Here is a 55,696-nt window from a genome sequence, read left to right as displayed (position 1 = left end):
CGAACGACTCCGAGAGGGCGGACTGGGACACGACCATCGCGAACGGGAACGTGCTCATCGGGATCTCCTCCAACTGTACCGGTACAGGTTGCCTATACCGGTACAGTAGACCGGCCGGGCTGTACCGGTCAAGAGAATATCGGCGACGCGACGGTGTTAGCGACGTCTCACCACGAACAGGGCGACCAGGCCGGCCAGCACGACGGCGCCGCCGGTGTACCAGACCCAGGACGAGCCGCCGCCCGACGGCGCCGGGGCGGCGGCGGTCGTCGCGGGTGCGGGCGGCGGGGCGCAGGTCTTCTCGTCCGGTGCCGCGCTCGCGCCGGCCGCGGCCACGTGGATCACGCCCTCGCAGCGGCCGATGGCGGGGGTGCCCATGTCCGCCACGACCGTCCAGTCGCCGGGGGCGAGGGTTCCGGAGTACGTCAATGCGTCGCCGTTGCGCTTCAGCGGCGCGGGGCCGACCCGCTGGCCGGTCGCCGAGGTCGCGAGCATCGTCATGCCGACCGGCTCGGTGACCGGGTGGCCGTCCTGCCACGCGACCGTCAGCCAGACCGAGCCCTGGCCGTCGCCGTGCAGGGTGAGGATCACGCCGCCGTGGGCCTCGGCGTCGTCGGCGAAGCCGAAGACCGCGATGGCGACCGCGACCAGCGAAGCCGCCAGCGTGGCGGCGATGCGGCGGAACGCGGGCGAGCGACCCGGCGACCGCGAGGTGGTGCGCGACCGGCGCCACAGTAGCGCCGAGGGGCTGTAGCGCAGCGCCGCGTGCTGCCACGGCGACAAATCGGGCGAAACTGAACCGGACACATCAACCTCCAGAGGAGGAAGGGGAACTGCGGGCCGAAACCCGGCGTGAGGGAGTAAACACGCTGCGGCCCGGCGCCACAAGAAGTGGTGCCGGGCCGCGGCGGTGGGTCGGTCGGGTCACGCCTTCTGCGGGACCCAGCTCTGGTACTTCGCGCCGCTGGCCTTCTGCAGCACCAGCAGGCGGCTGCCGAAGTACTCGTTGTTGCTCACGCCGGCCACGAGGCCCGCGGGGGAGGTGAGCGACACGCCGTACTGCGTCGGCTGGACGTTCCAGTGCAGCGCCGTGGCGCAGTCGGTCTGGACCAGCGTGGCGCCGGCGGCGTCCTTGTTGCCGGCCGTGCTCAGGCACTCGTTGGTGGCCTTCGAGCGCACGAGGTAGTCGGTGCCGGCCGCCTCGAGCTTCCACTGCTGGTTCGCGCCGTTGTGGCGGTTGTACATGATGATCGGCGTGCCGGCCGCGCTGCGGGCGCCGAACACGTCGGCCACCCCGCCGGTCAGGCTGTTGCCGAAGACCATCCAGGCGCCGGCCGACGGGCTGGCCGCGGCGGTCGTGTGCACCTTCACCGTGTTGGTCCACTGGGTCACCGCGCTGCCCTGCACCAGGGAGACGCCGATCTGGTAGTCGGTGTCGGGGCGCATGCCGACGATGCGGACGTTGGTGGCGCCGACCCGGCCGATGACCCGGTTGTCGAGCACGACCGCGTAGCGGCTGCCGTTGCCGGCGGAGTCCCACGACAGGCGCACCGAGGTCGCGTCGACCGCGCCGGTGCGCAGCTCCTTCAGGCCGCCCGTGGTCTTGGTCGGGGTGGGCGTCGGGGCCGGCGACGAGGTGGTCTTCGACGGCGACGGCGACGGCGTCGGGGGCTTCGGCGACGGCGACGAGGTCGTCTTCGACGGCGACGGCGCCGGCGGTTTCGGCGACGCGGAGGTCGGCGTCGGCGTGGGCGTCGTGCCGCCGCCACCACCGGAGCCGGAGCCGGCGATCAGGAACTGGTTGTTGGCCACGTTCCAGTTGGTCGCGAGGTAGCTGCCCGGGCTCGGGTTGGTGTTGTAGTAGTCGTCGTGGTTGCAGTCGAGCCGGTTCTCGCCGTTCTTGTCCGCGCACTTGACGGAGGTCTTGAGGCCGCCCGAGTCGTTGTAGCACATGATGTCGTACTCATCGAGGCAGTGCCCGGCCTTGCTCGAGTTCGGCGCGTTGTTGTTCACGGCGCCGAGGTTGTGGCCGAGCTCGTGGGCGGCGACGCTGGCCGCCCAGCAGCCGGAGTCGCTGCGGCCGTAGCCGGGACCGCCGTTGGAGCGGTTGTTCACCCCGGGCTGGGTGTCACCGGCGAAGGTGCCGATGCCGCAGTACACCTTCGAGTCCCCGAAGATCATGTACTTGCGGTCGGTGCGGTTGTACCCCAGCGCCTTGAGCCCGTTGATCGTGGCGTCGAAGGTGTCGAGCCCGCCGGCCGGCAGCTCGACCTCGCGCACGTCGACCTTGCAGTCGGCGGTCGTCACGAAGCGCACGTGCCGCTCGCCGCCGGTCTCCTGGGCGCTGGCGTTGTAGATGGTGTCGACCCCGGCCGACCAGGTGCGGAACGACTCGAGGTACTTGGCGAACTGGCTGGCCGTGTTGGCGTCGCGCACGTAGAGAACCTGCACGCGCTTGCCGGTCACGCCGTCGCCGTCGCAGGCGACGCCGCTGGAGCCCATGGTCACCGCGGCGACCCCGTCGGCCGTCTCGGCGAGCACCGAGAAGCCGCCGTCGGCGCCCTCGGCCACGTTGCTGTCGGCCAGCACCGTCTGCTCGCCCGGCGCGGCCGCGGCATCGGTGTCCGGCACCGACTGCTGCGTCGCGCCGGCGATCGGCGCGGCGACGGACTTCACGCTCAGCCCCGGGGGCGGGGCGTCGGGCCCGTGGCTGCACTGGTCGCGCTCGGTGAGCTCGTAGCCGCCGACGCAGGGGGCGCCCTTCTTGGCCGGCTTCAGCCCGGTGTACACCAGGCCCAGGTCGGGATTGTCGGCCGGCACCTGGCTGATGGCCATCGGACCGCGCTCCGGGAACAGGTCCTGGTATGCGCCCGGTCCGGCGATCGCCGCGCCGGCGCCGAGCACGACGACCCCGAGGGCCATCACGATCCGGCGGGTGCGCCTTGACTTCTGGGGTCGCGCTTGCACGCTGAAGTCCTCCGAGGGGAAGAGGCGCGCGGCGGGGACCGGCACAGGGCAGAGGTACCGGTCCCCGCCGCGCGCAGGACGCCGGCCTTCGAGGGTGGCAAGGCGGGTGAGTGCCGGGCGTCCACGTGGGAACGCGCTGACCATAGCCATGCGCCAGGTGCCCGATCCAGCCGAAACGGCCTAGTTAAGGCATATCTAAACCAAACTTGCGCCCGCCATATGTACGACGGTCTTCCTGTGCGTCCGGCCAGCGCGAACACCGTTCGCCCACCGCCACGGACACCGTCACCCGCGGCGGCGCGGACGCCTTTCGTGCGGCGGCGCCCACGCTGTTCGCGCGGTGGCGGTGCGGCGGCGCGGGCGCCGTTCGCGCGGCGGCGCACGCTGTTCGCGCGGTGGCGGTGCGGCGGCGCGGGCGCTGTTCGCGCGGGTGGCGGTGCGGCGTCCGCGGGCTCGGCGGGGCGGGCCGCCGAGCCGCTACGACTTGCGCCAGCGCGAGCGGCGTTCCGAGGGCTCCCGCGACAGCCGCCCCACCAGCCAGCGGCTCGGCGGCGGCTCCTCCTTGGGCGCGGGATCGGCGTCGGCCATGACGATGACGATGGATGCGCCGCCGAGGGCGCCGGTGCCGATGTTCACGGTCCCGTTGCCGGCCACCGCGACCCGCCGCACGATGTCCAGGCCCAGGCCCGTCGAGCCCTGCTGGCTCTCGCCGCGCTGCATCGCCAGCTCCGGGTCGGGGATGCCGGGGCCGCCGTCCTCGACCCGCAGTACCACATAACCGTCCTCGCGGCGGGTGACCGCCACCTCGAACGGCACCCCCTGCGGCGTGTAGCGGATGACGTTGCCGATGAGGGCGTCCAGCGCCGCGGCCAGCTCGCTCTTGGGGACCGTCACCGGGGCGGGGGCGTCGACGCCGATCGCCTTGCAGTCGCGCTCCTGGTCGCCGGCGACCGCCGACCAGAACATCATCCGGTCCCGAACGACCTCGGCGACGTCGCAGCCCTCCTCGCCCGTGGACGCGGCGGCGCCGTCGGCCCGCTCGCCGTTGTCGGGGGTGGGGGAGTGGGCGTCGATGGGCTCGCGCATGGCCCGGATCAGCTTGTCGATCTCGACCTCGAGGGCGGCGATCGCGTCGCGGATGCGCTCGGCGTCCTGGGAGTCGTCGAGGGTCTCGGCGTCCAGGCGCAGCGCGGTCAGCGGGGTGCGCAGGCGGTGCGACAGGTCGGCGACCAGCTCGCGCTCGTTGGACAGCAGCGCCATGATGCGGTCGGCCATGACGTTGAGCGCGAAGCTCGCCTCGGCCAGCTCCGCCGGGCCCTGCGGGTCGATGCGCACGTCGAGGTAGCCCTCGCTGAGCGCGCCGGCCGCGCCGGCCAGCTGCCGGGCCGAGATGATGATCTTCGCGGCGAGGCGGTCGGCGACCCAGACCGAGGCGATGACGAGGCCGAGCGCGACCGCGCCGAGCGCCCACCACGCCCCGGCGACGCCGTTCTCCAGCTCGGAGGTCGGGATGAAGACCTCGACCACGGCGGTGCGCCCGGAGCCGAGGTCGACCGGCTCCAGGTACGACTCGCCGCCGGGCACCTCGGCGATGACCGGCGCCGCCTGGTCGGCCGCGTGCGCCAGGTCGCCGGCGGCGGCGTGGCCGGTGCCGATCTCGGTGCCGTCGTCGCCGAGGTTGTGCACGGCGACGCGGGTCACCGCCGGGCCGCCGGTGCTCGCGATCGCCCGCTCGATGCTCAGCGGGTCGGTGGTCACGGTGAGGACCGCCACGACCACGGCGGTCTGGCGTTCCGCGTCGGCGAGCGCGCGCTCCCGGGCGAGCTGCTGGACGACGAGTCCCAGTGGGATCAGAAAGGCGAGCGCCACCATCGTGGTGACCGCCGCCGAGACGTAGGCGAGGGTGCGCCTCAGTCCGGGGCGGCGAACCTGAAGCCCACGCCCCGCACGGTGTGCAGGTATCTGGGCGCTGACGCGCTCTCGCCAAGTTTGCGGCGTAGCCAGTACAGATGCACGTCGATCGTCTGGTCCTCGCCCACTGAGGGTTGCCGCCATACCTCCTCCAACAGCTCACGGCGTGAGACCACCCGGCCGGGCCGGGCGGCGAGGTACGCCAGCAGGTCGAACTCCTTGCGGGTCAGGGTCAGCGGCTCGCCGTGCAGGTATGCCTGCCGCTGGCCGATGTCCACCCGCAAGCCTCCCACCTCGATGGCGGTGGGTTCCTCGCGGCTCGCCCGTCCCGTGCGGCGCAGCACGGAGGTCATCCGGGCGTCCAGGTGGGCCGAGGTGAACGGCTTGATCATGTAGTCGTCGGCGCCGGCCTTCAGCAGCCGCACGATCTCCGCCTCGTCGTCGCGGGCGGTCGCGATGATGATCGGCGTGTCGGCGATGCCGCGCAGCATGCGCAGCGCGTCCGCGCCGTCCAGGTCGGGCAGGCCGAGGTCGAGCACGACGAGGTCGGGCGTCTCCGCGGCGAAGCGCCGCAGCGCCTCCAGCGCGGTGCCGACCGCGTGCACCGTGTGACCACGGTCGGTCAGGGAGCGCAGCAGGGCGCCCCGCACGACGTGGTCGTCCTCAACCAGCAGCACCGTGGCCATGCGAAGAAGGTACTGCCTATGGCAAGTGGGGGTCCCGGCGGTCGATGGACGTATCCGACATGTCCGTTCTTTCGTCAGCGGTCATCGCTCGTTCGCCGCACCTTCCACGCGTTCGGCCGGCGGTCCGGCCCCGGCTCCGACGCCGGCCCGGCCACCACGGTCACCTGGCAGATCGCCACGACCCGGCTTCGCGCCGGTCGTGCCGTCAAGGTCGACGCGGGGGGTGTCGCGCCGGCGGCTCTAGGCCACGTGCTCGGGGCGCAGCCCCACGCCGATGAGCCGGGCCGGGATCGCGCCCAGCGCCGGGTAGCGGTCCAGCAGGCGCACCGGCAGCGGCGGGCGCATCGGCCGGCCGCTCAGCGCCGGCGCGAGCACCCCGCGCTGGAAGGCCCGCTGGATGAGCTGCGTCCCGGCGGTCGGCAGGCTCCGGCGCCGCTGCACGGAGGCGAGCTCGCCCTGCGTCGGCGCCCGGCCCCGCTCAAACGCCGCGACGATGACCCGGGCGGCGGCGACGGCATCCTGGATGGCCAGGTTGATGCCGACGCCGCCGACCGGGGACATCGCGTGCGCGGCGTCGCCGATGAGCAGCGCGCCCGGAACGTGCCAGCGGTAGAGGCGGTCCATGCGCACCGTCAGCGTCTGCACCTGGTCCCAGTCGCGGATCTCGGCGACCCGGTCGGCGAGGTACGGCACGCTCTCGGCCAGCGCGGCCCGGAACGCGGGCAGGCCGGCCGCGCGGATCTGCTCGTCGCCGCCCTTGAGGACCACCCAGCCCATCTGCCAGTACTCGCCGCGGTCGATGCCGAAGAACAGCCGGCCCTCGTCGGCCCGCCCGGCCATGCCCTCCGGGTCGCCGGGCTCGCGCGGCAGGCGGAACCACAGGATGTCGATCGGCGCCCCGTACTCCTTGCTGCGCAGGCCGAGCTCCCGCCGTACCGTCGAGTTGCGCCCGTCGCAGGCGACCGTGAGCGGCGCCTCCACCTCGAGCGTCCCGTCCGGCGTCATCGCCGTCACCCCGGCCACCCGGCGGTCGCTGCGGTTCACCGACACCACCTCGGCGTTGCGGTGCAGGGTGAACTCCCCGTGCGTCGCCAGCAGCTCCAGGAAGTCCCACTGCGGCAGCATCATCACATACGGGTGGGTGGCGCGCAGCCGCGCGAAGTCGACCGGCCGGAACGTGCCGCCCGCGTAGGTGATCTGCAGCTGGCGCACCACCCGGTGCGGCAGCGCGGCGAGCTCCTCGCCCAGGCCGAGCTCGTCCATGAGCTGCAGCGTCGAGGGGTGCACCGTGTCGCCGCGGAAGTCGCGCAGGAACGAGCCGTGCTTCTCCAGCACGACGGCGTCGACGCCGCGCCGGCCCAGGATCAGCGCCAGGACCAGCCCGGCCGGCCCACCGCCCACGATGCACACGTCGGCCTTGACCTTCACGGTTCAGCCCTCCAACAGCCGTCCGATCACCTGCAGGGCCTGCTCCACGTCGGGTTCGCCGTCGGCGATGGCATCCGCGTACAGGAAGCTCTCCCCGATCCGGACGAGGACAAACGCCAGGGTCCGCACGTCCAGCCGCGGGGCGAACGCGCCGGCCTCGATCTCCTCCGTGAGCAGCCCCTCCAGGTGGTCTACCACGCGCCGCTGCACGACGCCGCGTTTGGACGTGAGAATCCGCAGCGCCGCCTCGGGCTCGGCGGCCAGGAAGTGGCGCAGCGACGGCTGGTCCCACACGGCGTTGAGGAAGTGGCCGATGACCGCGACGATCCGCTCGGGCCCGCGCAGGCCATCGGCGTGGCGGACGGCGCGCTCCAGGTTGCGGTCGGTGAGGTACCACAGCACGTGCCCGAGCACCTCGTCGCGCGAGCCGGCGCGGCGGTACAGGGTGGCCCGCCCGATGCCCAGCTCGGCCGCCAGGGAGCGCATGTCGACGCGCTGCTGGGCGAGGAACCGCTTCAGCGCCGCGTCGAACACCTCATCCGGCGGCATGCAGCGGCTCGGCGTACAGCGTCGCGGGGTCGGTGTTGCCGCCGCACAGCACGACCACCACGGTGCCCGGGTCGTCGATCAGGTCCAGCCCCGCGAACGCGGCCGCGGCGCCGTGCTCGACGGCGATGCGGTGCTCGTGCCACAGCCGGCGCCGGGCCTCGACGATCGCCTCGTCGCTCACCAGCCGGCTCTGCACGCCGTGGCGCACCGCCAGCCCGAACGCGATCTCCCCGGCCCGCCGCGCGCCGAGCGAGTCGCCGGCGACGCTGTCGACCGGCACGTCCACCGGCGCCCCGGCGGCCAGCGCGGCGTGCAGGGTCGGCGCCCCGGCCGGCTCGACGGCGACGACCCGCGCCCGGTCGCCCACCGCGGCCGCGATGCCGGCCACGAGCCCGCCGCCGCCGACCGCGACGAGCACGGTGTCGGCCGGCGGCAGCTCCAGGCCCACGGTCCCCTGCCCGGCGACGATCTCCGGCTGGTCGTAGGCGTGCACGCACAGCGCACCGGTCTGCGCGGCCCGCACCGCCGACGCGGCCGACGCCTCCGCGTACTCCCGGCCGGCCTGGTGCACCTGCGCGCCGTACTCGCGCAGCTTCGCCACCTTCGTCGGCGGCGCCCCCACCGGCACGAACACCTCGGCCCGTACCCCGAGCCGGGCCGCCGCGTACGCCACGCCGAGCCCCGCGTTGCCGCCGGACGCCACCACCACGCCCGCGTCGGGCAGCCGCCCGGCCTCGGCCGCGGCGAGGATGCGGTTGAACGCCCCGCGCGCCTTGAACGACCCGCTGTGCTGCAGCAGCTCGAGCTTGAACCACAGCCCCGGGCGCACCTCGTACGACGGGGTGCGCCGGACGTAACCGCCGATGCGGGCCGCCGCGGCCTCGATGTCTGTCCTGTCCACCACGCGATCACCCTAGTCCGGCCCCGTGGCGCCCCTCGCCCTGCGCGAACCGCCCCGCCCCGTCGCGCGCCCCGGCGGCGAGCGAGCGCAGCCCGTAGGCGAACTCGATCTGCATGGCTTCGCCGAGCCCTTCGTAGAGGGCGAGCCGGTCGTTGCGCAGGCACTCCTGCGGCAGCGCGGCCAGCTGCGCCGCGAGCTCCTCGGCGGCCGCCCGCGCGGTCCCGGCGGGCACGACCCGGTCGGCGAGCCCGATGCGGTGCGCCTCGGCGGCGTCGACGGCCCGGCCGGTGAGAATGAGGTCGAGGGCCCGCCCGGCGCCGATGAGCCGCGGCAGGCGCACGGTGCCGCCGTCGATCAGCGGCACGCCCCAGCGCCGGCAGAACACGCCGAACACCGCGTCCTCCTCCACGACCCGCAGGTCGCACCAGATCGCCAGCTCCAGGCCGCCGGCGACGGCGTGCCCGGACACGGCCGCGATCACCGGCTTCGACAGCCGCATCCGGGTCGGCCCGAGCGGCCCGTCGCCGTCCGCCTCGACCCGGTTGCCCCGCCCGGCGGCGACCGCCTTGAGGTCGGCGCCGGAGCAGAACGTGCCGCCCGCGCCCCACAGCACGGCGACGGCGGCGCCAGGGTCGGCGTCGAAGTCCCGGAACGCGGCGGCGAGCGCCTCGGCGGTCGGCCGGTCCACGGCGTTGCGGGTCTCGGGCCGGTCCAGCACCACGGTCCACACGGCGTCGCGCCGCTCCACACGCACGGTCATGCGGGCTAGTGTCGGTCATATGGCGCAGGCACAGTTCCAGCGGGAGACCTCGCCGCGCGGTGAGTATCGTCCGCCAGCCCAACCGCTTCACCGGCCGGGCGACCGCCGAGTCCGACTCGGCACCCGGTGAGGGCCCCGATGCGCAGGGCCGCCGGCCCCTGGAGGCCGGCCGCTACCGGCTGATCTGGTCGCGGGCCCGCCGGTCAGGCCACGCCGGCGGATCCGCCGGGCCAGCAGCACGAACAGGCCGAGGATCACCGCCGGCGCCACCAGGAAGGACACCACAAAGCCTTTATACCCGGCTCGGGTCCGTGCAACGCACGACCGTTCCTCCCGCGAGGAATCCCGGCGTCCGTCGTGCCAAGGACGCCTAGCGGCGCGAGTACCGGCGGCGCCGGTAGCTGCCCCAGCGGCCCGACGTCCAGGCGCCCGCGCCCGCCAGGTGCAGGGCGATGCACAGGAAGCCGGCCAGGCTCAGCGTCCCGACGTCGAGGATCGGGCCGGTGTTGGCGCCGAGCAGGTCGATCAGAAGTGCGACCGCGAACAGGATCGCGGCGATCACAGCGAACACGACAGCCTCCAGGGGTCACACGCCGAAGCGTTGACGGGTGTCTACCCAGCGGCCCGGAAAGCTAATCGATGCCCAGCAGCGCCCGCAGGCCGTCGCGCCCCGCCGGGGTGACCTTCACGGCCCGGCTCGAGCCGATGCGCACCACCCAGCGCTGCGCCATGAACCGCTCGCACAGCCGCGCCCCGGCCAGCCCCGCCAGGTGCGCCCGGCGCTCGGTCCAGTCGAGGCATCCGCGGGCCAGCGGCCGCCGCGCCTGCAGCGCCGCCGCGTCGATCCCGGCCTCGCCGGTCAGCCACGCCAGCCCGGCCTCGGTGAGCGCGAACCCGCCCCGCTGGTCGATCAGCCCCCGCGCGGTCATCGCGTCCGCGACCGCCACGCCGAGCTCCCCGGCGAGGTGGTCATAGCAGGTGCGCCCCCGCTTCATTGCCGCGTCGGCCGTCGCCTGCCGCAGCCCGCGCACGGGCGCGCGGCGGGGTTCCAGGTGCGCGGAGAGGTCCTCGACGAGGTGCGCGACGCCGGCGTCGGCGAGGCGCACGTACCGGTGCCGCCCCTGCCGCTCCTCGGCGAGCAGCCCGCCGCCGATCAGCCGGTCGAGGTGCTCGCTCGCCGTGGACTTCGCGACGCCCGTGTGCGCGGCCAGCTCCCCGGCCGTCCACGCCCGGCCGTCGAGCAGCGCCAGGCACATCGCCGCCCGCGTCTCGTCGGCGAGCAGGTTCGCCAGCCTCGCGAGGTCGGCCGCGTCGGTGGTCATGCCTCCATGCTGGCGCACGGACGGTTCGGCCGGCCCCGAACGTTCCCGCCCGTAGCGTCGGCGGCATGCGACCCGCCGCCGTCCTGGCCGACCCGTCCTACCTCGTGCCCGAGGCCCCGCCCGCCGCGACGGGCATCGCCTGGCTCCGCTCGGCCGTCAGCCGCTTCTGCAACGGCGCCACCCACGCCCGCCGCCGCGCCCTCGTCGAGGAGCTCCTGGCCGGCATCGACCCCGGCGAGCTGCGCGCCCCCTACGCCGGGCACCCGGTTTCGCGCCTGGCCCTGGCGCTCGGCGTGGCCGCGCCCGTCGCCGACGACGTGCGGACCGCTGCCGCGGCGTACCAGACCGGGGACGCCGCGGCCGACGAGGCCGTCGAGCGCCTCGTGGCCGCGTTCGGGGGCGCGCACGACGAGCGGACCGCCGCCCGCATCGCCCTGCTCGTCCAGGCCTGCGACGCCACCGCCGCGCTGGTCGAGCGCGCCCGCGCCCGCCCCGTCGACGAGGTCCTGCGCGACGACCCGCCGGTGCCGGCGACCCGCCGCGTCGCGCCGGACGGCGAGGTGGTGCTCGTGTCGCTGGAGGGCGCCCCGTTCGGCGCCGGCCCGCGCGCCTGCCCCGGCCGCGAACACGCCCTCGCGCTCGTCGCGGGCGCCTTGCGGTGAACGGGTTCCGGCCTCGCGCTTGTGGCGGGCGCGGTGAGCGGGCTCCGGTCTCGCGCTTTTTGGTGTGCGCCTTGCGGTGAACGGGTTCCGGCCTCGCGCTTGTGGCGGGCGCGGTGAGCGGGCTCCGGTCTCGCGCTTTTTGGTGTGCGCCTTGCGGTGAACGGCGTTCCGGCCGCCGCGACGGTCTCGGGCTTGTGGTGTGCGCGCCCTGCGGTCAACGGCGTTGCGGCCGCCGGCGCGGTGCGCCGCCGCGACCCGCTCCCTGGCGGGCGGCCCGGCTACCGGGACGTCAACGGCTGACTGCTGGCCCGGCGGACCAGCACCGCCGCGGCCGGCTCGATGCGCGGCGCCGCGTCGTCGCCGTGCGGGTCGAGGGCGAGGGACATCGCGCGGGCGCCCATCTCGGTCAGCGGCAGCCGCACGGTGCTCAGCGCCGGCGTCACGTCGCGCGCGATCGGCATGTCGTCGAAGCCGATGACGGAGATCCGCCCGGGCACGTCGATCCCCCGCTCGCGCAGGGCGTTGAGCGCGCCGACGGCCATCGAGTCGTTGAGCGCGACGATCGCGGTCAGGTCGGGGGAGGCGTCCAGCAGCGCCGCGGTCGCCTCGGCGCCGCCCTCGCGGTCGAAGCCGGCGTACGCGATGCGCCGCGCGGGCAGCGTCCGGCCGGCCTCGCGGGCGGCGCGGCGCAGCCCGGCCAGCCGGTCCGTGGTCGTCGTCAGCACCCGCGGCCCGGCGATCACCCCGACCTTGCGGTGCCCGCCGCCGAACAGCTCGGCGCCGGCCAGGTAGCCGCCCTCCTCGTTCGCCGGCATGACCGCGTCGCCGGGCAGCTCGTGCCGGCCGATGACGCTGACCCGGCCGCCGGTGCGCGTGTACGCGGCGAGCTTGCCCTTGAGCGCCTTCGTGAACGCCGCGTCGTGGTAGCCCGAGCCGGCCAGCACGATCGCCGCGACCTGCTGGGCGCGCAGCAGCTCCACGTACTCCAGCTCGCGCGCCGGGTCGCGGTAGCTGTTGCAGATGATGACGAGCCGCCCGTGCGCGGTCGCCACCTGCTGCAGCCCGCGGGTGATCTCGGCGAAGTACGGGTCGGAGACGTCGTGCACGATGACCCCGACCGCGGTGCGCTGGGCCCGGGCCAGCAGCTGGGCGTGGGCGTTGGGCACGTACTGCAGCTCGTCGACGGCCCGCAGCACCCGCGCCCGCAGCTCGTCGGTGACCAGCTTCGTGCTCCCGCTGATGATGCGGGAGGCGGTGGCCGGTGACACGCCCGCGCGGCGGGCGACATCGGCGAGCGTCGCCATCGCAGACCCCCTTCGTTGTTGACCCGCGCTCAGCGTACCGGCTAGCCTCAGGAAAGCGGTTTCCTGAATTCGAGGTGTTGCCATGAGCTTCCACCTGCCCGGGGCGATCGGGGTGTCGCGGCTGTCGGTGTACGACACCACCGCGCCCGACGGACTGCACGGCGGTACGCCCCACATGCACCTGACGTGCTCGGAGGGGTACGTGGTCACCGCCGGCGCCGGCCACGTGCAGACGCTGTCCGGGGACGGCTACCGCGAGACGCCCCTGCGCCCCGGGACGGTCGCCTGGTTCCGCCCGGGCACCATCCACCGGCTCGTCAACGAGGGCGGCCTGCAGATCGTCGTGCTCATGCAGAACAGCGGCCTGCCGGAGGCCGGCGACGCCGTGCTGACGCTGCCCGAGCCCTACTGGTCCGACCACGACGCCTACCGCGCGGCCGTGACGCTGCCCGGCGGGCCCGACCTCGCGCCGGCGTACCGCCGCCGCGACCTGGCCGTCACGGGCTTCCTGGCCCTGCGCGAGGCCGGCCCGGCCGCGTTCGCCGAGTTCTGCCGCTTCGCCGCCCGGCTCGTCGCCCCGCGCCTGGCCGAGTGGCGCCGCCGCTGGGAGACCGGCGCGCTCGACGCCGCGCTGGAGACCGGCCGCCAGCTCGACGCCCTGGACAAGACCGACACTTCGTATCTGGCCAACGGGGGAGTGTCGGTGCTGCCCGAGCCCACCGAGTCGGCCAAGCACGGCATGTGCGGCCTGCTCGAGACCTATATCCCCCGAGGAGACATGTGAACCGCGTTCCGATCGGCATCGTCCTCAACGGCGTGACCGGCCGCATGGGGTACCGCCAGCACCTGGTCCGCTCGCTGCTGGCCATCCGGGAGGAGGGAGGCCTGCCGGCGGCCGACGGCCGCCGCGTCTGGCCCGAGCCGATCCTGGTCGGCCGCAACCCGGCCAAGCTGCAGGAGATCGCCGAGCGCCACGGCCTGACCGAGTGGACCACGGACCTGGACGCGGCCCTGGCCCGCGACGACGTCCAGATCTACTTCGACGCCCAGGTGACGCAGCAGCGCGAGAAGGCCATCCGCGCCGCGATCGAGGCCGGCAAGCACGTCTACACCGAGAAGCCCCTGGCCGACGACACCGCGGCCGCGGTCGACCTCTACCGCGCGGCCCGCGCCGCCGGCGTCAAGCACGGCGTGGTCCAGGACAAGCTGTTCCTCCCCGGCCTGCGCAAGCTCGCCCGCCTGGTCGAGGGCGGCTTCTTCGGCCGCATCCTGTCGGTCCGCGGCGAGTTCGGCTACTGGGTCTTCGAGGGCGACTGGCAGCCCGCCCAGCGCCCGTCGTGGAACTACCGCGCGGCCGATGGCGGCGGCATCGTCGTGGACATGTTCCCGCACTGGCAGTACGTCCTGGAGCGCATCTTCGCCCCGGTCCGCTCGGTCCAGGCCACGATCGCCACCCACATCCCGCAGCGGGTCGACGAGTCCGGCGCCCCCTACGAGGCCACCGCCGACGACGCCGCGTACGGCACGTTCGAGCTGGAGGGCGGCGCCATCGCCCAGATCAACTCGAGCTGGGCCGTGCGCGTGTACCGCGACGAGCTCGTCGAGTTCCAGGTCGACGGCACCCACGGCAGCGCCGTCGCGGGCCTGCGCGAGTGCCACATCCAGCACCGCGGCTCGACCCCGAAGCCCGTCTGGAACCCGGACCTGCCGGCCACGGAGCGCTTCCGCGAGCAGTGGCAGCGCGTCCCCGACAACGAGCCGTTCGACAACGGCTTCAAGGTGCAGTGGGAGCGCTTCCTGCACCACGTGGTCGACGGCACCGAGTTCCCGTGGGACTTCGCGGCCGGCGCCCGCGGCGTCCAGCTGGCCGAGCTGGGCCTGGAGTCGGCGCGCACGGGCCGCCGCATCGAGATCCCGGCGCTGGACCTGTAGTGCTCCGCCCCGGCCGGCTCGGGCTGGGGCGCACTACCGCCCCGCGCCTTTCCCGCCGCGGCGTCGGTCTGCGTCGAACGCGTTGTCGACGGCCGGCCGGCACCCGTTGCTCGGGCGCCGGCCGTGAACCTGACGTCGGCACCGATCTCGCGGGCCAGGTGGAATCCATCTTCGTCGCCCGGGCGGGAACCGCTCTCACGGTCGGAACCTCCACGTCGCCCGGACGGAACGGTTCTTGAGGGGGCGGGGCCTTACGTCGCCCAGACGGAACGTTGGCCGGGCGGGAACGGTGCTTGAGGGGCGAGCCGCGATCCGATATGTCCGCCACTTCGTGACGGACATATCGGATTTATCGGTTATGTGCGCGTTGCGTGGTCGGCGCCGGTCTGGGGGTACGACATCCAAGAAATGCGAATCGGAGGAGCAATGGGCGACCTGTCCCGGTTCTCGCTGAACCAGGCGACCACCAAGCGTTGGCCGATGGAGGACACCGTCGCGGGCTGCGCCGCGGCCGGCGTGCCGGGGATCGGGCTCTGGCGCGACCAGGTCGACACGTACGGCGTCGAGCGCACCGCGGCGCTCGTGCGCGCGGCCGGGCTCGAGGTCACGACGCTGTGCCGCGGCGGGTTCTTCACCGCCGGCGACTGGCGCGACGACAACCGCCGGGCGATCGACGAGGCCGCCGCGCTCGGGGCGCCCGTGCTCGTGCTCGTCAGCGGCGGCCTGCCGGCCGGCAGCCGCGACCTCGACGGGGCGCGGCGGCGCATCGCGGACGCGATCGGGGAGCTCGTACCGTACGCGCGCGCGGCCGGCGTCCGGCTCGCGATCGAGCCGCTGCATCCGATGTTCGCGTCCGATCGTTGCGCCGTCGTCACGCTCGGCAACGCGCTCGACATCGCCGAGGAGCATGCGGCGCAGGACGTCGGGGTGGCCGTCGACACGTACCACATCTGGTGGGACGACCAGGTCTGGGCGCAGCTGGCCCGGGCCGGGGCCGGCGGGCGGATCGCGTGCTTCCAGGTCGCGGACTGGATCACGCCGCTGCCGGCCGGCGTGCTGCTCGGGCGCGGCCTGCCCGGCGAGGGCTGCATCGAGCTGCGCCGCTTCCGGGAGGCCGTCGACGCGACCGGCTACGACGGGCCGATCGAGGTCGAGGTGTTTCACGAGGACGTCTGGTCACGTCCCGGTGGGGACGTGCTGACCGAGACCCTGCAGCGGTACCTCGACCACGTCGTCTGACGACGCCCGGGCTCAGCCCGGGGCGCCGTTGACCGGCACCTGGACGGGCGCGGTCGTCTCCGTCGGCGGCGGCGTGTCGGTCGTCGGCGGGGGGTCGGTCGTCGGCGAGGTGGTGGTCGGCGCGACCGTCGTGGTCGTGACGATCGTGCTCGGCAGCGTGACCGGCGTGCCCGGGGTGGCGGGCGTGTGCGTCGCCCCCGGGGTCTGGTCGGCGTTGGTCGGGTTGCCGATCTGCGTCGGCGTGGCGCCGCCGTTGGGGTGCCCGCCGCCGCCACCCGCGGTCGCGTGCGGGCCGGGCTGCGGGGACAGGTTGGTGGTCACCTGGTCGCCGCCGGTGGTGCCGTGGTGGGAGTCGCCGCCGGGGTTGCCGCCCATGAGGTCCGAGGTGCCCTCGGCGGCGGCGAAGACCAGCGCCAGCGCCATCGGCAGCGCGATCGCCATCGACGTGACGCGACGGCGCGACATCTGCGTGGCGCCACGCAGCCAGCGCCGCTGCACCGGGACGGTGGCGGCGTCCAGGTCGTCGATGGCGAGGCCGAGCAGCAGCTGCCGGGCGTCGGGACGGTCGGCCGGGTCGCGGCTCAGCGCGGCGGCGACGAGGTCGCGCACCGGGTCGGGGATGCCGTTGAGGTCGGGGTCGCCCTCGAGGATCTTCCAGGCCCGGGCGGCCGCCTCCTCCCCGCCGTAGGGGTGGCGGCCGGTGGCGGCGAACGCGACCAGGCAGCCCCAGCCGAAGATGTCCATCGCCGCCGTGGGCTCCTCGGCCCGCAGCTGCTCGGGGGAGGCCCAGCCGAGGCTGCCGACGATGTTGCCGGTGCCCGTGATGTCGCTGGCGGCGTCGAGCGCCCGGGCGATGCCGAAGTCGATGATCCGGACGCCACCGAGCGTGACCATCAGGTTGCTGGGCTTGAGGTCGCGGTGGACCAGGCCGACGTTGTGGATCGCGGCCAGCGACGCCGCGACGCCGAGCGCGACGCTGTGCAGCATCGCCGGGTCGAGCGGGCCGTCGTCGGCGACGAGCCGGGACAGCGGAATGCCTTCGAGATACTCCGTGACGAGGTACGGCCGCTCCTCGAACACGCCCGAGTCGAGCACCCGGGCCGTGCAGAAGCCGGGCACCCGCTGCGCGGCCCGGACCTCGCCGGCGAAGCGCACCCGGAAGCGGGGGTCGCGGGCCAGGTGGGCGTGGACGAGCTTGACCGCGACGCGCGTGCCCTCCGGCGACTGCGCCAGGTAGACCGTGCCCATGCCGCCGACGCCGAGCTGGCCGAGCAGCCGGTAGTCGTCGATGCGGACGGGGTCGTTCTGCGTGAGGTCGCCGACGGAGGCGCGCCTCGCGGGCGCGGCCGAGCGCAGCGGCAGGTCCGGCGGGCCGGCCGCGCCGGCTGCGTCGTGGTTGCCTGCCTCGGTCATCGGGGTCCTTCCACGGACTTACGTTGCCGTTGTGGGGGAGTATTGCTCACGAGCAGTCTTCCCGCTCCACCGGAGGATGAAAAGACCGCGCTGGATGCAACCGTTGTGTCCGTTCGGACACCTTTGTGCGTTCCAGCCCGTCGTCGTGGCTGCCTGAACAGTAGTCCAGGAACGCCAGATCGTCCGCGCCGGAGGTCACACCTGTTATGGCACTGTTCTGGTCTCTGTCCAACGAGCGCGGCGGGCCTGAATGACGCATTCCCCCTCAACGGGGCGATCCGGGGCAATGCCCGGCTAGCGGGATCGCTCCAGGTGATCGACGAGTCCACGCAGCGCAGCCGTGATCCTGGTGAGCTCGCCGGGCTCGAGGTAGGACCACGCGTAGGCCTCCGCCGTCTGCGACTCCGGCAGCAGCTCGCGGATCATGCGGTGGCCCTTGCGCGTGAGCTGCAGCAGCACCAGCCGCCCGTCGTCGGGGTGGTTGATGCGCCGCATGAGCCCGCGCCCGGACAGCGTGTCGACGACGCCGGTGAGCGTCGCCTTGGAGATCCCGGCCTGCTCGGCCACATGCCGCGTCTCGATCCGCTTCGCCGCCCAGACCGTGCGCAGGACCACGAAGCCGGTCCAGGTGAGCTGCCGCGGGCGCAGCACCTCCTGTTCCACGTGCTGGCGCACGGCGTTGGCCGCGCGATGCAGGTGCAACACGGTCTCGGTCGCCCCGCTGAACACGCCCCCCTCGCGGTTCATGGTTGCGGTCACCGTTTTCTGCGCCGTCGTACTCGTCCCGACGCGACCCCGTGCTTGCCCATCCGGGCGGCCCCCCTCCGGTCACCACATCGAACACACACAATATCGGGAACGTCCCGGTTCCGTTGTCCTGTCATCACCCTGAGCGATCTTCCGACGACCGTCCGGCGTGCCCATTTGCGGCATTCGCCGCGTTTGTCCGGCGCTTCTGCCGGATATCCGATGAATTGAAACTTCTGATGGTCGTTCGCCGGCGGGTGGGGTGTGCGGCCTTCACTGGACGAGAGTCGGACTCGGTCGTGCCTGATACATCCCCGCTCACCGTTCCCTCCAGTACTGCGTGCCTCGGCGGCCCGGGGGGTTGAGATCCGCGGCGCGCGCGGCCCTCGTCGGCCGGCGCGTCGCTTTCCTCTTCGGTGGTTATCTGGCGGACGGGACGCCGGCAGCGATGGACCTGCCGCCGTTTCTGCCGCCGTTTCTGCCGGTTTGCAGTGGCCTGGGGTGGCCGACCCCGACGTCCGCGGGCCACGGGGTGGCGTGCGCCGTTCGTCCGGCGGCGTTGCCGGGGTCCGGGCCCGGGGCGGTGGCGCGGCCGCCGGTCAGCGGCGGTCGTCGCGGTTGCGGTCGAGCAGGCGGCGGCGCTGCCACACCAGGAACGCGAGAAAGACGGCGAGCACGAACACCGCGCAGCAGAACTTGGCCACGCCGGAAGCCTACGACTAGTTCGGCACGCGGTCCGGGGCGCGCCCGACGTCGAGGCCGCGGCGGCGGGCGAGGTGGGCGAGGGCCACGGCGTCGGCGATGGCGGCGCCGCCGGGGTCGTTGTTGCAGTACACATAAACGGTCTGCTCCTGGAACGCCTCGGCCAGGCGGCCGGTCCACGTGTCCAGGGACGTGCGGCCGTAGCGCGGCCAGGGCGCGGCGCGGCCCTCGTGCAGGCGCAGGTAGCCCCAGTCCGCGGTGCGCCACAGCGGCGACTGCGGCCGGCCCTTGCGGTCGGCCCAGCACAGCGCGGCGTTGTGCGACCGCAGCACGTCACGGACCTCGCCGTTCCACCACGACTCGTGCCGCGGCTCGACCGCGACGCGGACGTCGGGCGGGAAGGCGGCCAGCGTCGCGTCCAGCGCCGCCGGGTCCGCGGGCAGCGTCGGCGGCAGCTGCAGCAGCACCGGGCCGAGCTTGCGCCCGAGGCCGGCGGCGCGCTCGAGCAGGCGGGCGACCGGCTCGCCGGGTTCGCGCAGCCGCTTCACGTGGGTCAGGAACCGGCTCGCCTTGACGGCGACCACGAAGTCGTCGGGCGTGCGGTCGCGCCAGCCCTCGAACGTGGACCGCTCGGGCAGCCGGTAGAACGCGTTGTTCACCTCGACCGTGCCGAACGCCGCCGCGTAGTGCTCCAGCCACAGACGGTGCGGTACGTCGCGGGGGTAGAACCGGTCGCGCCAGTCCTTGTACTGCCATCCGGACGTCCCGATACGCATCACGTAGTCATTCGTTCCCCGGTAGCCGGGGCCGTAACCTGCGGTTTTGCGGGATGACTAGACCGGCCTAGGGATACGTAGACGGCGACGGCGGTCATCTACGTATGTCGGCGCGGGCCGATTACGTAAGCGTTACCGATGGAACCGGGGCCTTACTTCGACAGTATGGAGACGCAAGCTTCCACCGAAGAAGGAGTACCGACATGAACGTCCACGACGGTCTGCTCACCGAGCTCGTCCGCCAGCGCCGCCTGCACATGCTTGACGAGGCCAAGCACTGGTCAAGCCGCGTGAAGCTGCGCCGGAGAGCTCAGCGCGACCGCGTAGCGGCCTGACGGCAGACCTCAACCCACGACCCGCGACCCGAACCGCGGGGGCAGTAGAGCCCCGGCGCGTCGCCCGGACCACACCCATCCTGGTGGTCCCCGCGATGCGCCGGGGCTTTGCTGATTTGCGGGCCGGGGACGTTTCCGGACCGGCATGACTAGCCGGCGCGGACATGACTAGGCCGCCCCACCGGCCGAAGATACGTAACAGGTGCAGATGGCAGGATTCCCTTACGACGACAGGATGGAGTCACAACCGAGAACCCATCCGGCCAAGGAGTCGACATGATGCACCCCGCCTTCCTGTACAGCCAGGTCCAGCACCGCCAGCAGGACCTGCTCGGCCTCGAGCTGCGCGACCGCCCGGCCCACGGCGACGAGCGCCGCCGGTGGTGGCGCAGGTCGCGTCCGTCACAGCCTGTGCACCGGCCTCCCGCCGGTAGGCTGGTGGCGTGCGGGCCAGCCGTAGCGGAATGAGCCAGGTGATGGTCGGCCGCGACGACGAGCTGCGCCGGTTGCGCCGCCTCCTCGACGGGTCCGAGCCTTCCATCGCCATGCTCGGCGGGGAGCCGGGCATCGGCAAGAGCCGCATGGTCCAGGAACTCATCACGGGGCTGCCCGAGACGGTTCCGGTCCTCGACGGCCAGGCCGATCCCGGCACCCTCAGCCGTCCCTTCGAAGTCCTCCTCGACGCGATCGACAGCTGCCACCGCTCGGAGAGTCTCGAGCCGGAGCCGCTGCGGATCGTGACCGACGCGTCCCGTTCGATGATCGACCGCATCCAGGCCGGCCTGGAGATCGTGCGGCAGCTGACCACGCCCGGCCCGTCGATCGTGGTCTTCGAGGACCTGCACTGGGCCGACTCGGAGAGCGTCGCGCTGTTCGAGCGGATCGCCGAGCTCTCCGGGCCGCGGCTGCTGATCGGCACCTACCGGCCCGACGAGATCACCCGGCGGCACCCGCTCGCCGACCTGCTGACCCGGCTCGAGCGGCGATACACCGTGACCAACGTGCGGCTCGAGCGGCTCAGCCTCGCCGACACGTCGATGTTCCTCAAGTCCGCGACCGGGCGCCCGCCGGCCTACCGCACCGCGCTGTCGCTGCACAACCGCACCGGCGGCAACCCGTTCTTCCTCGAGGAGCTGCTGAAGTCCAACGGCGAGGCCGACCTCGACACCCTCTGCGACCGTCCGCTGCCCTGGAACATCGCCGAGGCGCTGCGCCGCCAGGTCGACGACCTCGACGTCGACGAGAAGCGCATCGTCGAGGCGGCCGCCGTCCTCGGGCGGAAGGTGCCCTTCGACCTGCTCGCCGCGGTCACCGGCTTCGACGAGAACGACCTCATCGTCGGGCTGCGCAACCTGGTGCGCCGCGGGCTGATGGTCGAGACCGGCGACGACGAGTTCAGCTTCCGCCACGCCCTGACCCGCGAGGCGCTCGTCGACGAGATGCTCGCCCGGCAGCGGCGCCGCCTGCACGAGCTCGCCCTCGAGACGCTGCTGTCCACGGGCAGCAAGGACTACGCGCTCGTCGCACACCACGCCAAGGGCGCCGGGCGCTACCTCGACATGGTGGAGGCGGCCCGCCGGGGGCTGCACGTCTACATGGGGATGGGTTCGCCGTACCAGGCGCTGCAGCTGGCCGAGATGGGCCTCGACGAGCTGCCCGACGACGTCGAGCTGCTCTCGTGCGGCGCCCGGGCCGCGTGGCTCGCCGGGCTGCTCGACGACGCCCAGGAGCTCGGCCGGCGCTGGCTCGCCGCCGCCGCCACCCGCGAGGATCGCGCCGACGCGCTGCGGCTGCTGGTCCGCCTCAGCTGGGAGATCGGCAGCAGCGTCAGCATGCAGGAGCGGGCCGCCCAGCTGCGCGCCGAGATCGCCCACCTCGACGACGGCCCGGCGAAGGCGCACGCCTACGCGGCGATCGCCCAGGCATACATGCTGCACGACGACACCGAGCGCGCCGTCGCGTGGGCCGACATGGCGATCTCCCTCGGCGAGGAGCTCGGCCTGCCCGCCGTCTGGCTCGCCGGCAAGGTCGAGAAGGGCTCCGCGCTCGTCAACGTCGCCGCCGGCGTCGAGGACGGCATCAAGCTGCTCAACGAGGCGGCGCAGGAGGCCGAGGAGGCCGGCGAGTGGCTGCTGGCCGCCCGGTCGCTCAACAACCTCTACAACCTGCTCCCCGGCGGCCCCGCCGACTGGGCCGCGGCACTGGAGCGGATGCGGACGTTCGCCGAGCGGGCCGGGTTCGAGTCGCTGGCCGTCGCCGCCTACTTCCAGGGCCGCGCCCGCCTCGCCGTCCAGGAGGGCAACCTCGGCGCCGCCCTGGCCGAGCTCGAGGCCGCCCGCCGCCGCGACCGCGGCCTGCTGCGCACCCGCAACGGCAGCGACTACCACGGCGTGCTGTTCGCCGGCCTGCTGCTCGAGGCCGGCGAGCTGGACAAGGCCGACATGGTCATCCGCGGCCTCATCGAGCAGTCCACCGACGCCTACACGATGCTCACCCAGACGTCGGTCCCCGGCCTGCAGTTCCACCTGGCCTGCCGCCTCGGCCGCACCGAGCAGGCCCGCGAGCTGCTGCGCACGGTCCTCGACGCCGTCCGCGTCACCGGCGTCACCGGCCGCGACTTCGCCCACGACCTCATCTCCGCGGGCCTCGCCGCCGGCCTGAGCGCCGACGAACTGCGCCCCATCGCCGCCGCCATCGACGACCCGCTCTTCGACGACGCCTACCGCTGGCTCGCCGACGCCCAGATCGCCGAGGCCGCCGGCGACACCGCCGACGCCCTGCGCCTCTACCGCGCCGCCGTCGCCGAGCCCACCATGCTCCTGCCGGCCCAGCGCGGCACCGGCCACCTCGGCGCCGCCCGCTGCCTGCTCGCCCAGGGCGACCTCGACGCCGCCCGCGACCAGACCCGCGCCGCCGAGCCCCACCTGGCCCGCTGGGCCGGCTGGCGCGTCGCCGAACTGACCGGCCTGCGCGGCCGCCTCGGCCTGTCCGCCCCAGCCACCGCCGGCGCCGGCGACCAGGCCCTGACCCCCCGCGAGCGCGAGGTCGCCGTCCTCCTGGCCGAGGGCCTGACCAACGCCGAACTCGCCCGCCGCCTCTACATCAGCCCCCGCACGGCCGCCGTCCACGTCTCGAACATCCTGAACAAGCTCGGCCTCGACTCCCGCACTCAGATCGCCGCCTGGGTCAAGTCCCGCCCCGCCCCGTAGCCCGCACCCACCGCGCGGCCCCCGGCCCCCGGCCCCCCGGCCCCCCGGCCCCCGGCCCCCGGCCGCCGCCCGCCCCCGTCTGCCGCGCCCGGCCGTCCCCGCGCCGCTGCCCGTGGCCGCCTGCTGCGTCCGGCCGTCGCCGCGCCGCTGCCGGTCCCGTCTGCCGCGCCGCTGCCCGCCGCTGCCCGTGGCCGCCTGCTGCGTCCGGCCGTCGCCGCGCCGCTGCCGGTCCCGTCTGCCGCGCCGCTGTCCGCCGCCGGCCGCCGCTGCCCGTGGCCGCCTGCTGCGTCCGGCCGTCGCCGCGCCGCTGCCGGTCCCGCCTGCCGCGCCGCTGTCCGCCGCCGGCCGCCGCTGCCCGTGGCCGCCGGCCGCGTCCGGCCGTCGCCGCGCCGCCTCCGCCCGCCCCTGGCCGTCCCCGCGCCTCCGCCCGCCGCTGGCCATGCCCGTGTCGCTGGCCGCCCCGCCCGCCGTTGGCCGTCCCGCGCCGCTGCCCGTCCCTGCGCCGACGGCTGCGACGTGCCGCAGGGTGCCGCCCCGGGGCGCCGCCGCGCCGCCGCTGGCCAGCCGGGCCGTAGACCTCTCCGTTTCGGGCGCCGGATCGTCGGGACGTCCGGATGGTGAGACGTTTGAGCGTGAGTGACGACGACGGGAATGTGCCGAGCTGGCGGACGTGAAACCCGCAGCTGGGCCGCCCGCACGGCCCCGGGGCGTGCGCCGTCGCCGGCCGCGAAGTAGCTGCCCGCGCGTCGCCGTGGTGTGGCGTCGGCCGTCGGCGTCGTGGCTGGCCCCGAGCTCCTCGCGGCAGTTCAGAGTCCGGCGGGCGAACACGCCGGGATCGCTGCGGCGGCGCCGCGCGCGTGGTGGCGCGGGTAGGGTACGGCGGCATGGGGGACGGCTACACGGCGCGGTTCTCGCAGCGATGGCGCATCCTGTCCGCCGTCGGCGCCGTGATCGTGTCCGTGCCCGCCCTCACGCCCGCGCCGGCCGAGCTCACCGGCGTCGCCGGGCGAGTGGCGGCGGGGCTGCTGGTGCTCGCGCAGGCGGCCGGGTTCTGGTGGCTCGGGAGCCGGCCGGGGCTCGGCACCGCCGTTGTGCTGGCGGGCAGCGCCGGGCTGCAAGTGCTGTACCCGTCGCTGGGGCCGGGGCTGGCGTTCGTGGTGCTGTGCACGTACGCGTGGCTGCGGCCCGCCCCCGAAGCGCTCTGGGGGCTCGGGCTCGCGATCCTCGCCGCCTGCGGGCCGGCCGTCGGCCGTGGGCGCTGGGAGATGGCGGGGCTGTGGCTCGGCGGCGTCGTGCTGGCCTGGAGCTGGGGCGCGCTGGTGCGGGCCCGCGGCGCGCGGCGGCTGGCGGAGCGGCGGCAGGCGGTGCTCGAGGAGCGCGCCCGGATCGCGCGCGAGCTGCACGACGTGCTGTCGCACACGGTGTCGGTCATGGTGGTGCAGGCGGCCGCCGCCGACGACGTGTTCGACGTCGACCCGGGCAAGGCGCGCGAGGCGCTGCGGCGCACGGAACAGGCGGGGCGGCAGGCGCTGACCGAGCTGCGGTGGTTCCTGCGCACGGTGCGGGCCGACGACGACGCCGGGGGGCGGGCGGACGGGCGGCCGCCGCCGCAGCCGGGCCTCGACGACGTCGAGCGGCTGGCCGAGACGGTGAGCGCGGCGGGGCTGCCCGTGACCGTGCGCCGCGAGGGTGACGAGGGCGTGGAGGTGCCGACGGCGGTGCAGCTGTCGGCGTACCGGATCGTGCAGGAGGCGCTCACCAACGCGCTGCGCCACGCCGGCGCCGGGCGGGCCGAGGTGCTGGTGCGCGTCGGGGCCTCCGAGGTGTACGTCCGGGTGCGCGACGACGGCCGCGGCGGCACCGGGGACGGGTCCGGGCAGGGTATTGCGGGCATGCGCGAGCGGGCCGCGCTGCTCGGCGGCAGCCTGACCGCCGGGCCGAAGGCGGGCGGCGGGTTCGAGGTCGGCGCGCGGCTGCCGGTGGGGGAGTGAGCATGACGATCAAGGTGCTGATCGCCGACGACCAGGCGCTGGTGCGCTCCGGGTTCCGGATGATCCTGGAGGCGCGCGACGACCTCGAGGTCGTGGGGGAGGCCTCCGACGGCGAGCAGGCGATCCGGCTCGCCGCGCAGACGCGGCCCGACGTGGTGCTCATGGACGTGCGCATGCCGGGCGTCGACGGCATCGCGGCCACCGCCCGGCTCACCGGGCGGCCCGACTCGCCGCGGGTCATCATGCTCACGACGTACGACCTGGAGGAGCCCCTCTACGCGGCGCTGCGGGCGGGGGCGAGCGGGTTTCTGCTCAAGGACGTCCGGCCGGGCGACCTCGTCGAGGCGATCCGGGTCGTGGCCGGCGGCGACGCGCTGCTCGCCCCGAGCGCGACCCGGCGCCTGCTCGACCGGTTCGTGGCCACCGACGTGACGCCGCCGGCCGCGCCCGGCGCACTGGAGCAGCTCACCGACCGGGAGCGGGAGGTGCTCATGCTGCTGGCCCGGGGCGCCGCCAACGCCGAGATCGGCGCGCAGCTCGTCGTCACCGAGGCCACGGTCAAGACGCACGTGTCGGCCATCCTGCGCAAGCTCGGCGTCCGCGACCGGGTGCAGGCGGTCGTGCTCGCCTACGACCTCGGTCTGGTCCGGCCGCGGCCCTCCTCCTGAAGTCGCAGGCGTAAGACCCGTCGCTTGCCGGAAGTGCCTGCGCCGCCGCGTTCCTAGCGTCGAGGGCATGATGACACCGCAGCAGCGCAGGGCCGTCCGCCTCGTCGTCGGGCTGCTCGTGGCCGGGCTCGTGCTCGGCGTGACGTTCGCGGCGCTGACCTTGGTCTTCCGGGGCGACGTCCTGGCGTACCAGCGAGGGCGCCACCCCGGCGCGGACCCGGGCGAGCCGGCCCGCACCCTGTGGACGCGGCCGATCCCGGTCCTCGTCGTTGCGATGTTGTACGTCTGGGTCGCTCGCCGGCTGCTGACCGGCGCGTACCGCGCGTACCGCCGGGTCCGCGTCGTGTCGGTGGTGGGCTTCGTCGCCGTCGGCTGGCTGTTCGTCTCCGCCGAGTACCCGGCGTGGCTGCGCGCGGTGCAGGCCGCCCAGCTGGCGGTGCTCGCCGCGCTGATCGTCGCCGTCAACCGCCCGCTGCTGCGCGCCGCGTTCCCGCGGGTGCCCGACCCGCGGCCGCGCAACCGGCGCGCCGCGCTGCTGCTGGCGGTGCTCGCCCCGCTCGTCGCCGAGGTCACGCTGGGCACGGTGCCGCTGCGCATGGCCTGGGCGTGGCTGGTCTTCGCCCCCGTCTACAGCGGCGGCGCCCTATTCGTGCGCGAGGTCGTGCGCCGCCGGGGCGGCGGCATCGCGAGCCTGCTGCTCATGGGCGTGGTCTACGGCCTGGTCGAGGAGGGCCTGGCCCTGCAGAGCCTCACGAGCCCGCACCTGTACCACGCCGCCGGCTGGGCCCCGCGCCCGTTCGGGATCAACACGGCGTACACCGAGCTCAACCTCGTGTACCACGCGGTCTTCAGCATCACGGTGCCGGTCGTCGTCACCGAGCTGTGCTTCCCCGCCCACGGCCGGGCACCGTACCTGCGCCGCGGCGGCGTGATCGGGGCCGGCGTTATCGCCCTGCTCGGCGCGGCCCTGCTGCGGGTCAGCGTCCCGCCCGCCGAGGACCCCGGCTACACGATGCCCCTCGCCGCCGTCCTGACCGTCGCCGCCCTCGCCGTCGCGCTCACCGTCGTCGCGCTGCGCCTGCGCGCCCGCCCGGCTCCCCGGCCCGGGCGCTCGGCCGTCCCGCCGCGGGCCGTCGCGCTCGGCGCCCTGACCGCCGCGGCCACGCTGGTCTTCCTCGGCGCGCTCTGGCCGTTCGGCGGGGCGCGGCAGCCGCTGTTCACCCACGGCGCCTGGGCGCTGCTGCCGATGGCGGGCGCGGCGGCGGTGGCCGCGGCGGCCGCGGTCGCGCTGCGCCGCTGGGCCGCGTCACCGGCCTGGACCCGGCGGCACACGGTCGCGGCCTGCGCCGGCGCGCTCGCCGGTCACACGCTGTTCGGCCTGCTCGCCAACGCCGACAGCCTCCCCGACCGGGCCTACCTCGGCGCCGTCGCGCTCCTGACGGTCACCATGGGCGTCGTGGCCGCGAGGCGCATGGCCGGCCGGGCGGCGGGTGTTGCCCGCGGCGCGTAGCATCGGGGCATGTCGTGGTCGTTGACCACCCTCTTCGCGGCGTGGGCCTCGGTGTCCACGCCCGCGGACCTCGTTGCGGTCGCCACCGCGGTGCTCGCGGCGATCGCCGTCGTCCTGGCCGCCCGGCTTGTCGCCGCGGCGCCGGCCGGGCCCGTGCGGGTGCGCGCCGTCCCGGCCCGCGCCCGCGCCGCCCGCGGGCAGTCGATCCGCTCGGCGGATCCCGACGCGGCCGGACGGCCGCGGCCCCGGGCACCGGGGATCTGACCCACCACACCTGAAACCGGCGGCCGCCCGTATGGGCGGCGGCCTCCGTGTGCTGGATCGGAATCGGAAGGTCACGTCTCGTGCTGCACCATGTCCTCATCATGCTCGCCGGCGGGCTCGGCTCCGTGCCCGCCGCCATCGTCGTCGCCACCCTCATCCTTCGAGCCGCGCTGCTGCCGCTGAGCCTGCGCGGGTACCGGGCCGAGCGGGTCCGCGCGCGCCTCGCGCCGCAGCTGGCCGAGATCCGCCGGCGCCACGCCCAGGAGCCGGCCGTCCTGGCCGAGAAGACCGTCGCGCTGATGCGCGGCGAAGGGTCGGGGCCGCTCGCCGGTCTCCTGCCGGCGCTCGCGCAGGCGCCGTTCGTGTGGCTGCTGTACCGGGAGTTCACCGGCGGCGCCATGCGCGGCTACACCCTGTTCGGCGCCGACCTGTCGGCCCGGCTGGTCGCGCACCCCGGTGCCCCCGGGTGGGTGCTGGTCGCCGTGCTCGCCGCCGTCGCCGTCTGGAACGTGCGGCAGCTGCCCCGGGAGACGCCGCGGCTGGTCAAGGCGCTGACGTTCGCCACGGTGGCGTTCGCGCCGTGGCTGCCGCTGGCCGCCGAGCTCTACCTCGTGACCAGCGGGGTATGGACCGCCGCCGAACGGTGGATCTGCCGAGGCCGACGACTTTAGATGTACCGAGGCAAAGTTTTTTTGATTTGAATAAAAGTTCGGTCGGTACTGGCGGAAAGGGGTGGCCGCGATCTAGGCTTCGTAGCCAGCGACAGTCGGCGATGTCGCCCAACCCCATCTGACCTCCTAACTGTCACACAGATCGCTCACCCCTAGGAGGAGCCCGTGCGTACGGGTGTGTGGCTGGTTGGCGCGCGCGGATCCGTCGCCGTCACCAGCATTGTCGGCGCTTCGGCGCTACGGGCCGGGCTCGCCGAGCCGATCGGATGCGTCGCCGAGCATCCGGCCCTGGATCGTCGTGCGCTGCCGGGGTTCGGGGACCTCGTCTTCGGCGGCCACGACGTCGCCACCACCTCGCTGGTCAAGCGGGCCGAGACGCTCGCCGCCGCCGGGGTGGTGCCGGGGCGGCTCGTCGCCGCGCTCCACAGTGAACTGTCCACAGTCGACGAAGACGTCCGGCCGCTGCCGCACGCCGAGACGCCGGCGCGCACGGCCGCGGCCATCCAGGCGGACCTGGCCGCGTTCCGGGCCCGGCACGAGCTCGAGCGCGTCGTGGTCGTCAACGTCGCCTCGACCGAGCCCGCGCCCGAGCCGCACCCGGCACACGCCTCCCTGGCTGCGCTGCGGGCGGCGCTCGACGGGCCGCAGACGGTGCTGCCGGCCAGCTCGCTCGCCGCGTACGCCGCGTTCGAGGCCGGGTGCGCCTACGTCGACTTCACCCCGTCGACCGGCGCGCGGCTGCCCGCGCTGCACGAGCTGGCCGAGGCGCGCGGCGTGCCCTACGCGGGCCACGACGGCAAGACCGGCGAGACGCTGCTGAAGTCGGTGCTGGCCCCCATGTTCGCGATGCGCCGGCTCGCCGTGCGGTCGTGGTCGGGGCTCAACCTGCTCGGCGGCGGCGACGGGGCGACCCTGGCCGACCCGGCGGCCAACGCGGCCAAGTCGGCGAGCAAGCAGCGCGTGCTGGGCGAGACCCTCGGATACGTCCCGGACGGCCACACCCGCATCGAGTACGTGCCGGACATCGGTGACTTCAAGACCGCCTGGGACCTCGTCACGTTCGCCGGCTTCCTGGGCACGCCGATGCGCATGGAGTTCACGTGGCACGGCTGCGACTCCGCGCTCGCCGCCCCGCTCGTGCTCGACCTGGCCCGGCTCACCGCCGCCGCGCACCGCAACGGGCGGGTCGGGCCGCTGCCCGAGCTGGCCTTCTTCTTCAAGGATCCCCTCGGCGAGGTCGAGCACGGCCTGGCCGCCCAGTTCGAGGCCCTGGCCGCGTTCACCGCGAGCCTGCGGTGAGCCCGGCGGCGTCCTGGCGCGACTACGTGGAGCTCGTGCGGGCCCCGGCCGCGCTGTCCGTGCCGGGCGACGTGGTCGCCGGGGCGGCCGCGGCCGGGCGGCTCGGGCCGCGCACGGCCGGGCTGGCCGGGGCCAGCGTGCTGCTGTACTGGGCCGGCATGGCCGCCAACGACTGGGCCGACCGCGATGTCGACGCCGTCGAGCGGCCCCAGCGGCCGATTCCGTCCGGCCGGATCGCGCCGGGCACCGCGCTCGGCGTCGCCGCCGGGCTCACCGCCGCGGGCGTCGCCGCCGCCGGGCTGGCCGGCGGCCGCAAGGCCCTCGCCGTCGCGGTGCCCCTCGCGGGGGCGGTGTGGGCGTACGACCTCGGGCTCAAGTCCACGCCGGCCGGCCCGGCCGCGATGGCCGCCTGCCGCGCCCTCGACGTGCTGCTCGGCGCCTCCGGCGGGCGGCTGCGCCGGGCCGCGTGGCCGGCCGCGACCGTGTTCGCACACACCTACACCGTGACCGCCCTGTCGCGCTCCGAGGTGGACGGCGCGACGCCGGCGCTGCCGAAGGCCACCCTCGCCGGGACCGCCGCCGTCGCCGTGTCGGCCGCCGCCTCCCGGCGCGCGGCGGTGCCGGCGGCGCTGGCGGGCTGGTACGCGTACCGCTACGGGACACCGCAACTGGCGGCGGTCCGCAACCCGGACGCGGCCCGGGTCCGCGCCTCGGTCGGCGCCGGCATCCTCAACCTGCCCGCGCTGCAGGGCGCGCTCACCGCCCGGGCGGGCCGCCCCCTGCTCGGCATCGCCGTCGCCGCCGTGGCCCCCCTCGCCCGGCTGCTGTCCAGGAGGGTGTCGCCGACATGAGCGGGCTGCGTTTCGGCTACGGCACCAACGGCTTCAGCAACCACCGCCTCGACGACGCCCTCGACGTCATCGCCGGCCTCGGCTACGAGGGCGTCGCGCTGACCCTCGACCACCACCACCTCGACCCGTTCGACGCGCACCTGTACCGCAACGTGCGCCACGTCGCCCACCGCCTCGACGAGCTCGGCCTCGGCGTCGTCATCGAGACCGGGGCGCGGTACCTGCTCGACAAGTGGCACAAGCACGCCCCGACGCTGCTGCACGACGAGCCCGGCCCGCGCCTGGAGTTCCTGCGCCGGGCCGTGCGCATCGGCGCCGACCTCGGCGCGGAGGCGGTCAGCTTCTGGGCCGGCGTCCGCCCGCCCGGGCTCGCCCCCGACGAGGCGTGGCGGCGCCTCGCCGGCGGCTGCGCCGAGGTCCTCGCCGCCGCCGAGGGCGCCGAGATGATGCTCGGCTTCGAGCCCGAGCCCGGCATGCTCGTCGAGTCGATCGCCGACTGGGAGCGGCTGCGGGCCGACCTCGGCGCGCCCGTGCACTTCGGGCTGACCCTCGACATCGGCCACTGCCGGTGCCTGGAGCCGGTGCCGGCCGACGAGTGCGTGCGCCGCGCCGGCGGCTCCCTCGTCAACGTCCAGATCGACGACATGGTCCGGGGCGTGCACGAGCACCTCGAGTTCGGCACCGGCGAGGTCGACTTCCCACCCGTCATGCGGGCCCTCGCCGAGATCGGCTACGGCGGCCTCGTCGCCGTCGAGCTGCCCCGCCACAGCCACGCCGCGCCCGGCGTGGCCCGCGACTCGCTGGCCTTCCTGCGCGAGGCCGAGCAGCGTTCCCAGGAGCGATTCCAGGAGGTGTCGTGAGTACCGAAACCCTCTACGCGGCCCTGAAGGCGGAACTGGCGGACACCGTCTGGCTCGACACCGCCCTGGAGACGGTGACCCGCCAGCCCTCCGCGATCGGGCGGCTCTTCCCGGCCGCCGGGCGCCGCTGCGGGCGGTGGATGCTGGCCGCCCCCGAGGGGTGGAGCGTCGACGACGCGGCCCGCGTGCTGCTGCTGGCCCGGCTGCCGAAGGGGACGGCGGAGGTCGAGCCGCTCTACCGCTACGGCGACGCCGCCGAGAAGCGCGCCGTGCTGCGCGCCCTGCCCCTGCTGGACCTCCCGGCCGCCGCCGTGGAGCCGCTGCTGCTGGACGCGCTGCGCACCAACGACACCCGGCTCGTCGCCGCCGCGCTCGGGCCCGCCGCCCGGGCCCTGCCGGCGCCGGCGTGGCGGCAGGGCGTGCTCAAGGCCGTCTTCATGCAGCTGCCGCTGGCCGGCGTCGCCGGCCTCGACGAGCGCGCCGACGCCGAGCTCGCCACCATGCTCGGCGGCCTCGCCGAGGAGCGCCGCGCCGCCGGGCGCACGCTCGCCGCCGACGCCACCGAGCTGCTGCACCGACTTCAGGAGAGGGTCTCGTGATGCGCATCTTCGACCCCCACATCCACATGACCTCCCGGACCACCGACGACTACGAGCGGATGGCCGCCGCCGGGGTCCGCGCGCTCGTCGAGCCCGCGTTCTGGCTGGGCCAGCCGCGCACGAACGTCGGCTCGTTCACCGACTACTTCGACTCCCTCGTCGGCTGGGAGCCGTTCCGCGCCTCGCAGTTCGGCATCCGCCACCACGCCACGATCGCGCTCAACCCCAAGGAGGCCAACGACCCGCGATGCCGGGACGTGCTGCAGATCCTGCCGCGGTACCTCGAGAAGGACGGCGTCGTCGCGGTGGGCGAGATCGGATACGACTCCATGACCCCCGACGAGGACGACGCGTTCTGCGCACAGCTGGCCCTCGCCGTCGAGCACGAGCTGCCCGCGCTCGTGCACACCCCGCACCGCGACAAGGCCCGCGGCACGCAACGCACCCTCGACGTCGTGCGCGAGTCCGGCATCGAGCCCGGCCGGGTCGCCGTCGACCACCTCAACGAGGTCACCGTCGGCGCGGTCGCCGGCAGCGGGTGCTGGATGGGCTTCTCCATCTACCCCGACACGAAGATGACCGCCGAGCGGATGGTGCACATCCTGCGCGAGTACGGCCTGGAGCGGATGCTCGTCAACTCCGCCGCCGACTGGGGGCGCTCCGATCCGCTGCTGACCCGGCGCACCGGCGAGGCGATGCTGGCCGCCGGGTTCACCGACGACGACGTCGACCGGGTCCTGTGGCGCAACCCGGTCGAGTTCTACGGGCAGTCCAAGCGCCTCGACCTGTCCGACGTGGACGCCGCGGCCACGCCCAGCGCGAGTTTCGAGGGCAACTCGATCCTGCGCGGGGGCTCCTGATGCGGCTGCGGCACCCCGACGGGCAGGTGGTGCACCTGGCGTACGGCACCAACGTCCACCCGGCCGAGGACCTGCGCGGGATCCTGGAGCAGCTCGGCACGTACGCGACGCCGATGCGCGAGCGGCTCGGCTCCGACGTGCTCGGCCTCGGCCTGTGGCTCAGCGCCGGGGTGGCCGCCGAGCTCGCCGCCGACGCCGCCCTGCGCCGCCGCCTGCGCCGCGAGCTCGACGCGCGCGGCCTGGAGGTGGTGACCCTCAACGGGTTCCCGTACCGCGAGTTCCACGCCCCCGTCGTCAAGCGCGCCGTGTACCACCCGGACTGGGCCGACCCCGCCCGCCTGCGCTACACCCTCGACCTGGCCCGGATCCTCGTCGACCTGCTGCCCGACGACGCCGCCCGCGGCTCCATCTCGACGCTGCCGCTGGGCTGGCGCGACCCGTGGAACTCGCCGCAGGTCGCCCGGGTGCACCGCGCGCTGGACGCCCTCGCACAGGGGCTGGCGGGGCTGGAGGTGCTGACGGGGCGTACCGTCCGCGTCGCCTTCGAACCGGAGCCCGGCTGCGTCATCGAGAACACGCTGCAGGCCACCGTCCATCTGTCCAATGTGGACCGGCAGCGGGTCGGCGTCTGCGTCGACCTCGCCCACCTCGCCTGCGCCTGGGAGAACCCGGTCACCGCCGTGCAGCGCCTCGCCCGCGCCGGCCTGCCGGTGGTGAAGATCCAGGTGTCGGCCGCGCTCGAGGTCGCCGACCCGGCCGGCGCCCGCGACGTCGTGGAGCGCTACGCCGAGCCCCGCTTCCTGCACCAGACCCGCACCGCCGGCTGCCGGCACTCCTACGACGACCTCGACGAGGCCCTCGCCGCCGGCCCCGAGGGCCCGTGGCGGGTGCACTACCACGTGCCGCTGCACGCCGCCCCGGAGCCGCCGCTGCGCTCCACCACCGGCGTGCTGCGGGCCGGTCTCGGCGCGCTCGTCGGCGGCCCGATCGCCGCCTGCGACCACCTCGAGGTCGAGACGTACACCTGGAACGTCCTGCCGGCCGCCCAGCGCCCCGCCGGCCCGCAGGCCCTCGCCCACGGCATGGCGGCCGAGCTCGCCTACGCCCGCGACACCCTGCAGGACCTCGGACTCAAAACGATGGAGGTTCGATGAGCCGCCCCCTGGTCGTGCTCGACGTCGTCGGGCTCACCCCGCGGCTGCTGCCGCACATGCCCAACCTGGCCCGGCTCGGCACCGCGGTGCCGCTGGAGCCGGTGCTGCCGGCCGTGACGTGCTCGGTGCAGTCGACGTTCCTGACCGGCGAGACCCCGGCCGGCCACGGCATCGTCGGCAACGGCTGGTACTTCCGCGACGTGGGCGAGGTCCTGCTCTGGCGCCAGCACAACGCGCTCGTCGGCGGCGACAAGCTGTGGCACGCGGCCCGCCGGTCCGAGCCCGGCTACACCGTCGCCAACGTCTGCTGGTGGTACGCCATGGGCGCCGACGTCGACTGGACCGTGACGCCGCGGCCGATCTACTACGCCGACGGCCGCAAGGAGCCGGACTGCTACACGTACCCGCCGGCGCTGCACGACGAGCTCGTGGCGCGCCTCGGCCCGTTCCCGCTGTTCACCTACTGGGGCCCGAACGCCGGCCTGCCGTCGTCGGAGTGGATCGCGAAGGCCGCCGTGCAGATCATGGCGGACAAGAACCCGGACCTGACCCTGGTGTACCTGCCGCACCTCGACTACGACCTGCAGCGCTACGGCCCGTCGGACCCGCGCGCGGCGGCCGCGGCGGCGGCCCTGGACACCGTGCTGGGCCCGCTGCTGGACGCCGCCCGGGCCCGCGGCGCGACGACGGTGGCCCTGTCGGAGTACGGCATCACGGAGGCGAGCCGCCCTGTCGACGTCAACCGCCTGCTGCGCTCCGAGGGGCTGCTCAACGTCTACGTCCAGGACGGCATGGAGTACCTGGACCCGTGGACGTCGCGGGCCTTCGCCGTCGCCGACCACCAGGTCGCGCACGTCTACGTCCGCGACCCGCAGGACGTGGCCCTGGTCGGCAAGCTCCTGGCCGCCCTGCCCGGCGTCGGCGAGGTGCTGGACGCGGCCGGCAAGCAGCGCCACGGCCTGGACCACGAGCGCGCCGGCGAGCTGGTCCTGCTGGCCGAGCCGGACGCGTGGTTCACCTACTACTACTGGCTCGACGACGCCCGCAAGCCGGACTTCGCGCGCCTGGTGGAGATCCACCGCAAGCCCGGTTACGACCCCGCGGAGCTGTTCTTCGACCCGGCGTCACCGGGCGCGGCCAAGGCCCGGGCCGGCGTCGCGCTGCTGCGCAAGAAGACCGGGATGCGGTACCTCATGAGCGTCGTCGGCCTGGACGAGGGCGCCCGGGCCGTGCGCGGCTCGCACGGCCTGCTGCCGGCGGCGGACGCCGACGCCCCGGTCTGGCTCAGCGACGCGCCGGACCTCGCCCTGGACCGCGTCAGGGCGACGGACGTCAAGTCCCTGCTCCTGCGCCTGGCGGGCCTCCCGCCGGCCTGACGTCAGCGGCGGGCGCGTGCGCTCCAGCGGCCGTCGCGGTGCTCGACCCGGATCGAGTACTGAAACGTCGCGCTGACGTACTCGCTCGTCAGCACCTCGCGGGTGGGCCCGGCCGCGACGACCCGGCCCTCCGCGAGCAGCAGCGCGTGCGTGGTCTGCGACGGCAGCTCCTCCAGGTGGTGGGTCACCAGCACGGAGGCGAGCCCCGGGTGCGTCGAGTGCAGCAGGTCCAGGGTGTCCAGCAGCTGCTCCCGCGCGGCGACGTCCAGGCCGGTGGACGGCTCGTCGAGCAGCAGCAGCCGGATGTCGCTGACCAGCGCGCGGGCGATCAGGGTGCGGCCCCGCTCGCCCTGCGACAGCGTCGGCCAGCGCTCGTCGGCCTTGCCCTTGAGCCCCATGAGGTCGATGAGCTCGTCGGCCCGCGCCGACTGCTCGCCGGTGGGCCGCCAGCGGGCCGGGGTCTCGACCGTGCCGGTGACGCCGGTCAGCACGACCTCCCGGACCGTCAGCGGCGAGCGCAGCGGATGGCGCGGGTTGACGTGCCCGATCGAGCGGCGCAGCGCCTGCAGCTCGACCGCGCCGAGCCGGCGGCCCAGCACCTCCACGGTGCCGGTGGTCGGGTGCGTCACCGCGCCGCAGAAGCCGAGCACCGTGCTCTTGCCGGCGCCGTTCGGCCCGAGCATCACCCAGTGCTCGCCGGCGGCGACGGTGAGGTCGACGCCGTGCAGGATCTGCTTGCCCTCGCGGCGGAAGGTGACGTCGCGCAACGCCAGGACGGTGGTCATCGGGTGATGGTCTCCTTCACCGACTCGATGAGGTGGTAGGAGGCGGCGGCCGCGCCGTCGCGGTCGCCGCCGCGCACGCACCGCAGCAGCACGTCGTGCGAGTCGCGGACCCGCGGGTCCTCGGGCAGCACCGCCGTGTCCTCGATCGACGCGGTGACCACCTCGGCCACCGCGTCGTACAGCCGCACCAGCAGCGGGTTGCCGCTGGCCCGCACCACGCCCCGGTGGAACGCGGTGTCGGCGGCGATGTATCCGTCCCGGTCACCGGTGTCGTGGGCGGCCGTGCGGTCGCGCAGCGCCGCCGCGAGCGCCTCGACGTCGGCCTCGGTGGCGTGCACGGCGGCCAGCCGGGCCGCGGCCGCCTCCAGCCCGGCCCGCGTGTCCAGCACCGTGGTCAGCGCGGACAGCTCGTCCCGGACGAGGACGCCGGTGATCTCGTTGGTGGCGCGCACGTAGGTCCCGTCGCCGATCCGCGGCTCCAGCAGCCCGGTCAGGCTCAGCGCCCGCAGCGCCTCCCGGACCGTGCCGCGGCTGACGCCGAGCTGCCCGGCCAGGGTCACCTCGCCGGGGATCTTCGCGCCCACCGGCCACGTGCCGGCCTCGATCAGCTCGCGGAACTGCCCTGCGACCTGCATCACCAAGGGCGCCTGGCGCACAGGAGACGTAAGCGGCATGCTCCCAGGTTAATGTAAATGTCGAACATTTGCACGGGCGAAGGTGAGGGCCACATGCGCGAGCGCAGCGCCGCGGCGATCTTCCTGGTCGCGCTGTGCCTGAGACCCGCGATCACCACCGTCGGGCCGCTGCTGCAGCAGATCGGGGCCGGCGAGCGCCTCGGCGAGACCCTGCTCGGGCTGCTCGGCGCGCTGCCCCTGCTCGCCTTCGCCGTCGTCTCCCCGCTCGTGCACCGCGTGTCCGGTCCGCTGGGGGCCGAGCGCTCGATCCTGGCGGCGCTGCTCGTGCTGGCGGCCGGCTGCGTGGCCCGCTCCTACACCGGCGCGCCCGGCCTGTGGCTCGGCACGCTCGTCATCGGCACCGCGATCGCCGTCGGCAACGTCCTGGTGCCGGTGATCATCCGGCGGGACTACGCGGCGCACGTGTCGCGGGCCACCGGCTTCTACACCGCCGCCATGACCCTCGCCGCCTCGACCGCCTCCGCCCTGGCGGTGCCCCTGGCCGCGGCGAGCAACTGGCGTGCGGCCCTGGCGATCTGGGCCCTGCTCGCCGTCGCCGTCGCCGCCGTCTGGCTGCCCCGCGCCCGCGCGGCCCGGCCCGCGGCCGCGGCCGCGGCGGCCACGCCCGCCGCCGGACCCGCCGCGGAGCCGGCGCACCCGAGCGTGTGGCGCCAGCCGGCGGCCTGGCTCATCACCGCCTTCATGGGACTGCAGTCCACGACGTACTACGTGCTCGTCACCTGGCTGCCGACGATCGACGCGGCGTCGGGCGCCGACGCACAGACCGCCGGGCTGCACCTCTTCGTCTTCCAGGTGCTCGGCATCGCGGGCGGCCTCGCCATCCCGCTGCTGCTGCGCCGCTCGCCGAGCCTGACCGGCGGGGCCGTGGTGGCCTGCGCGCCGATGCTGGCCGGCGTGCTCGGGCTGCTGCTGGCGCCGGGGCTCACCGTCGTCTGGGCGGTCGTGGCCGGGCTCGGGCAGGGCGCCTGCCTGGTCGTCGCGCTGTCGCTGATCAGCCTGCGCGGCCGCACCCACCGCGAGGCCACGCACCTGTCGGGCATGGCGCAGTCGGTGGGATACCTGCTGGCCGCCTGCGGGCCGGTCGCGGCGGGGACCCTGGCCGAGCACACCGGCGGCTGGCGGGCGGCGCTGGTGCTGCTCGCCGCGCTCGCCGTGGCCCAGCTGACGTTCGGGGCGCTGGCCGGGCGTCAGCGGGCGGCGGCCGCCGAGCCGGCCGTGGCGGCGGCGCCCAGCCGGTGATGGACGTGGCCCGGCGGGCGCGGCGCCCGGTGGGCGGTCAGGCGCGGCCGCGCAGCAGCGCGGCGGTGACCCCGCCGCCCAGCAGGACCGCCGCGGCGCCGGCGAACTGGCTCAGCTCGAGGGCGCGGGCCGGCCCGGACGCCGGGAGCAGAGCCTGCAGCACCGCGCCGAGGGCGGCCACGCCGAGGGCGGTGCCCAGCTCCGTCATGGTGCCCTCGATGCCCGCGCCCGCGCCGGCCTCGTCGGGCGGCACGGCGCCGAGGACGGCCTCGACGATCGCCGGGTTGGCCAGGGCGCAGCCGGCCCCCATGAGCAGCAGCCCGGCCAGCATCGGCGGATAGCCGCCGACGGCGAAGCGGGCGACCACGCACAGCCCGGCCGCCAGCAGCGCCATGCCGAGCAGCACCGCGGCGGCCCGGCCGAGGGCGCGGATGGCCCGGGCCGACGCGCCGGTCGCGTTCAGGGCCACCACGCTGAGCGCGAACGGCGCCATCCGCAGGCCGGCGGCGAGCGGCGTGAGGCCGCCGACGACCTGCAGCTGCAGGGTGAGCAGGAACAGGGCGCCCGCGCTGCCGAACGTGATGAGCACGATGCCGGTGACCGCGCCCGTGAAGCGGCGGGAGCGGAACAGCGCCAGGTTCAGCATCGGCCACCGGGCGCGGCGCTGCCACAGCACGAACAGCGCCAGCAGCAGCAGGCCCGGCGCGGCGAGGGCGGGCGCGGCGGCGATGACGGCGTAGACCACGGCGGTCGTCCCGGCCGTGGCCAGCAGCGCGCCGAGGAGGTCGGGCCGGCCGGCCCGCGGGTTGCGCGACTCGGGGACCAGCGCCGCGACGGCGGCCAGCCCGGCCAGCACCACCGGCACGTTGCCGAGGAAGAGGGCGTTCCAGGGCAGGTGGGCCAGCACGAGCCCGCCCACCACGGGGCCGCCGGCGAAGCCGAGCGCGCTCACCGCCGCCCACGCGCCGATCGCCCGCGGCCGCTCGGCGGCGTCGAACAGCTGCACGGCCACCGCGAGCGTCGCGGTGATGAGCAGCGCGCCGCCGGCCCCCATCACCACCCGCGCGGCGACCAGTGCGGCGACGCTCCCGGCCAGGCCGGCGGCGAGGGAGCCGGCGCCGAAGACGGCCAGGCCCAGCAGCAGCATCCGCCGGCGGCCGTAGCGGTCCGCGGCGGCGCCGCCGGCCAGCAGCAGGCCGGCCTGGGCCAGCGCGTACGCGTTGATGATCCACTGCACGCCGGCCGTGCCCGTCGACAGCTCCCGCGACAGCGTCGGCACGGCGACGTTGAGCAGCGTGTTGTCGAGCACGACGACGAACTCGGCGAGGCACAGCACCGCCAGGACCCACCAGCGGTTCATGCGTAGGGGGCGAGCGGGTTGGGCAGCGTGCCGACCAGCTGCAGGGCGGCCGACGGGTCGGCCAGGTCGACCATCTGCCGGTTGTTGCGCAGCTGCAGCCGGTTGAGGCACGACAGCGCGAACGTGGGCGCGAACAGGTCGTAGCGCTCGAAGCGGCCGGCCAGCGCCGGCACGCTCGCCCGGTAGTCGGCGGCGCACCCGGCGACCGTGCGCCAGAACGCCTCCTCCTCGAGCACACCGGCCGCGGCCAGCGTGGCGGAGAGGTACCGGAAGAAGCCGTCGAACACGTCGGTGAAGATCGACAGCAGCCGGATGGGCTCGGGCACCTCGGCGCGCACCCGCTCCGCCGCTGCCGGCAGCGGCGCGTCCGCGCTCATCACCACGATCTCCTCGGCGATGTCCTTGAAGATCGCGCGCTCGACGGCGCCCTCGGCGGACAGCACGAGGATCACGTTCTCGCCGTGCGGCATGAACGCGAGGTCGTGGGCGTAGAAGCTGTGCAGCAGCGGGGTGAGGTAGGCGTCGAGGTACCGCCGCAGCCACACCGTCGCCGGGAGCCCCGAGCGCTCGATCAGCGCCGCGCACAGCGAGCGCCCGTCGCGGTCCACGTGCAGCAGCGACGCCATCGTCGCCAGCCGCTCGCCCGGGGCCAGCGACGGCACGGGGCTCTCCCGCCACAGCGCGGCGAGCATCTTGCGGTACGGCGAGTACCGGTCGGTGGCCGCCTCCAGCTGCCGGTGGCGGAACCCGGCCGCCGCCCGCTCGCGCAGGATCGACAGCCCGGTGCGGCGGAACACCTCGTCGCCCGCGATGAGGCCGGCGAGCCAGTCGTTGATGGCCGGGGTGGCCTCCATGTAGGCCGCCGACAACCCCCGCATGAAGCCCATGTTGAGCACCGAGATCGCCGTCTTGACGTAGTGCCGGCGCGGCTCGGAGACGTTGAAGAAGGTGCGGATCGACTGCTGCGCCAGGTACTCGTCGGGGCCCTCGCCGAGCGCCACGAGCCGGCGCCGCGCGAGCTCGCCGGCGAACGTGACCGCGAGCTTGTGCTCCCACTGCCACGGGTGCACCGGGATGAGCACGTGGTCGGCGAGGTCGAGGCCGAGCCCGCGCAGGACGCCCGCGAAGCGGTCCAGCGTCGCGTCGCCGAGCTCGGCCCGGATGTGCCGGTCGTAGTCCGTGTCGGCGCTGCACGTGAACGTCGCGTGGTCGCGGTGCGCGGCGAGCCATCGCAGCCGCACCGGGGCGGCGGCCTCGGGCGCGTAGCGGTGGTAGTCGCCGATGCCGAAGCCGAGGCGGCCGTTGTTGGCCACGAAGCCCGGGTGCCCCTCGGTCATCGCGGTCTCGATCCGCTGGAAGTCCGCGCCGGCCAGCTCCCGCGCGGTCGCGGTGCCGGTGGCGAGCTTGTACGCGGCGCCGGCCAGGGTCGAGGTGAGCTCCTCGAGGTACACCGGCAGCACCTCGGCGCCGAGCCCCAGCGTCGCGCGCAGCTCCGTCACCAGGTCGACGGCGTCGAGCTCGAGCGGCCCGCCGTCGCGGTGGCGCGTGATGCTGGCGGCGTCGATGTCCCAGTGCTCGAGCGCGCGCACGGTGGCGGCGAAGCGGTACTCGGTGGCGCCGTCGTCGCTGCGCACGACGAAGCACCCGCCCTCGGGCGAGGGCTCCAGCAGCCGCTCGTGGGCGAACTCGGCCAGGGCCTTGCGCACCAGCGCCCGGTTGGCGGCCGCCCAGTTGGCGGGCGTGAGGTGGGCGGTTTCCGCAGTGGTCACGACGAGACTCCGGTGGCGGCGAGGAACTGGGCGCGCGTGCACAGCGAGAGCAGCGCGGTCTTCTCGGGCTTCACGATCGGGCCGACGGCGGTGAAGCCGACGGCGGCGTTGAGCGCGTGCACGGCGGTGTTGCGCACGTCCGGCTCGACCACGACCCGCCGCGTGGCCGGGTCGTCGAACAGCCACGCCATCACGGTGGTGATGACCGCGCGGGTGAAGCCGTGCACCGGCGTCCGCGCCGGCGCGGTGAGGAAGTGCATGCCGACGTCGCCCGGCTCCGCGTCGAACAGGCCGGGCAGCTCGACGAACGCCGGGTCGTAGCGCTCGGCGAGGAACGCGGGCGCGCCCCGGTGCAGGCCGAGGAACGCGTCGTGGTGCGGGTGCTCGTCGATGCGGCGATACTCGGCGGTTACGGCGGCGAGGTCGGCGTCCTGCATCATCCAGTGCACGGCCTTCGGGTGCGTGACCCATCCGAGCAGGACGGGCGCGTCGCGCGCGACGTCGAGGGGGCGAAGTGCGAAATCCCCGCGGCGGTACGTCATGACGCGACCGCCCCCGCCGGCGCCCCGAATTCCTGGAAGGCGATGGACTTCTCGATCGGGTAGACCTCGCGCCCGAGCAGCTCCCGGATGATCCACGAGTTGCGGTAGGCGCCCATGCCGAGGTCGGGCGAGGTGATGCCGTGCGTGTGGGTGCCGGCGTTCTGCAGGAAGATCTCGCGCCCCTCATGGTCGATGCTGTAGTTGCGGGCCACGTCGAAGCGGCCCCGCGAGTCCCAGCGGATGCGGTCGCGGATCGGGTCGAGCAACGCCGGGACCGTGTACCGGTAGCCGGTGGCCAGGACCAGCCCCTCGGTGTGCAGCGTGAAGTCGCGGCCCTGCTCCTCGTGGCGCAGGCCCAGCGTGTACCGCCCGGTGTCCGCGTCCCAGGCGGCGCTGTGCAGCGCGGTGTTGGTGAGCAGCCGGGTGGCGACCGGCCCGGCGGCGCTCCTGGCGTAGAGCAGGTCGTAGATCTCGTTGACGAGCTCGGCGTTGATGCCCTTGAACAGGGCCTTCTGGGCGGCCTCGAGCCGGTAGCGGGCCGGCTCGGGCAGGGCGTGGAAGTAGTCGACGTAGTCGGGCGAGGTGATCTCGAGGGTGAGCTTGGTGTACTCGAGCGGGAAGAACCGCGGCGAGCGGGTCACCCAGTCCAGCCGGTAGCCGTGGGCGTCGATGCCCGCGAGCAGGTCGCGGTAGATCTCGGCGGCGCTCTGCCCGCTGCCGAGGATCGTGATGCTGCCCTTGGCCCGCAGCGACTCCCGGGCGGCCAGGTACCGCGAGGCGTGCACGAGGTCGCCGCCCAGCCCGGCGCAGGCGGCCGGGGTGTGCGGCGGCGTCCCGGTACCCAGCACGATGCGCCGGGCGTGGTACGTCTCGCCCCCGGCGTGCACCTCGTACCGGCCCGCGGCGTACGTGACCCGGTCGACGGTCCGTCCGAAGTGGACGTTGCGCAGCCGGGCGGCCGCCCAGCGGGTGTAGTCGCTGTACTCGGTGCGCAGCGGGTAGAAGCTCTCCCGGATGTAGAACGGGTAGAGCCGCCCGGTCTCCTTGAGGTAGTTGAGGAAGGAGTACGGCGACGTCGGGTCGGCCAGGGTCACCAGGTCGGACATGAACGGTGTCTGCAGGCGGGTCGCGTCGAGCATCATGCCCGGGTGCCAGGCGAACTCGGCCTGGCTGCGGGCCTCGAGGAACACGCCGTCGAGCTCCGCGAGCGGCTCGGTCAGGCAGGCCAGGCCGAGGTTGTAGGGGCCGAGCCCGATGGCGACGAAGTCGTGGGTGGACATGCGCGCTCCTGCGGTTCAGGCGGCCGTGACGGCGGTGTGCGCGTCGACGAAGCGGCCGGCGTGCTCGGCGATGAGCTCCAGCACGGCCTCGATGTCCTCGCTCGTGGTCTCCGGGTTGAGCAGGGTGAACTTCAGGAAGTGCCGCCCGTCCACCCTGGTGGCGGCCACGACGGCGGCCCCGGACGCGGCGAGGGACTCGCGGGCGTGCAGGTTGGCGGCGTCGGCGAGGTCGTCGTCCAGCCCGGCCGGGAGGTAGCGGAAGACCACGGTGGACAGCTGCGAGCGGGTGACGACCTCGAAGCGCGGGTCGGCCGCGAGGAGGTCCCCGGCCGTCTCGGCGCGGTCGACGACCTCGTCGAAGAGCGCGCCGATGGCGTCCGGGCCCATGATGCGCAGCGTCAGCCAGAGCTTGAGCGCGTCGAAGCGGCGGGTGGTCTGCAGGCTCTTGTCGACCTGGTTGGGGATGCGCCGCTCGGCCGCCCGGGCCGGGTTGAGGTAGTCGGCGTGGTAGGTGGCGTGGCGCAGGGTCCGGCCGTCGCGGACCAGCAGGGCGCTGGAGCTGACCGGCTGGAAGAACGACTTGTGGTAGTCGACGGTGACCGAGTCGGCCTGCTCGATGCCGTCGAGGCGGTGCCGGCGGGTCGGCGAGACGAGCAGCCCGCAGCCGTAGGCGGCGTCGACGTGCAGCCAGACGCCGGACTCGGCGCACTCCAGGGCGATCTCGGCGAGGGGGTCGACGGAGCCGAAGTCGGTGGTGCCGGCCGTCGCGCACACCGCCATGGCGACGAGGCCCCGCTCCCGGCACTCGCGCAGCCGGGCGGCGAGGGCGTCGGGGCGCATCCGGCGGCGCTCGTCGACGTCGACGATGACGACCGCGTCGGCGGCCAGGCCGAGCAGCTTGGCCGACTTCTGCACGCTGAAGTGCCCGGCCGCGGAGGTGAACACCCGCAGCCGGGGCAGCGCGTCGGCGCGGGCCCCGGCGGCGGCGAGCGCCTCCTCCCGGGCCAGCAGCAGGCCCTGCAGGTTGGACTGGCTGCCGCCGCTGGTGAAGACGCCGTCGGCGGCCGGGCCGAGGCCGGCCCGCCGCGCCGTCCAGGCGATGAGGCTGCGCTCGATGAGGGTGCCGCCGGCGCTCTGGTCCCAGGTGTCCAGGGACGAGTTCACCGCCGACAGCACCGCCTCGCCGAGCAGCGCCGGGATGACCACCGGGCAGTTGAGGTGGGCCAGGTACCGCGGGTGGTGGAAGTACACCGCGTCGCGCAGGTAGACGTCCTCGAGCTCGTCGAGCGCGCCACCCACGTCGGCCAGCGGCCGGTCGAGGTCCACCGCGGCGATCTCGAGCTCGAGGTGCTCCGGCGCGATCCCGGTGCAGGGGCGTTCCGTGCCGGCGACGCGGGTCGCGACCCGGTCGACGGCCTGGGCGAGCATCCGGCGGTAGCGGTCGGCCGATCGATTGGTGAGCAGGTGCTCGCGGGCCGCAGAGTCAGGCATGCGACTAACTTAGGTAAGGCTATCCTAATTTTCAAGACCCACGGCGGCCGGTACGACGCCCGGCGCGAAGCGGGCCTGGTGGCGCACGCCGAGCACCACGCCGGCGCCGACGAGCGCGACGGCGGCGACCGCGACCGCGGGATAACCCAGGTAGGCGGCCGCGGAGAGCCCGGCCGAGGAGGCGGCGAACGACACCGCGAGGCCGACGGCGGACAGCATCGTGAAGTCCGTGCCGCCGGTCTGCGCCCGCGCGTAGTCCATGTTCACGGTGTAGATCGCAACGTTGACGGCCGTGTATGCGCCCATGAACGCGCCGAGCGCCGCGACCGTGCCGCCCGCCGGCGCGGACCCGCCGAGCAGCGGCAGCAGGCCCACTGTGGACAGTGCCAGCAGCGCGCCCGCGCCGGCGAGCACCCGGGGCCGGCCGAGGCGGCTCACGAGGCCCCCGGCGACCAGCCCGGCCGCCACCGCGGGGATGCTCACGATGACGCCGGTGACGATGCCGACCCGGGCCTCGGACCAGCCCGCGTCGATCAGGGCCGGGGTGACCAGGGCCCAGGCGGCGCCGGATCCGGCGTACAGCAGCGTCACCACGGCGAACGTCCAGCGCCGGCAGCCGGGCTGGCGGAACACCGACAGCAGCGCCCGGTAGGCCGTCGCCGAGCTCACCCGGCCGGCGCGGGCCGGCTCGCGGAACCGCCCGGCGGTGAACAGCCCGAGCGCGGTCAGCGCGGCCATCAGCAGCACCGCCGCGGCCCAGCCGTAGCGGTCGTGCACGACGAGACACACGCCGCCGCCCAGGACCGTGCCGAGCGAGACGCCGGCCAGCTGCACGCCGTTGCCCAGGCCGCGCTCGTCCGCGGCGAGCAGCCGCACCGCGATCGCGTCGACGGCGATGTCCTGCGTGGCCGACAGCAGCACGTAAACGGCGCAGATCGCCACCACCGCGCCGAGCCGCTCGCCGGGGCGGTCGAACGGCAGCAGGGCCAGCAGCGCGATGACCAGGCCGGGCTGCAGGACCAGCAGCCACGAGCGGTAGTGGCCGCGGCGGGCCGAGCCGAAGCGGTCGACCAGCGGCGCCCAGAACACCTTGAGCGGCCAGATCAGCCCGATGAGGGTGAGCGCGCCTAGGGTCTGCAGCGGGGTGCCGCCGTCGCGCAGGATCGCGACGAGGCCGACGGTGATGAAGCCGACCCCGACGTACTGCGTCACGTACAGCAGCAGCAGGGTGAGGTAACGGTGCATCAGGCGCTCCAGTAGCCGAGGGCGCAGAGACGGTGCCGGTCCACGCCGAGCTCGCGGCGCACGTGCCGGGCGAGGCCGCGCGTGGCGGCGGCCTCGGCGGCGATCCAGTAGTAGGCGTCGGGGCCGGTGCCCAGCCCGGCACGGACGGTCTCGGCCAGGGCGCCCCCGTCGCCCCGGGGCACCCAGGTCACGGCGTCGTGCGCGCGGCGGCGCACCGGCAGGTCCCGCTCGCCGTCGTGGGCGTACTCCAGCCACACCGTCGCCGGCACCGCCGCGGCCAGGCTGTCCAGCAGGCTGTTGACCGCGGGCAGCGAGGCGGCGTCGCCGATGACGTAGACGTGCCCGGGCGCCGGTTCGGGCCACGCGAACGCGCTGCCCTGCACCGTCGCGTCGATGGTGTCGCCCGGCGCCGCGGCCCGCGCCCAGTCGGCGGCGCGCCCGTCGTGCAGGGCGAACTCGAGGCCGAAGCGGCCGGCCGCCGGGTCGGGGTCGACGAGCGTGTACGCCCGCTGGTGGCCCTTGCCGCCGTCCTCGAACCACAGGCGCACCCACATCGTGGGGTGCACCCCGCACGCCGCGAGCAGTCCGCCGTCGGCGACGAGCAGCCGCCGGCAGTGCTCACCCACGGACCGTGCGTCGAGGACGGTCAGCCGGAAGTCCCGGCCCCCGAACGCCCTGAGCACCAGGGCCTCCCAGTTTCGTTTCACGCGCGCTCCCGCTACAGTGTCGAAAAGTTAGGTGAGGGTAACCTAAGTGGAGGCATCGTGACAGGGCCGGCCATCGAGCGCGACGCATGGGGGGTGCCCCAGCTGCGCGCCGGCTCCGCCGACGAGCTGTCGCGCCGGCAGGGCTACGCCGCCGCGGCCGACCGCGGCGCGCAGCTCACGATCGAGCGGCTGCGCGGCGAGGGCCGGCTCGCCGAGCGGCTCGGCGCCGCGGAGCTGCCCTGGGACCGGTTCGCCCGCCGGGCCCGCCTCGACGACACCGCGCGGCGCTGCTTCGAGCGGCTGCGCCCGGAGACCCGCCGCTGGGTGGAGTCCTATGTGGACGGTGTCAACGCCCACCCGGGCACCGCGGAGGCGTGGCGGCCCTGGACCCCGCTCAGCGTCTTCCTCGTCCAGCACATCCTCTTCGGCACCTTCCCCGACAAGCTCTGGAACGCCCACGCGGGCGACCTGGCCCCGCTGTTCCGGCCCGAGGCGGCCTCGGGCAGCAACGCGTGGGCCGTGCCGGGCCTGATCGCCGGTGACCCGCACCGCCTGCTCGAGCTGCCCGGCATCTACCAGCAGGTCCGGCTCACCTGCCCGGAGTTCGACGTGGCCGGGCTCGCGTTTCCCGGTGTGCCCGGGCTGCCGCACTTCGGCCACGCCGGCCGTGTCGCGTGGGCGGTCACCAACGCCATGGCCGACTACCAGGATCTCTTCGTCGAGCAGCTGCGCCGCACCGGCGGCGGCGTCGAGGTCCGCGACGGCGACGGCTGGGTCCCCGCGGCCCGCCACGTCGAGCGGATCGCGGTCCGCGGCGGCGACCCGGTCGAGGTCGAGGTCGTCGAGACGCCGCGCGGGCCGGTCATCGACCCGGACCGCGGCCTCGCGCTGCGGGTGCCGGCCCGGGCCGAGGGCGCGCTGGGCTTCGACGCGCTGCTGCCGATGCTGCGGGCCCGCAGCGCCGCCGACGTCGCCGACGCCCTCGCCGTCTGGGTCGAGCCGGTGAACAGCTACCTCGTCGCCGACGCCGCCGGCGCGGTGGTCAGCCTCACCGCCGGCCTGGTGCCGCGGCGCGACGAGCGCAACCGGCGGCGGCCGGTGCCGGGCTGGGACCCGCGCTACGCCTGGCGCGGATACCTGCCGATGCCCCGCACCGCGGCGGCCGGCACGGTCGTCAACGCCAACGACCGCCGGCCGGACGTCGCCGCCCTCGGCGGAGGCTTCGCGCCCCCGCACCGGGCCCGGCGCATCGCCGCCCTCCTCGCCGCCGGGACGCCACCGGCGGCGATCCACGTCGACACCCATGCACCCCGGCCCGTCCTGCGAGCCCTGCTGGAGCGCCTGAGCGGCCTCGGGCCGGCCGCGGCGGCGCTGCGCGAGCGGCTCCTGGCCTGGGACGGGCGGATGGCCGCCGGCAGCGCCGCCGCCGGGGCGTTCGCCGCCTGGCGGGCCGAGCTCGCCCGGCGTCTCGCCGAGGCCCCGCCGCTCGCGCCCCTGCGCGCGCCGCACGGCTACGACCCGCTGTTCGCGCCGTGGACCGACCCGCTCGCCCGGATCGGCCTCGCGCTCGACGGCGTCGTCGCCGGGCTCGGCGGCGCCGCCGACGCGCCGGCCGCCGCGGCGCTCGCCGCCGTCGCCGCCGGCCCCGACCCCGGGCCGTGGGGCGAGCGGCACCGGCTGCACCCGGTCCAGGCGGTGCCCGACCCGGCGGTGCTCGCCCGGATGCGGGTGCCGCTCGGCGGCGACAACGACGCCGTCCTCGCCACCGCCGGCGTTCCCGGCGTGAGCGACGCCTGCTCCCGCGGGCCGGCCGCCCGCTTCGTCTGGGACCTCACCGACCCGGCGGCCAGCCGCTGGATCGTGCCGTTCGGCGCGGCCGGCGACCCGGCCGACCCGCACTTCGCCGACCAGCTGCCGTTGTGGGCGGCCGGCGAGCTCATTCCCGTCTTCGCGGAAAGGTCCACCATGACCGTGTACACCGAGCGGCTGCCCGGCCTGGGCCCGCTCACCCTGTCGGTCCTCGACCCGGCGGCCGACGCCGAGCTGGTGCACGGCTGGGTCACCGAGCGCCGGGCGGCGTTCTGGGGCATGCTCGGGCACTGCGTCGGCGACGTGCGCGAGATCTACGAGTTCGTCGACGGGCTGGCGACCCATCACGCGTTCCTGATCCGGCTCGACGGCCGCCCGATCGGGCTGTTCCAGTCGTACCAGCCGGAGGCCGACCCGGTCGGCGAGCGCTACGAGGTGCGCCCAGGCGACGTCGGCATGCACCTGCTCATGGCGCCCGGGCCGCGCCCCCCGGCGAACCTCACCGGCGCCGTCGGCGCCGCCCTGGCCCGGTTCCTGTTCGCCGACCCGGCCGCGCGCCGCCTGGTCGTGGAGCCCGACGTGCGCAACCACCTGGCGCTGCGCCGCCTGCTCCAGTCCGGCTTCGTCCTCGACGACGAGATCGACCTGCCGGGCAAGCGGGCCCGGCTCGCCTTCCTCGACCGGGAGACGTTCGACCGGCTCTTCGGCCTTCAGGCCGGGGCGGCCGCCGCCGGCTGACGGGCGCGCAGCAGGTCGTCCAGGTTGCCGGGGCGCAGCGACCGGCGGGCGTGCTCGTGCAGCAGGCCGGTCATCATCGCCACGACGAGCTCGAGGCCGGGGCGACGCTGACGAGGTCGGACGGCAGCCGGTGGCCGGTCAGCGCCGGCGACTGCCGGTCGAGCACGAGGCCGGCGGCGCTCACGGCGGCGAGGACGAGCAGGGTGCCGGCGAGGCGGGCGAAGGACCGGCTGACGATGCCGGCCCACTCCGAGCTGCGGCGCATGCGCACGAGCGCCTCGTCGACGGCCATGTTCCTTCACTCGGCGCGGCCGACCCCGAGCTGAGCTCAGCCCGAACCTGAGAAGCATCACAGGTGGAACCCCTAAGGAACGGCTTTCAGGTGCGTTCCGGATAGTCTCCGGGGTGTACGGTCCGTAGTCTCGGCGACGTGACACTCATCGAGACGCGTGCGCTGACGAAGCGCTACGGGGGTGGCGTCACCGCCCTATCGGATCTGACCCTGGCCGTGCAGCCGGGGATCATCGGGCTGGTCGGGGCCAACGGTGCCGGAAAGTCCACCTTCATCAAAATCATGCTGGGCCTGCTGCCGCCGACGTCCGGCGAGCTGCAGGTGCTCGGGCTCGACCCGACCAGCCGGGCCGAGGAGGTGCGCGCGCGGGTCGGATACATGCCGGAGCATGACTGCCTGCCGAGCGAGGTCTCCGCCGCCGAGTTCGTGACCCACCTCGCGCGCATGAGCGGCCTGCCCGCCACGGCCGCCCGCGAGCGCGCCTCCGAGGCGCTGCGCCACGTCGGGCTCTACGAGGAGCGCTACCGCCAGATCGGCGGCTACTCGACCGGCATGAAGCAGCGGGTCAAGCTGGCCCAGGCCCTCGCGCACGACCCCGACCTGCTGCTGCTGGACGAGCCGACCAACGGCCTCGACCCGGCCGGGCGCGACGCGATGCTGGAGCTGGTGCACCGCATCGGCAACGAGTTCGGCATCTCCATCGTGGTGTGCTCGCACCTGCTCGGCGAGGTCGAGCGGATCTGCGACTCGATCATCGCCATCGAGGGCGGGCACCTGCTGCGCTCGGCGACGGTCGAGGACATGACGACCAGCCGCGACGTGCTCACCGTCGAGGTCAGCGAGGGCGTCGAGCAGCTCACCGCGCGCCTGGCCGAGCTGGGCATCCCGGCCACCCGCGACGGCGCCGCGCTCAGCGTGCCGCTGGACGGCGAGGACGTGTACGACCGCATCCTCGTCGCGGTGGCCGAGCTCGACCTGCCGCTGCACCGGCTCGACCAGCGCCGCCACCGGGTCGCCGAGCTCTTCCAGCCGCCCACCGTCACCGCACCAGCACTCAGCGTCGCTCAGGAGGCCGGCCGTGGCGCCGCAGACTAGTGTCATCCACGACATCGGCTACCAGCGGTACACGGGACCGCGCCTCGGCCGGTGGTACGCCAACCGCTCCCTCTACGAGCACAGCGTCCGCGCCGCGTTCGGCATCGGCCGCGGCGCCAAGGCCAAGATCTTCCCCTGGCTCATCATCGGCATCGTGCTGCTGGTGGCGGTCGTCGCCATCGCCGTGCGCTCGATCACCGGCGAGACGTTCCTGACCTACCGGCAGTACGCCGACGGCCTGAGCTACCCCGTGATGCTGTTCCTGGCCGTCGTCGCGCCGGAGCTGGTCTCCCGCGACCTGCGCGACCGCACGCTGCCGCTGTACTTCTCCCGCCCGCTGGCCCGCACCGACTACGCGCTGGCCAAGTACGCGGCGCTGGTGACCGCGGTGCTGGCGCTGCTGGCCGTGCCGCAGCTGCTGATCTACCTCGGCGCGATCTTCACCCGCACCGACGGCTTCAGCGGCGCCTGGAAGGAGCTCGGGGACCTCGGCCCCGGCCTGACCGCCGCGCTCCTGCGGGCCCTGGTGCTCGCGTCCATCTCGCTGCTGGTCGCCTCGCTGACCGGCCGCCGGGCCTTCGCCGCCGCCTTCATCGTCGGCGTGTTCCTGGTGACCTCTCCGATCGCCGGCATCCTCACCGTGCTGGGCAACGACGCCGTGAAGAGCCTGGCGTTCCTGGTCAACCCGATGTTCCTCCTGCTCGGCGTCGAGCAGTGGATCTTCGGCGTGAAGGACGGGCTGCCGATCGGCGACTACGGGCCGGTCTACGGCGCCGCGGCCCTGGTCATGCTCGGCGGCTCCGTCGCGCTTCTGCTGCTGCGTTACCGGAAGGTGGCCGCCTGAGATGAGCACCGTCGACCTGCAGCACGTTTCGCGGTGGTACGGCAACGTGGTGGCCGTCAACGACGTCACCATGACGCTCGGGCCGGGCGTCACCGGCCTGCTCGGCCCGAACGGGGCCGGCAAGACCACCCTGCTGCACATGATGTCCGGGTTCCTCGCCCCGTCGCGGGGCACGCTCACCGTCGACGGGGCGCCGACGTGGCGCAACCCCGACGTGTACCGCAGCCTCGGCCTCGTCAGCGAGCGCGAGAGCGTGCACGGCTTCCTGACCGGCAAGGAGTTCGTGCTGGCCAGCGCCAAGCTGTTCCGGCTGGCCAACCCCGAGGAGGCGGCCCGCCGGGCGCTCGCCCTGGTGGAGATGGAGCCGGCCCAGGACCGGCGCATCGAGACCTACAGCAAGGGCATGCGCCAGCGCATCCGGGTCGCCGCCGCGCTCGTGCACGAGCCCAGCGTCCTGCTGCTCGACGAGCCGTTCAACGGCATGGACCCGCGCCAGCGCTTCCACATGATGGACCTGCTGCACAAGATGGGCGACGACGGGCGCACCGTGCTGTTCTCCTCGCACATCCTCGAGGAGGTCGAGCAGGTCTCCGGCACCGTGCAGGTGATGGTCTCCGGCCGGCTGGCCGCCTCCGGCGAGTTCCGCACCATCCGGCGGCTCATGACGAACCGCCCGCACGTGTTCACGATCCGCTCCAGCGACGACCGGCGCCTCGCGGTCGCCCTCATGGCCCAGGAGTCGGTCGCCGGCGTCGACATCGACGCGACCGGCCTGCAGGTGCGTGCCTCCGACTACGGCACGTTCACCCGGGTCCTGCCGCGCATCGCGCTCAAGGAGGGCGTGCGGGTGCGCCGCCTGCTGCCGGCCGACGAGTCCCTGGAAAGCGTCTTCTCCTACCTGGTGGGTGCCTGATGAACGCCACAGTCGCGATGATCACGGCCCGGGGCCTGCTCGGCCGCCGCCGGATCTGGCTGCTCGTACCGCTGCCGCTGCTGCTCATCGGCCTGGCGCTGATCGCCCGGGCGACCGGCGCGGAGCCCGCCGACTGGGGCGAGGGCATCATCGGCGGCCTCGGCTTCACCGCGGTCCTGCCGGTCATCGCGCTCATCGTCGGCACCGGCGTGCTCGGCTCGGAGATCGACGACGGCACGATCACCCACATCCTGTCCAAGCCGCTGCCCCGCTCGGAGATCATCTTCACGAAGCTGGGCGTGGCGACCGGCGTCACCGCGCTGTTCGCCGGGGTGCCGCTGTTCATCGTCGGGCTCATCGCCGGCGACCCGGCGGTCGCCTTCGCCCTCGTCGTCGGCGGGGTCGTCGGCTCGCTGGCCTACTGCTCGCTGTTCGTGCTGCTCAGCGTCGTGACCCGGCGGCCGGTGCTGGTGGGCCTCGCCTACGTGGTGCTGTGGGAGGGCGTGCTGGGCAACATCCTGGCCGGCACGCAGAAGCTGTCGATCCAGCAGTACGTCCAGGCGATCGTCGACGCCCTGGCGCCGTCCGACCTGCTGCACGGCAATGTGGCGGTACCGCTGAGCTGCGTCATGGCCGGCGTGTTCACGGTGGCCTCGACGGCGTACGCCATCCAGCGCCTGCGCACCCTCTCGGTGGCCGGCGAGACCGGCTGAGCGCCGGGCCGTCAGCCCGCGGCCCTGAACCCCCGGTGGCGCCGGGCACCATGCCGATGCCGCCGGGGGTTCAGGGCCGAGCTGGCCGGGCCGCCACCCGTGTGGGTGCGGACGGTCGGGGCTAGCATCGCTGCTGCTGGTGGCCGTCGCAACAGGGGCCCGGGCCCGAATTCGGGGGAGTGGTGGGTTGAGCGTGCATCGGGTGTACAGCGTGGTCGTGTTCATCATCCTGGCCTCGCTCGACAACGTCGCGATCGGCCTCGTGCCGCCGCTGTACTCGCCGATCAGCCGGGCGCTCGGTGTCGGGGAGGGCGCGCTCGGCGTCGTCACCGCCGTCAGCTACCTGGTGACCGCCGTCGCCGCCGTCGCGTGGGCCTACGTGGGGGACCGGACCGACCGCAAGCCGGTGCTCATGGTCGGCACCCTGATCTGGGCGGCCGGCACGGGCGGCACGGTGCTGTCGGGCGGCTACTGGGGGTTCTTCGCCGCCCAGCTGTTCGCCGCCATCGGCCTCGGCGCCGTCGGCTCGGTCGGGTTCTCCGTGGTCAGCGACCTCATCACGCCCCGCCGCCGCGGCCTGGTGATGAGCCTGTGGGGGCTGTCGCAGGGCGTCGGCACCCTCGCCGGGGTCCTCGTGGCCAGCCAGCTCGGCGGCCGGGACTGGAGGACGCCGTTCTACGTGCTGGCCGGGCTCGGGGTGGCGGCCAGCATCGCGTACTTCACCACCGCAGACATCCGCCGCGGCCAGAGCGAGCCGGACCTCGCCGCGGTGTTCGCCGCCGGCGAGGAGTACGAGCACCGGATCTCCCGCGACGACCTGCCCCGCATCCTGGCCCGCCGCACCAACGTGTGGCTGATCCTGCAGGGCCTCACCGCGCAGGCCGCGTTCGGCTCGCTGGTGTGGCTGCCCCGGCTGTTCCAGGCCAAGGCGCAGGCCCAGGGCTACGACGAGCAGGCGGCCATCCAGATCGGCGGCATCCTGGCCACCCTGTTCCAGCTCGGCGGGGTGCTGTCGATCCTCGGCGGGCTGCTCGGCGACCGCTGGCAGCGCCGCGACGCGGGCGGCCGGGCGAAGGTCGCGGCGATCGGCATCCTGGCCGGGATCCCGCTGTACGTCGCGCTGTTCTTCGCCCCGCTGACGCTCCCGCCGCCGTCGGGCCGGCCCGCCGTCGCGCTGGTCCTCAGCTCGCTGTTCACCTCGCCGGGCCTGGCCGGGGCGTTCCTGCTGGCGCTCGTCGCCCTCGCGCTGACCTCGGCGAACTCGCCGAACTGGTTCGCGCTCATCGCCGATGCCAACCCGCCGGAGCACCGCGGCACGGTGTACTCGATGGGCAACCTCGTCAACGGCGTGGGCCGCGCGGCCGGCAACGGCCTGGTCGGCGCGGTGTTCGCGGCCCTGGCCCGCAGCTTCCCGCCGCCGGCCAACCTGGCGATCGGCCTGGCCGCGTTCCAGGTGTTCTTCGTGCCGACCGGGGTCATGTACTGGCTGGCGTCGCGCACCGCGCCCCGCGACATCGCGGCGGTGCACGAGCTGCTGCGCTCGCGCGCCGCCGCCGACGCCGCGGTCAGTTCGAGCCGAACGCGATCTTCCGGCTCGGGGGTGTGAACTCCACGACCGGCAGCCCGGACAGCGCCGCCTTGAGCGTGTAGGCGACCGCGTTGTTGATCACCGGGTGCGACATCGTCTTGTTCGTCTGCGGGTTGTCCGGGTCGGTGAGGATCCCGGCGATCGCCAGCTGCTTGGTCATGGCGACGAACGTGGCGCTCTTGCCGCTGTCGGTGGTGCCGGTCTTGCCGGCGACCGGGCGCCCGACGTCGCCGCGCACGCCGGTCGCCGTGCCGCTGCCGGGGCAGGACTGGAACGCTGACTGGTCGCCGACCGGGCACCGGGCCATGTCGACGGCGGCGCGAGCCACGTCGGGGGCGACGACCGAGTGGCACTTCGGGTCGCCGGCGGTGACCTTGTTGCCCTTGAGGTCCTTGATCTCGTTGACCGGGGTCGGTGTGCAGTACATCCCGTCGGCGGCCAGCGTCGCGTAGGCGTTGGCGAGGTCCAGCGGCGTCGTGTCGGACACGCCGAGCGTGAACGCGCCCCACTCCTTGGCGTCCTTGGCGAAGTTGGCGTCGTTGGGGGAGCGGAACTGGATGCCCAGCCGCTTCGCCACGTCGACCACGTGGTCGGCGCCGACGCGCTCCTCCAGCGGTACGAAATAGGTGTTGAGCGACATCCCGAAGCCCTGCCACATGTTGAACGTGCCGGTCGGGTCGCCGGCGGAGTTCTTCGGGCAGTAGTGCGCCCCGTTGCACGCGGCCGGGCTGCTCGGGACGATCGGGTAGTTGGAGACGTACTGCGCCTGCACGTCCTCGGTGTGGTTCAGCGGGATCCCCGACTCCAGCGCCGCCACCGCCGTGAAGATCTTGAACGAGGAGCCGGCCTGGTAGCCGGGCACGTCCGGCCCGCCGGTGATGAACGGCACCGTCGTGTTGGGGTAGTTGCCCTTCTGCCCCTTCTTGCCCGGGTTCGTGGACGGCTTGTTGTTGGTCTGGTCGTTGCTGAAGTTGCGGTTGGTGGCCAGGGCCTGCACGCGCCCGGTGCCCGGCTCGACCGCGGCGACCATGACCGCCTCGGGGCTGCCCATCCCGATCTTCTCGCCGCCGCCGACCCCGGGCTGGTCCTTGGCGTACTTGAACGCCGCCGCCTGCGTCTGGACGTTGAGCGAGCTGATGATGGTGTATCCGCCGGTGCGCAGCCGGCTCTCCCGCTCGTTCGTGTCGGCGCCGAACGCCGGCTGGTCGAGCCACCAGCGCCGCAGGTAGTCGCAGAGGAACCCGGCGCCGAGGTCCGGGCGCTGCACCGACTCGCACCCCTCGGGCGTGCGCTGCCCGACGATGGTGAGCTTCTCCGCCTTGGCCGCGTCGCGCTGCTGCGCGGTGATGTTGCCGAGCGTGACCATCTGGTCGAGCACGTACCCCTGCCGGGCGATCGCCTTGGGCAGCCCGTCCGCGGTCGCCGGGTCGTTCGTCGACGGCGCCTTGACCAGCCCGGCGATGAGCGCCGACTCGGCGAGGTCGAGGTCCTTGGGGTCCTTGCCGAAGTAGACGTGCGCGGCCGCGTAGATGCCGTAGGCGCCGTGGCCGAAGGGCGAGATGTTCAGGTACTTCTCGAGGATCTGCTGCTTGGTGAGCTTCTTCTCCAGCGCCATGGCCAGCTTCATCTCGCGCAGCTTGCGCCC

At 74.5% G+C, this 55,696-nt stretch carries 52 protein-coding genes and 1 pseudogene (2 of these 53 only partly in view); 27 read left to right on the top strand and 26 right to left on the bottom strand.

Translation table 11 applies throughout. The annotated features are described in order from the left end of the window. The 11 genes from ACQEVU_RS39460 to ACQEVU_RS39410 form a co-directional block, all read right to left on the bottom strand. On the bottom strand, nt 1-58 hold the 5' end (the start) of the coding sequence (locus ACQEVU_RS39460) for a hypothetical protein (protein WP_433332915.1). 188 nt of this gene lie to the left of the window's left edge; only the first 58 of its 246 coding nucleotides appear in the window; it begins with the start codon at nt 56-58; the stop codon falls past the left edge of the window. A gap of 98 nt (nt 59-156) precedes the next feature. Then, the gene (locus ACQEVU_RS39455; protein ID WP_433332913.1) at nt 157-807 is read right to left on the bottom strand and encodes a hypothetical protein; all 651 of its coding nucleotides are present in this window, start codon (nt 805-807) and stop codon (nt 157-159) included. 117 nt (nt 808-924) lie between these two features. After that, on the bottom strand, nt 925-2,967 hold the full coding sequence (locus tag ACQEVU_RS39450; protein ID WP_433332911.1) for an RICIN domain-containing protein: 2,043 nt from the start codon (nt 2,965-2,967) through the stop codon (nt 925-927). 477 nt (nt 2,968-3,444) lie between these two features. Next, complete coding sequence (locus ACQEVU_RS39445) at nt 3,445-4,839, bottom strand: sensor histidine kinase (protein ID WP_433332909.1); 1,395 nt, start codon at nt 4,837-4,839, stop codon at nt 3,445-3,447. A gap of 38 nt (nt 4,840-4,877) precedes the next feature. Then, nucleotides 4,878-5,564, bottom strand: coding sequence for a response regulator transcription factor (locus ACQEVU_RS39440; RefSeq protein ID WP_344620299.1), 687 nt, complete (start codon nt 5,562-5,564; stop codon nt 4,878-4,880). Between the two features lie 240 nt (nt 5,565-5,804). Beyond that, nucleotides 5,805-6,992: an FAD-dependent oxidoreductase gene (locus tag ACQEVU_RS39435; protein WP_433332907.1), complete on the bottom strand. Its 1,188-nt coding sequence runs from the start codon at nt 6,990-6,992 to the stop codon at nt 5,805-5,807. 3 nt (nt 6,993-6,995) lie between these two features. After that, entirely contained in the window at nt 6,996-7,541 is a 546-nt protein-coding gene (locus ACQEVU_RS39430) for a QsdR family transcriptional regulator (RefSeq protein ID WP_433332905.1), read from the bottom strand. Next, on the bottom strand, nt 7,528-8,445 hold the full coding sequence (locus tag ACQEVU_RS39425) for a serine/threonine dehydratase (RefSeq protein ID WP_433332903.1): 918 nt from the start codon (nt 8,443-8,445) through the stop codon (nt 7,528-7,530). The genes ACQEVU_RS39430 and ACQEVU_RS39425 overlap by 14 nt, the downstream gene beginning before the upstream one ends. 4 nt (nt 8,446-8,449) lie before the next feature. After that, nucleotides 8,450-9,202, bottom strand: coding sequence for a crotonase/enoyl-CoA hydratase family protein (locus tag ACQEVU_RS39420; RefSeq protein ID WP_433332901.1), 753 nt, complete (start codon nt 9,200-9,202; stop codon nt 8,450-8,452). 370 nt (nt 9,203-9,572) lie between these two features. Next, on the bottom strand, nt 9,573-9,773 hold the full coding sequence (locus ACQEVU_RS39415) for a hypothetical protein (protein ID WP_433332899.1): 201 nt from the start codon (nt 9,771-9,773) through the stop codon (nt 9,573-9,575). A gap of 61 nt (nt 9,774-9,834) precedes the next feature. Beyond that, a complete protein-coding gene (locus ACQEVU_RS39410; RefSeq protein WP_433332897.1) occupies nt 9,835-10,524 on the bottom strand; it encodes an ArsR/SmtB family transcription factor in 690 nt (229 codons plus the stop codon). 65 nt (nt 10,525-10,589) lie between these two features. Here ACQEVU_RS39410 and ACQEVU_RS39405 point away from each other — a divergent pair, with 65 nt between their 5' ends. Continuing rightward, a complete protein-coding gene (locus ACQEVU_RS39405) occupies nt 10,590-11,186 on the top strand; it encodes a hypothetical protein (protein WP_433332895.1) in 597 nt (198 codons plus the stop codon). Nucleotides 11,187-11,464: 278 nt separating this feature from the next. On the opposite strand, the gene ACQEVU_RS39400 is transcribed toward ACQEVU_RS39405, so the two are convergent. After that, nucleotides 11,465-12,490: a LacI family DNA-binding transcriptional regulator gene (locus ACQEVU_RS39400; protein ID WP_433332893.1), complete on the bottom strand. Its 1,026-nt coding sequence runs from the start codon at nt 12,488-12,490 to the stop codon at nt 11,465-11,467. 82 nt (nt 12,491-12,572) lie between these two features. On the opposite strand from ACQEVU_RS39400, the gene ACQEVU_RS39395 reads away from it, so the two are divergent. The 3 genes from ACQEVU_RS39395 (at nt 12,573) to ACQEVU_RS39385 (ending at nt 15,661) form a co-directional block, all read left to right on the top strand. Continuing rightward, a complete protein-coding gene (locus ACQEVU_RS39395; protein ID WP_433332891.1) occupies nt 12,573-13,274 on the top strand; it encodes a cupin domain-containing protein in 702 nt (233 codons plus the stop codon). Continuing rightward, on the top strand, nt 13,271-14,422 hold the full coding sequence (locus ACQEVU_RS39390) for a Gfo/Idh/MocA family protein (RefSeq protein WP_433332889.1): 1,152 nt from the start codon (nt 13,271-13,273) through the stop codon (nt 14,420-14,422). The genes ACQEVU_RS39395 and ACQEVU_RS39390 overlap by 4 nt, the downstream gene beginning before the upstream one ends. 426 nt (nt 14,423-14,848) lie before the next feature. Then, the gene (locus tag ACQEVU_RS39385; protein WP_433332887.1) at nt 14,849-15,661 is read left to right on the top strand and encodes a sugar phosphate isomerase/epimerase family protein; all 813 of its coding nucleotides are present in this window, start codon (nt 14,849-14,851) and stop codon (nt 15,659-15,661) included. A gap of 12 nt (nt 15,662-15,673) precedes the next feature. Here ACQEVU_RS39385 and ACQEVU_RS39380 read toward each other — a convergent pair whose 3' ends face one another. The 3 genes from ACQEVU_RS39380 to ACQEVU_RS39370 form a co-directional block, all read right to left on the bottom strand. After that, complete coding sequence (locus ACQEVU_RS39380; protein WP_433332885.1) at nt 15,674-17,074, bottom strand: serine/threonine-protein kinase; 1,401 nt, start codon at nt 17,072-17,074, stop codon at nt 15,674-15,676. 294 nt (nt 17,075-17,368) lie between these two features. After that, on the bottom strand, nt 17,369-17,821 hold the full coding sequence (locus tag ACQEVU_RS39375) for a MarR family winged helix-turn-helix transcriptional regulator (protein ID WP_433332883.1): 453 nt from the start codon (nt 17,819-17,821) through the stop codon (nt 17,369-17,371). Nucleotides 17,822-18,540: 719 nt separating this feature from the next. Beyond that, entirely contained in the window at nt 18,541-19,299 is a 759-nt protein-coding gene (locus tag ACQEVU_RS39370) for a DUF72 domain-containing protein (protein ID WP_433332881.1), read from the bottom strand. A gap of 203 nt (nt 19,300-19,502) precedes the next feature. Between ACQEVU_RS39370 and ACQEVU_RS39365 the strand changes: the two genes are divergently transcribed. From ACQEVU_RS39365 to ACQEVU_RS39295, 15 genes are all read left to right on the top strand, one after another. Continuing rightward, nucleotides 19,503-19,634, top strand: coding sequence for a hypothetical protein (locus ACQEVU_RS39365; protein WP_433332879.1), 132 nt, complete (start codon nt 19,503-19,505; stop codon nt 19,632-19,634). Nucleotides 19,635-19,910: 276 nt separating this feature from the next. Next, complete coding sequence (locus ACQEVU_RS39360) at nt 19,911-20,102, top strand: hypothetical protein (RefSeq protein ID WP_433332877.1); 192 nt, start codon at nt 19,911-19,913, stop codon at nt 20,100-20,102. After that, nucleotides 20,099-22,843 carry an ATP-binding protein gene (locus ACQEVU_RS39355; protein WP_433332875.1) on the top strand — a complete coding sequence of 915 codons (2,745 nt, stop codon included), beginning with the start codon at nt 20,099-20,101 and terminating at the stop codon, nt 22,841-22,843. The genes ACQEVU_RS39360 and ACQEVU_RS39355 overlap by 4 nt, the downstream gene beginning before the upstream one ends. 884 nt (nt 22,844-23,727) lie before the next feature. Then, nucleotides 23,728-24,834, top strand: a complete 1,107-nt coding sequence (locus ACQEVU_RS39350) for a sensor histidine kinase (RefSeq protein ID WP_433332873.1) — start codon at nt 23,728-23,730, stop codon at nt 24,832-24,834. A 2-nt stretch (nt 24,835-24,836) separates the two neighbouring features. Next, the gene (locus ACQEVU_RS39345; RefSeq protein ID WP_433332871.1) at nt 24,837-25,502 is read left to right on the top strand and encodes a response regulator; all 666 of its coding nucleotides are present in this window, start codon (nt 24,837-24,839) and stop codon (nt 25,500-25,502) included. Nucleotides 25,503-25,569: 67 nt separating this feature from the next. Continuing rightward, a complete protein-coding gene (locus ACQEVU_RS39340; RefSeq protein ID WP_433332869.1) occupies nt 25,570-27,012 on the top strand; it encodes a hypothetical protein in 1,443 nt (480 codons plus the stop codon). Nucleotides 27,013-27,021: 9 nt separating this feature from the next. Further along, nucleotides 27,022-27,276, top strand: coding sequence for a DUF6412 domain-containing protein (locus tag ACQEVU_RS39335; RefSeq protein ID WP_433332867.1), 255 nt, complete (start codon nt 27,022-27,024; stop codon nt 27,274-27,276). 80 nt (nt 27,277-27,356) lie between these two features. Next, a complete protein-coding gene (locus tag ACQEVU_RS39330; protein WP_433332865.1) occupies nt 27,357-27,947 on the top strand; it encodes a YidC/Oxa1 family membrane protein insertase in 591 nt (196 codons plus the stop codon). 165 nt (nt 27,948-28,112) lie between these two features. Further along, complete coding sequence (locus ACQEVU_RS39325; protein ID WP_433332863.1) at nt 28,113-29,246, top strand: inositol-3-phosphate synthase; 1,134 nt, start codon at nt 28,113-28,115, stop codon at nt 29,244-29,246. Continuing rightward, nucleotides 29,243-30,097 (top strand): SCO3242 family prenyltransferase, encoded by an 855-nt coding sequence (locus ACQEVU_RS39320; protein ID WP_433332861.1) that lies wholly within the window; start codon nt 29,243-29,245, stop codon nt 30,095-30,097. The genes ACQEVU_RS39325 and ACQEVU_RS39320 overlap by 4 nt, the downstream gene beginning before the upstream one ends. Further along, complete coding sequence (locus tag ACQEVU_RS39315) at nt 30,094-30,957, top strand: sugar phosphate isomerase/epimerase family protein (protein ID WP_433332859.1); 864 nt, start codon at nt 30,094-30,096, stop codon at nt 30,955-30,957. Before ACQEVU_RS39320 ends, ACQEVU_RS39315 begins: the two co-directional genes overlap by 4 nt. Then, complete coding sequence (locus ACQEVU_RS39310) at nt 30,954-31,556, top strand: EboA domain-containing protein (protein WP_433332857.1); 603 nt, start codon at nt 30,954-30,956, stop codon at nt 31,554-31,556. Before ACQEVU_RS39315 ends, ACQEVU_RS39310 begins: the two co-directional genes overlap by 4 nt. Further along, nucleotides 31,556-32,416: a TatD family hydrolase gene (locus tag ACQEVU_RS39305; protein WP_433335252.1), complete on the top strand. Its 861-nt coding sequence runs from the start codon at nt 31,556-31,558 to the stop codon at nt 32,414-32,416. The genes ACQEVU_RS39310 and ACQEVU_RS39305 overlap by 1 nt, the downstream gene beginning before the upstream one ends. Continuing rightward, nucleotides 32,416-33,570, top strand: a complete 1,155-nt coding sequence (gene eboE, locus ACQEVU_RS39300; RefSeq protein WP_433332855.1) for a metabolite traffic protein EboE — start codon at nt 32,416-32,418, stop codon at nt 33,568-33,570. Before ACQEVU_RS39305 ends, eboE begins: the two co-directional genes overlap by 1 nt. Then, complete coding sequence (locus ACQEVU_RS39295) at nt 33,567-34,946, top strand: alkaline phosphatase family protein (protein ID WP_433332853.1); 1,380 nt, start codon at nt 33,567-33,569, stop codon at nt 34,944-34,946. The genes eboE and ACQEVU_RS39295 overlap by 4 nt, the downstream gene beginning before the upstream one ends. A gap of 2 nt (nt 34,947-34,948) precedes the next feature. On the opposite strand, the gene ACQEVU_RS39290 is transcribed toward ACQEVU_RS39295, so the two are convergent. Further along, nucleotides 34,949-35,731: an ABC transporter ATP-binding protein gene (locus tag ACQEVU_RS39290; RefSeq protein WP_433332851.1), complete on the bottom strand. Its 783-nt coding sequence runs from the start codon at nt 35,729-35,731 to the stop codon at nt 34,949-34,951. Then, on the bottom strand, nt 35,728-36,366 hold the full coding sequence (locus tag ACQEVU_RS39285; RefSeq protein ID WP_433335250.1) for a FadR/GntR family transcriptional regulator: 639 nt from the start codon (nt 36,364-36,366) through the stop codon (nt 35,728-35,730). The genes ACQEVU_RS39290 and ACQEVU_RS39285 overlap by 4 nt, the downstream gene beginning before the upstream one ends. Before the next feature lie 93 nt (nt 36,367-36,459). Here ACQEVU_RS39285 and ACQEVU_RS39280 point away from each other — a divergent pair, with 93 nt between their 5' ends. Next, a complete protein-coding gene (locus tag ACQEVU_RS39280) occupies nt 36,460-37,665 on the top strand; it encodes an MFS transporter (protein WP_433332849.1) in 1,206 nt (401 codons plus the stop codon). A gap of 37 nt (nt 37,666-37,702) precedes the next feature. On the opposite strand, the gene ACQEVU_RS39275 is transcribed toward ACQEVU_RS39280, so the two are convergent. Genes ACQEVU_RS39275 through ACQEVU_RS39245 form a run of 7 tightly spaced genes read right to left on the bottom strand, consistent with a single transcriptional unit; the run spans nt 37,703 to nt 46,059 of the window. Beyond that, complete coding sequence (locus ACQEVU_RS39275) at nt 37,703-39,025, bottom strand: MFS transporter (protein ID WP_433332847.1); 1,323 nt, start codon at nt 39,023-39,025, stop codon at nt 37,703-37,705. Further along, nucleotides 39,022-40,794, bottom strand: coding sequence for an IucA/IucC family protein (locus ACQEVU_RS39270; protein WP_433332845.1), 1,773 nt, complete (start codon nt 40,792-40,794; stop codon nt 39,022-39,024). The genes ACQEVU_RS39275 and ACQEVU_RS39270 overlap by 4 nt, the downstream gene beginning before the upstream one ends. Continuing rightward, entirely contained in the window at nt 40,791-41,336 is a 546-nt protein-coding gene (locus tag ACQEVU_RS39265) for a GNAT family N-acetyltransferase (RefSeq protein ID WP_433332843.1), read from the bottom strand. Before ACQEVU_RS39265 ends, ACQEVU_RS39270 begins: the two co-directional genes overlap by 4 nt. After that, nucleotides 41,333-42,616, bottom strand: a complete 1,284-nt coding sequence (locus ACQEVU_RS39260) for a lysine N(6)-hydroxylase/L-ornithine N(5)-oxygenase family protein (protein ID WP_433332841.1) — start codon at nt 42,614-42,616, stop codon at nt 41,333-41,335. Before ACQEVU_RS39260 ends, ACQEVU_RS39265 begins: the two co-directional genes overlap by 4 nt. A gap of 15 nt (nt 42,617-42,631) precedes the next feature. Beyond that, on the bottom strand, nt 42,632-44,107 hold the full coding sequence (locus ACQEVU_RS39255) for a pyridoxal phosphate-dependent decarboxylase family protein (RefSeq protein ID WP_433332839.1): 1,476 nt from the start codon (nt 44,105-44,107) through the stop codon (nt 42,632-42,634). Between the two features lie 24 nt (nt 44,108-44,131). Then, nucleotides 44,132-45,352 carry an MFS transporter gene (locus ACQEVU_RS39250; protein WP_433332837.1) on the bottom strand — a complete coding sequence of 407 codons (1,221 nt, stop codon included), beginning with the start codon at nt 45,350-45,352 and terminating at the stop codon, nt 44,132-44,134. After that, a complete protein-coding gene (locus tag ACQEVU_RS39245) occupies nt 45,352-46,059 on the bottom strand; it encodes a siderophore-interacting protein (protein WP_433332835.1) in 708 nt (235 codons plus the stop codon). Before ACQEVU_RS39245 ends, ACQEVU_RS39250 begins: the two co-directional genes overlap by 1 nt. A gap of 57 nt (nt 46,060-46,116) precedes the next feature. Here ACQEVU_RS39245 and ACQEVU_RS39240 point away from each other — a divergent pair. Together ACQEVU_RS39240 and ACQEVU_RS39235 are read left to right on the top strand one after the other, a co-directional pair. Continuing rightward, a pseudogene (locus tag ACQEVU_RS39240) lies at nt 46,117-48,006 on the top strand (penicillin acylase family protein); the annotation flags it as partial. An 18-nt stretch (nt 48,007-48,024) separates the two neighbouring features. Further along, nucleotides 48,025-48,606, top strand: a complete 582-nt coding sequence (locus ACQEVU_RS39235; protein WP_433335248.1) for a GNAT family N-acetyltransferase — start codon at nt 48,025-48,027, stop codon at nt 48,604-48,606. Between the two features lie 73 nt (nt 48,607-48,679). Here ACQEVU_RS39235 and ACQEVU_RS39230 read toward each other — a convergent pair whose 3' ends face one another. Next, entirely contained in the window at nt 48,680-48,898 is a 219-nt protein-coding gene (locus tag ACQEVU_RS39230) for a hypothetical protein (RefSeq protein ID WP_433332833.1), read from the bottom strand. A gap of 138 nt (nt 48,899-49,036) precedes the next feature. Here ACQEVU_RS39230 and ACQEVU_RS39225 point away from each other — a divergent pair, with 138 nt between their 5' ends. The 5 genes from ACQEVU_RS39225 (at nt 49,037) to ACQEVU_RS39205 (ending at nt 54,069) form a co-directional block, all read left to right on the top strand. Next, entirely contained in the window at nt 49,037-49,993 is a 957-nt protein-coding gene (locus tag ACQEVU_RS39225) for an ABC transporter ATP-binding protein (RefSeq protein ID WP_433332831.1), read from the top strand. After that, nucleotides 49,977-50,837, top strand: coding sequence for an ABC transporter permease (locus ACQEVU_RS39220; protein ID WP_433332829.1), 861 nt, complete (start codon nt 49,977-49,979; stop codon nt 50,835-50,837). Before ACQEVU_RS39225 ends, ACQEVU_RS39220 begins: the two co-directional genes overlap by 17 nt. Before the next feature lies 1 nt (nt 50,838). Beyond that, nucleotides 50,839-51,750 carry an ABC transporter ATP-binding protein gene (locus ACQEVU_RS39215; RefSeq protein WP_433332827.1) on the top strand — a complete coding sequence of 304 codons (912 nt, stop codon included), beginning with the start codon at nt 50,839-50,841 and terminating at the stop codon, nt 51,748-51,750. Then, a complete protein-coding gene (locus ACQEVU_RS39210) occupies nt 51,750-52,463 on the top strand; it encodes an ABC transporter permease subunit (protein ID WP_433332825.1) in 714 nt (237 codons plus the stop codon). The genes ACQEVU_RS39215 and ACQEVU_RS39210 overlap by 1 nt, the downstream gene beginning before the upstream one ends. Before the next feature lie 139 nt (nt 52,464-52,602). Then, on the top strand, nt 52,603-54,069 hold the full coding sequence (locus tag ACQEVU_RS39205; RefSeq protein ID WP_433332823.1) for an MFS transporter: 1,467 nt from the start codon (nt 52,603-52,605) through the stop codon (nt 54,067-54,069). Here ACQEVU_RS39205 and ACQEVU_RS39200 read toward each other — a convergent pair. After that, nucleotides 54,029-55,696, bottom strand: partial view of a transglycosylase domain-containing protein gene (locus ACQEVU_RS39200; RefSeq protein ID WP_433332821.1) — the 3' portion only. The gene runs 492 nt beyond the window's last position; 1,668 of the gene's 2,160 nt are visible here — the last part of the coding sequence; its start codon lies beyond the right edge, outside the window — the gene reads right to left on this strand; the stop codon is at nt 54,029-54,031. The genes ACQEVU_RS39205 and ACQEVU_RS39200 overlap by 41 nt on opposite strands.

The sequence above is a fragment of the Dactylosporangium sp. CA-139066 genome (genome assembly GCF_050936175.1).
Classification (GTDB): Bacteria; Actinomycetota; Actinomycetes; order Mycobacteriales; family Micromonosporaceae; genus Dactylosporangium.
This window is presented reverse-complemented; position numbering and strand designations above follow the sequence as displayed.

What these genes read in the sequence shown, in the direction of transcription:
- ACQEVU_RS39445 (WP_433332909.1), bottom strand. Translation starts at nt 4,839, where the DNA reads ATGGTGGCGCTCGCCTTTCTGATCCCACTGGGACTCGTCGTCCAGCAG.
- ACQEVU_RS39440 (WP_344620299.1), bottom strand. Translation starts at nt 5,564, where the DNA reads ATGGCCACGGTGCTGCTGGTTGAGGACGACCACGTCGTGCGGGGCGCC.
- ACQEVU_RS39430 (WP_433332905.1), bottom strand. Translation starts at nt 7,541, where the DNA reads ATGCCGCCGGATGAGGTGTTCGACGCGGCGCTGAAGCGGTTCCTCGCC.
- ACQEVU_RS39420 (WP_433332901.1), bottom strand. Translation starts at nt 9,202, where the DNA reads ATGACCGTGCGTGTGGAGCGGCGCGACGCCGTGTGGACCGTGGTGCTG.
- ACQEVU_RS39410 (WP_433332897.1), bottom strand. Translation starts at nt 10,524, where the DNA reads ATGACCACCGACGCGGCCGACCTCGCGAGGCTGGCGAACCTGCTCGCC.
- ACQEVU_RS39405 (WP_433332895.1), top strand. Translation starts at nt 10,590, where the DNA reads ATGCGACCCGCCGCCGTCCTGGCCGACCCGTCCTACCTCGTGCCCGAG.
- ACQEVU_RS39400 (WP_433332893.1), bottom strand. Translation starts at nt 12,490, where the DNA reads ATGGCGACGCTCGCCGATGTCGCCCGCCGCGCGGGCGTGTCACCGGCC.
- ACQEVU_RS39395 (WP_433332891.1), top strand. Translation starts at nt 12,573, where the DNA reads ATGAGCTTCCACCTGCCCGGGGCGATCGGGGTGTCGCGGCTGTCGGTG.
- ACQEVU_RS39385 (WP_433332887.1), top strand. Translation starts at nt 14,849, where the DNA reads ATGGGCGACCTGTCCCGGTTCTCGCTGAACCAGGCGACCACCAAGCGT.
- ACQEVU_RS39380 (WP_433332885.1), bottom strand. Translation starts at nt 17,074, where the DNA reads ATGACCGAGGCAGGCAACCACGACGCAGCCGGCGCGGCCGGCCCGCCG.
- ACQEVU_RS39375 (WP_433332883.1), bottom strand. Translation starts at nt 17,821, where the DNA reads ATGAACCGCGAGGGGGGCGTGTTCAGCGGGGCGACCGAGACCGTGTTG.
- ACQEVU_RS39370 (WP_433332881.1), bottom strand. Translation starts at nt 19,299, where the DNA reads ATGCGTATCGGGACGTCCGGATGGCAGTACAAGGACTGGCGCGACCGG.
- ACQEVU_RS39365 (WP_433332879.1), top strand. Translation starts at nt 19,503, where the DNA reads ATGAACGTCCACGACGGTCTGCTCACCGAGCTCGTCCGCCAGCGCCGC.
- ACQEVU_RS39360 (WP_433332877.1), top strand. Translation starts at nt 19,911, where the DNA reads ATGATGCACCCCGCCTTCCTGTACAGCCAGGTCCAGCACCGCCAGCAG.
- ACQEVU_RS39355 (WP_433332875.1), top strand. Translation starts at nt 20,099, where the DNA reads ATGAGCCAGGTGATGGTCGGCCGCGACGACGAGCTGCGCCGGTTGCGC.
- ACQEVU_RS39350 (WP_433332873.1), top strand. Translation starts at nt 23,728, where the DNA reads ATGGGGGACGGCTACACGGCGCGGTTCTCGCAGCGATGGCGCATCCTG.
- ACQEVU_RS39345 (WP_433332871.1), top strand. Translation starts at nt 24,837, where the DNA reads ATGACGATCAAGGTGCTGATCGCCGACGACCAGGCGCTGGTGCGCTCC.
- ACQEVU_RS39340 (WP_433332869.1), top strand. Translation starts at nt 25,570, where the DNA reads ATGATGACACCGCAGCAGCGCAGGGCCGTCCGCCTCGTCGTCGGGCTG.
- ACQEVU_RS39335 (WP_433332867.1), top strand. Translation starts at nt 27,022, where the DNA reads ATGTCGTGGTCGTTGACCACCCTCTTCGCGGCGTGGGCCTCGGTGTCC.
- ACQEVU_RS39315 (WP_433332859.1), top strand. Translation starts at nt 30,094, where the DNA reads ATGAGCGGGCTGCGTTTCGGCTACGGCACCAACGGCTTCAGCAACCAC.
- ACQEVU_RS39305 (WP_433335252.1), top strand. Translation starts at nt 31,556, where the DNA reads ATGCGCATCTTCGACCCCCACATCCACATGACCTCCCGGACCACCGAC.
- eboE (WP_433332855.1), top strand. Translation starts at nt 32,416, where the DNA reads ATGCGGCTGCGGCACCCCGACGGGCAGGTGGTGCACCTGGCGTACGGC.
- ACQEVU_RS39295 (WP_433332853.1), top strand. Translation starts at nt 33,567, where the DNA reads ATGAGCCGCCCCCTGGTCGTGCTCGACGTCGTCGGGCTCACCCCGCGG.
- ACQEVU_RS39290 (WP_433332851.1), bottom strand. Translation starts at nt 35,731, where the DNA reads ATGACCACCGTCCTGGCGTTGCGCGACGTCACCTTCCGCCGCGAGGGC.
- ACQEVU_RS39285 (WP_433335250.1), bottom strand. Translation starts at nt 36,366, where the DNA reads ATGCAGGTCGCAGGGCAGTTCCGCGAGCTGATCGAGGCCGGCACGTGG.
- ACQEVU_RS39280 (WP_433332849.1), top strand. Translation starts at nt 36,460, where the DNA reads ATGCGCGAGCGCAGCGCCGCGGCGATCTTCCTGGTCGCGCTGTGCCTG.
- ACQEVU_RS39275 (WP_433332847.1), bottom strand. Translation starts at nt 39,025, where the DNA reads ATGAACCGCTGGTGGGTCCTGGCGGTGCTGTGCCTCGCCGAGTTCGTC.
- ACQEVU_RS39265 (WP_433332843.1), bottom strand. Translation starts at nt 41,336, where the DNA reads ATGACGTACCGCCGCGGGGATTTCGCACTTCGCCCCCTCGACGTCGCG.
- ACQEVU_RS39260 (WP_433332841.1), bottom strand. Translation starts at nt 42,616, where the DNA reads ATGTCCACCCACGACTTCGTCGCCATCGGGCTCGGCCCCTACAACCTC.
- ACQEVU_RS39255 (WP_433332839.1), bottom strand. Translation starts at nt 44,107, where the DNA reads ATGCCTGACTCTGCGGCCCGCGAGCACCTGCTCACCAATCGATCGGCC.
- ACQEVU_RS39250 (WP_433332837.1), bottom strand. Translation starts at nt 45,352, where the DNA reads ATGCACCGTTACCTCACCCTGCTGCTGCTGTACGTGACGCAGTACGTC.
- ACQEVU_RS39235 (WP_433335248.1), top strand. Translation starts at nt 48,025, where the DNA reads ATGACCGTGTACACCGAGCGGCTGCCCGGCCTGGGCCCGCTCACCCTG.
- ACQEVU_RS39230 (WP_433332833.1), bottom strand. Translation starts at nt 48,898, where the DNA reads ATGGCCGTCGACGAGGCGCTCGTGCGCATGCGCCGCAGCTCGGAGTGG.
- ACQEVU_RS39215 (WP_433332827.1), top strand. Translation starts at nt 50,839, where the DNA reads ATGAGCACCGTCGACCTGCAGCACGTTTCGCGGTGGTACGGCAACGTG.
- ACQEVU_RS39210 (WP_433332825.1), top strand. Translation starts at nt 51,750, where the DNA reads ATGAACGCCACAGTCGCGATGATCACGGCCCGGGGCCTGCTCGGCCGC.